This is a genomic window from Metabacillus litoralis (assembly GCF_003667825.1).
GTDB classification, from domain to species: Bacteria; Bacillota; Bacilli; order Bacillales; family Bacillaceae; genus Metabacillus; species Metabacillus litoralis_B.
Genome location: NZ_CP033043.1, coordinates 2,798,871 through 2,856,541, shown reverse-complemented (window position 1 = coordinate 2,856,541; position 57,671 = coordinate 2,798,871). Strand labels below are relative to the sequence as shown.

At 35.3% G+C, this 57,671-nt stretch carries 54 protein-coding genes and 1 other annotated feature (2 of these 55 cut by a window edge); of the genes, 39 read left to right on the top strand and 15 right to left on the bottom strand.

Going from position 1 to position 57,671, the window contains the following annotated elements; translation table 11 throughout:
• Both D9842_RS14190 and ytxJ read left to right on the top strand, forming a co-directional pair.
• Nucleotides 1–96: the final stretch of a YtxH domain-containing protein gene (locus D9842_RS14190; RefSeq protein WP_121663076.1), read on the top strand. Its footprint begins 387 nt before the window's first position; the window shows 96 of its 483 coding nt (coding positions 388–483); its start codon lies off the left edge, out of view; the stop codon is at nt 94–96.
• A gap of 54 nt (nt 97–150) precedes the next feature.
• The gene (gene ytxJ / locus D9842_RS14185) at nt 151–480 is read left to right on the top strand and encodes a bacillithiol system redox-active protein YtxJ (RefSeq protein ID WP_121663075.1); all 330 of its coding nucleotides are present in this window, start codon (nt 151–153) and stop codon (nt 478–480) included.
• Nucleotides 481–528: 48 nt separating this feature from the next.
• Here the strand turns inward: ytxJ and D9842_RS14180 are convergent, their stop codons facing one another.
• The gene (locus tag D9842_RS14180; RefSeq protein ID WP_121663074.1) at nt 529–2,676 is read right to left on the bottom strand and encodes a cell division protein FtsA; all 2,148 of its coding nucleotides are present in this window, start codon (nt 2,674–2,676) and stop codon (nt 529–531) included.
• Between the two features lie 326 nt (nt 2,677–3,002).
• Here D9842_RS14180 and D9842_RS14175 point away from each other — a divergent pair, with 326 nt between their 5' ends.
• From D9842_RS14175 to D9842_RS14165, 3 genes are all read left to right on the top strand, one after another.
• Complete coding sequence (locus tag D9842_RS14175) at nt 3,003–4,079, top strand: bifunctional 3-deoxy-7-phosphoheptulonate synthase/chorismate mutase (RefSeq protein WP_121663073.1); 1,077 nt, start codon at nt 3,003–3,005, stop codon at nt 4,077–4,079.
• A gap of 401 nt (nt 4,080–4,480) precedes the next feature.
• Nucleotides 4,481–5,482, top strand: coding sequence for a catabolite control protein A (gene ccpA / locus D9842_RS14170; protein ID WP_098794986.1), 1,002 nt, complete (start codon nt 4,481–4,483; stop codon nt 5,480–5,482).
• A gap of 98 nt (nt 5,483–5,580) precedes the next feature.
• Nucleotides 5,581–5,718 carry a hypothetical protein gene (locus D9842_RS14165; RefSeq protein ID WP_162987248.1) on the top strand — a complete coding sequence of 46 codons (138 nt, stop codon included), beginning with the start codon at nt 5,581–5,583 and terminating at the stop codon, nt 5,716–5,718.
• 48 nt (nt 5,719–5,766) lie between these two features.
• Here D9842_RS14165 and D9842_RS14160 read toward each other — a convergent pair whose 3' ends face one another.
• The 3 genes from D9842_RS14160 to D9842_RS14150 are packed head-to-tail and all read right to left on the bottom strand — an operon-like array spanning nt 5,767 to nt 8,250.
• Nucleotides 5,767–6,924, bottom strand: a complete 1,158-nt coding sequence (locus tag D9842_RS14160) for an acetoin utilization protein AcuC (protein ID WP_121663071.1) — start codon at nt 6,922–6,924, stop codon at nt 5,767–5,769.
• Complete coding sequence (locus D9842_RS14155; protein ID WP_121663070.1) at nt 6,921–7,565, bottom strand: acetoin utilization AcuB family protein; 645 nt, start codon at nt 7,563–7,565, stop codon at nt 6,921–6,923. The genes D9842_RS14160 and D9842_RS14155 overlap by 4 nt, the downstream gene beginning before the upstream one ends.
• 52 nt (nt 7,566–7,617) lie before the next feature.
• Nucleotides 7,618–8,250, bottom strand: a complete 633-nt coding sequence (locus D9842_RS14150; RefSeq protein WP_121663069.1) for a GNAT family N-acetyltransferase — start codon at nt 8,248–8,250, stop codon at nt 7,618–7,620.
• 343 nt (nt 8,251–8,593) lie between these two features.
• Between D9842_RS14150 and acsA the strand changes: the two genes are divergently transcribed.
• Complete coding sequence (acsA, locus tag D9842_RS14145) at nt 8,594–10,306, top strand: acetate--CoA ligase (RefSeq protein WP_121663068.1); 1,713 nt, start codon at nt 8,594–8,596, stop codon at nt 10,304–10,306.
• 36 nt (nt 10,307–10,342) lie between these two features.
• Here acsA and D9842_RS14140 read toward each other — a convergent pair whose 3' ends face one another.
• A complete protein-coding gene (locus D9842_RS14140) occupies nt 10,343–13,201 on the bottom strand; it encodes a transglycosylase domain-containing protein (RefSeq protein WP_121663067.1) in 2,859 nt (952 codons plus the stop codon).
• A gap of 143 nt (nt 13,202–13,344) precedes the next feature.
• Nucleotides 13,345–13,572: a binding site (T-box leader), on the top strand.
• Nucleotides 13,573–13,629: 57 nt separating this feature from the next.
• On the opposite strand from D9842_RS14140, the gene tyrS reads away from it, so the two are divergent.
• Nucleotides 13,630–14,895 (top strand): tyrosine--tRNA ligase, encoded by a 1,266-nt coding sequence (tyrS, locus tag D9842_RS14135; RefSeq protein ID WP_121663066.1) that lies wholly within the window; start codon nt 13,630–13,632, stop codon nt 14,893–14,895.
• A gap of 107 nt (nt 14,896–15,002) precedes the next feature.
• On the opposite strand, the gene rpsD is transcribed toward tyrS, so the two are convergent.
• Nucleotides 15,003–15,605, bottom strand: a complete 603-nt coding sequence (rpsD, locus tag D9842_RS14130; RefSeq protein ID WP_098794993.1) for a 30S ribosomal protein S4 — start codon at nt 15,603–15,605, stop codon at nt 15,003–15,005.
• Between the two features lie 419 nt (nt 15,606–16,024).
• On the opposite strand from rpsD, the gene D9842_RS14125 reads away from it, so the two are divergent.
• Nucleotides 16,025–17,809, top strand: a complete 1,785-nt coding sequence (locus D9842_RS14125) for a sensor domain-containing diguanylate cyclase (RefSeq protein WP_251396179.1) — start codon at nt 16,025–16,027, stop codon at nt 17,807–17,809.
• Between the two features lie 309 nt (nt 17,810–18,118).
• On the opposite strand, the gene D9842_RS14120 is transcribed toward D9842_RS14125, so the two are convergent.
• Nucleotides 18,119–18,598 carry a GAF domain-containing protein gene (locus D9842_RS14120; protein ID WP_121663065.1) on the bottom strand — a complete coding sequence of 160 codons (480 nt, stop codon included), beginning with the start codon at nt 18,596–18,598 and terminating at the stop codon, nt 18,119–18,121.
• Nucleotides 18,599–18,718: 120 nt separating this feature from the next.
• On the opposite strand from D9842_RS14120, the gene refZ reads away from it, so the two are divergent.
• Complete coding sequence (gene refZ, locus D9842_RS14115; RefSeq protein WP_121663064.1) at nt 18,719–19,369, top strand: forespore capture DNA-binding protein RefZ; 651 nt, start codon at nt 18,719–18,721, stop codon at nt 19,367–19,369.
• On the opposite strand, the gene hisJ is transcribed toward refZ, so the two are convergent.
• Nucleotides 19,352–20,164, bottom strand: coding sequence for a histidinol-phosphatase HisJ (hisJ, locus tag D9842_RS14110; protein ID WP_121663063.1), 813 nt, complete (start codon nt 20,162–20,164; stop codon nt 19,352–19,354). The two genes, refZ and hisJ, sit on opposite strands and share 18 nt — an antisense overlap.
• A gap of 422 nt (nt 20,165–20,586) precedes the next feature.
• Between hisJ and ezrA the strand changes: the two genes are divergently transcribed.
• From ezrA to D9842_RS14080, 7 genes are all read left to right on the top strand, one after another.
• Complete coding sequence (gene ezrA / locus D9842_RS14105) at nt 20,587–22,296, top strand: septation ring formation regulator EzrA (protein WP_162987438.1); 1,710 nt, start codon at nt 20,587–20,589, stop codon at nt 22,294–22,296.
• A gap of 222 nt (nt 22,297–22,518) precedes the next feature.
• Nucleotides 22,519–23,664, top strand: coding sequence for a cysteine desulfurase family protein (locus D9842_RS14100; protein ID WP_121663061.1), 1,146 nt, complete (start codon nt 22,519–22,521; stop codon nt 23,662–23,664).
• 5 nt (nt 23,665–23,669) lie between these two features.
• Nucleotides 23,670–24,869: a tRNA uracil 4-sulfurtransferase ThiI gene (gene thiI, locus D9842_RS14095; RefSeq protein WP_121663060.1), complete on the top strand. Its 1,200-nt coding sequence runs from the start codon at nt 23,670–23,672 to the stop codon at nt 24,867–24,869.
• A 107-nt stretch (nt 24,870–24,976) separates the two neighbouring features.
• Nucleotides 24,977–25,192, top strand: coding sequence for an alpha/beta-type small acid-soluble spore protein (locus D9842_RS14090; protein ID WP_121663059.1), 216 nt, complete (start codon nt 24,977–24,979; stop codon nt 25,190–25,192).
• Nucleotides 25,193–25,262: 70 nt separating this feature from the next.
• Nucleotides 25,263–25,406, top strand: a complete 144-nt coding sequence (locus D9842_RS25950) for a hypothetical protein (protein ID WP_162987437.1) — start codon at nt 25,263–25,265, stop codon at nt 25,404–25,406.
• A gap of 161 nt (nt 25,407–25,567) precedes the next feature.
• Nucleotides 25,568–27,151 (top strand): acyl-CoA synthetase MbcS, encoded by a 1,584-nt coding sequence (gene mbcS, locus D9842_RS14085; RefSeq protein ID WP_121663058.1) that lies wholly within the window; start codon nt 25,568–25,570, stop codon nt 27,149–27,151.
• 166 nt (nt 27,152–27,317) lie between these two features.
• The gene (locus tag D9842_RS14080) at nt 27,318–28,919 is read left to right on the top strand and encodes an amidohydrolase (RefSeq protein ID WP_121663057.1); all 1,602 of its coding nucleotides are present in this window, start codon (nt 27,318–27,320) and stop codon (nt 28,917–28,919) included.
• A gap of 37 nt (nt 28,920–28,956) precedes the next feature.
• Here the strand turns inward: D9842_RS14080 and D9842_RS14075 are convergent, their stop codons facing one another.
• Complete coding sequence (locus D9842_RS14075; protein WP_121663056.1) at nt 28,957–29,757, bottom strand: NAD kinase; 801 nt, start codon at nt 29,755–29,757, stop codon at nt 28,957–28,959.
• A gap of 154 nt (nt 29,758–29,911) precedes the next feature.
• Here D9842_RS14075 and sppA point away from each other — a divergent pair, with 154 nt between their 5' ends.
• The 7 genes from sppA (at nt 29,912) to D9842_RS14040 (ending at nt 36,705) form a co-directional block, all read left to right on the top strand.
• Entirely contained in the window at nt 29,912–30,916 is a 1,005-nt protein-coding gene (gene sppA, locus D9842_RS14070; protein WP_121663055.1) for a signal peptide peptidase SppA, read from the top strand.
• A 12-nt stretch (nt 30,917–30,928) separates the two neighbouring features.
• Nucleotides 30,929–31,456, top strand: coding sequence for an RDD family protein (locus D9842_RS14065; RefSeq protein WP_121663054.1), 528 nt, complete (start codon nt 30,929–30,931; stop codon nt 31,454–31,456).
• A 667-nt stretch (nt 31,457–32,123) separates the two neighbouring features.
• Nucleotides 32,124–32,804: a DUF2953 domain-containing protein gene (locus tag D9842_RS14060; RefSeq protein ID WP_121665068.1), complete on the top strand. Its 681-nt coding sequence runs from the start codon at nt 32,124–32,126 to the stop codon at nt 32,802–32,804.
• 76 nt (nt 32,805–32,880) lie between these two features.
• Nucleotides 32,881–33,363 (top strand): GerW family sporulation protein, encoded by a 483-nt coding sequence (ytfJ, locus tag D9842_RS14055; protein ID WP_121663053.1) that lies wholly within the window; start codon nt 32,881–32,883, stop codon nt 33,361–33,363.
• A 127-nt stretch (nt 33,364–33,490) separates the two neighbouring features.
• Complete coding sequence (tpx, locus tag D9842_RS14050) at nt 33,491–33,991, top strand: thiol peroxidase (RefSeq protein WP_098795008.1); 501 nt, start codon at nt 33,491–33,493, stop codon at nt 33,989–33,991.
• A gap of 147 nt (nt 33,992–34,138) precedes the next feature.
• Nucleotides 34,139–35,128, top strand: a complete 990-nt coding sequence (locus D9842_RS14045) for a class I SAM-dependent methyltransferase (protein ID WP_121663052.1) — start codon at nt 34,139–34,141, stop codon at nt 35,126–35,128.
• 389 nt (nt 35,129–35,517) lie between these two features.
• Nucleotides 35,518–36,705 carry an acetate kinase gene (locus D9842_RS14040; protein ID WP_121663051.1) on the top strand — a complete coding sequence of 396 codons (1,188 nt, stop codon included), beginning with the start codon at nt 35,518–35,520 and terminating at the stop codon, nt 36,703–36,705.
• 134 nt (nt 36,706–36,839) lie between these two features.
• Here D9842_RS14040 and D9842_RS25945 read toward each other — a convergent pair whose 3' ends face one another.
• A complete protein-coding gene (locus D9842_RS25945) occupies nt 36,840–36,989 on the bottom strand; it encodes a hypothetical protein (RefSeq protein WP_162987436.1) in 150 nt (49 codons plus the stop codon).
• Between the two features lie 266 nt (nt 36,990–37,255).
• Between D9842_RS25945 and D9842_RS14035 the strand changes: the two genes are divergently transcribed.
• Both D9842_RS14035 and D9842_RS14030 read left to right on the top strand, forming a co-directional pair.
• Nucleotides 37,256–38,095, top strand: coding sequence for an EcsC family protein (locus D9842_RS14035; RefSeq protein ID WP_162987435.1), 840 nt, complete (start codon nt 37,256–37,258; stop codon nt 38,093–38,095).
• A gap of 12 nt (nt 38,096–38,107) precedes the next feature.
• Complete coding sequence (locus tag D9842_RS14030) at nt 38,108–38,623, top strand: MogA/MoaB family molybdenum cofactor biosynthesis protein (protein ID WP_121663049.1); 516 nt, start codon at nt 38,108–38,110, stop codon at nt 38,621–38,623.
• A 37-nt stretch (nt 38,624–38,660) separates the two neighbouring features.
• Here the strand turns inward: D9842_RS14030 and D9842_RS14025 are convergent, their stop codons facing one another.
• The gene (locus D9842_RS14025; protein ID WP_121663048.1) at nt 38,661–38,978 is read right to left on the bottom strand and encodes a hypothetical protein; all 318 of its coding nucleotides are present in this window, start codon (nt 38,976–38,978) and stop codon (nt 38,661–38,663) included.
• A 256-nt stretch (nt 38,979–39,234) separates the two neighbouring features.
• On the opposite strand from D9842_RS14025, the gene D9842_RS14020 reads away from it, so the two are divergent.
• From D9842_RS14020 to D9842_RS13990, 8 genes are all read left to right on the top strand, one after another.
• On the top strand, nt 39,235–40,437 hold the full coding sequence (locus D9842_RS14020; RefSeq protein WP_121663047.1) for an argininosuccinate synthase: 1,203 nt from the start codon (nt 39,235–39,237) through the stop codon (nt 40,435–40,437).
• Nucleotides 40,434–41,807 (top strand): argininosuccinate lyase, encoded by a 1,374-nt coding sequence (gene argH, locus D9842_RS14015; protein ID WP_121663046.1) that lies wholly within the window; start codon nt 40,434–40,436, stop codon nt 41,805–41,807. The genes D9842_RS14020 and argH overlap by 4 nt, the downstream gene beginning before the upstream one ends.
• Nucleotides 41,808–41,906: 99 nt before the next feature.
• Nucleotides 41,907–42,068: a hypothetical protein gene (locus D9842_RS25940; protein ID WP_162987434.1), complete on the top strand. Its 162-nt coding sequence runs from the start codon at nt 41,907–41,909 to the stop codon at nt 42,066–42,068.
• 281 nt (nt 42,069–42,349) lie between these two features.
• On the top strand, nt 42,350–43,117 hold the full coding sequence (locus D9842_RS14010) for an SDR family oxidoreductase (protein WP_121663045.1): 768 nt from the start codon (nt 42,350–42,352) through the stop codon (nt 43,115–43,117).
• A gap of 110 nt (nt 43,118–43,227) precedes the next feature.
• A complete protein-coding gene (gene ald / locus D9842_RS14005) occupies nt 43,228–44,346 on the top strand; it encodes an alanine dehydrogenase (RefSeq protein ID WP_121663044.1) in 1,119 nt (372 codons plus the stop codon).
• Between the two features lie 291 nt (nt 44,347–44,637).
• On the top strand, nt 44,638–45,318 hold the full coding sequence (locus D9842_RS14000) for a metal-dependent hydrolase (RefSeq protein ID WP_121663043.1): 681 nt from the start codon (nt 44,638–44,640) through the stop codon (nt 45,316–45,318).
• Nucleotides 45,319–45,430: 112 nt separating this feature from the next.
• Nucleotides 45,431–45,673, top strand: coding sequence for a hypothetical protein (locus D9842_RS13995; protein ID WP_121663042.1), 243 nt, complete (start codon nt 45,431–45,433; stop codon nt 45,671–45,673).
• 107 nt (nt 45,674–45,780) lie between these two features.
• A complete protein-coding gene (locus D9842_RS13990) occupies nt 45,781–47,097 on the top strand; it encodes a DRTGG domain-containing protein (protein WP_121663041.1) in 1,317 nt (438 codons plus the stop codon).
• A 66-nt stretch (nt 47,098–47,163) separates the two neighbouring features.
• Here D9842_RS13990 and D9842_RS13985 read toward each other — a convergent pair whose 3' ends face one another.
• Nucleotides 47,164–47,463 carry a YtpI family protein gene (locus D9842_RS13985; protein WP_121663040.1) on the bottom strand — a complete coding sequence of 100 codons (300 nt, stop codon included), beginning with the start codon at nt 47,461–47,463 and terminating at the stop codon, nt 47,164–47,166.
• A 222-nt stretch (nt 47,464–47,685) separates the two neighbouring features.
• Between D9842_RS13985 and D9842_RS13980 the strand changes: the two genes are divergently transcribed.
• The gene (locus tag D9842_RS13980; protein WP_121663039.1) at nt 47,686–48,624 is read left to right on the top strand and encodes a DHH family phosphoesterase; all 939 of its coding nucleotides are present in this window, start codon (nt 47,686–47,688) and stop codon (nt 48,622–48,624) included.
• Between the two features lie 250 nt (nt 48,625–48,874).
• Here D9842_RS13980 and D9842_RS13975 read toward each other — a convergent pair whose 3' ends face one another.
• From D9842_RS13975 to D9842_RS13965, 3 genes are all read right to left on the bottom strand, one after another.
• Nucleotides 48,875–49,063, bottom strand: coding sequence for a YtzJ family protein (locus D9842_RS13975; RefSeq protein ID WP_098795022.1), 189 nt, complete (start codon nt 49,061–49,063; stop codon nt 48,875–48,877).
• Nucleotides 49,064–49,334: 271 nt separating this feature from the next.
• Nucleotides 49,335–49,838, bottom strand: coding sequence for a sporulation membrane protein YtrI (gene ytrI, locus D9842_RS13970; protein ID WP_098795023.1), 504 nt, complete (start codon nt 49,836–49,838; stop codon nt 49,335–49,337).
• The gene (locus D9842_RS13965) at nt 49,835–50,170 is read right to left on the bottom strand and encodes a sporulation membrane protein YtrH (RefSeq protein ID WP_026560822.1); all 336 of its coding nucleotides are present in this window, start codon (nt 50,168–50,170) and stop codon (nt 49,835–49,837) included. Before D9842_RS13965 ends, ytrI begins: the two co-directional genes overlap by 4 nt.
• A gap of 194 nt (nt 50,171–50,364) precedes the next feature.
• Between D9842_RS13965 and dnaE the strand changes: the two genes are divergently transcribed.
• The 5 genes from dnaE to accA all read left to right on the top strand — a co-directional run.
• Nucleotides 50,365–53,718, top strand: coding sequence for a DNA polymerase III subunit alpha (gene dnaE, locus D9842_RS13960; RefSeq protein ID WP_121663038.1), 3,354 nt, complete (start codon nt 50,365–50,367; stop codon nt 53,716–53,718).
• A gap of 224 nt (nt 53,719–53,942) precedes the next feature.
• Entirely contained in the window at nt 53,943–55,172 is a 1,230-nt protein-coding gene (locus D9842_RS13955; RefSeq protein WP_121663037.1) for an NADP-dependent malic enzyme, read from the top strand.
• 1 nt (nt 55,173) lies between these two features.
• Nucleotides 55,174–55,815, top strand: a complete 642-nt coding sequence (locus D9842_RS13950) for a FadR/GntR family transcriptional regulator (protein WP_251396214.1) — start codon at nt 55,174–55,176, stop codon at nt 55,813–55,815.
• Between the two features lie 240 nt (nt 55,816–56,055).
• The gene (gene accD, locus D9842_RS13945; protein ID WP_098795027.1) at nt 56,056–56,931 is read left to right on the top strand and encodes an acetyl-CoA carboxylase, carboxyltransferase subunit beta; all 876 of its coding nucleotides are present in this window, start codon (nt 56,056–56,058) and stop codon (nt 56,929–56,931) included.
• A protein-coding gene (accA, locus tag D9842_RS13940) for an acetyl-CoA carboxylase carboxyl transferase subunit alpha (RefSeq protein ID WP_121663036.1) crosses the window boundary here: on the top strand, nt 56,925–57,671 show its 5' portion. 231 nt of this gene lie beyond the right edge of the window; only the first 747 of its 978 coding nucleotides appear in the window; the start codon lies at nt 56,925–56,927; its stop codon lies off the right edge, out of view. The genes accD and accA overlap by 7 nt, the downstream gene beginning before the upstream one ends.

Sequence of the window (57,671 nt, the reverse complement as noted above, 5' to 3'; positions counted from 1 at the left end):
TCTGTAGAGGAACCTAATGAAAACACAGAAGAAACTTCACAACCATCTAAGGAAGTCTCTAGTCAATCTGAAGAGGAAGTAAAAACAAATAGTTAATAAACTAAAAGCAGCCTGAAGCTGCTTCTCAATAGGTGTAGAAGGGTGAACGACGTGAGCGATCGATTAATTGAAACAGTAGAACAATTTGAAGAATTATTTCAAAAACACACAGAATTTCTATTTGTTAAGAACAGCTTAACATGTCCAATCAGTCAGGCAGCTTTTGAAGAATATCAAGAGTTTGCAGGGCAACATAGCGAGTATCCTTGTTATCATTTACATGTTCAGGAGTCTCGTCCATTATCTAACTACATTGCTGAGCAATTTGCCATTAAGCATGAGTCACCACAAGCATTGTTATTTAAAGGAAAAGAAATTGTGTGGAATGCTTCTCACTGGAAAATAACAAATGATGCATTAAAAAAAGAAATTAACGGGTAATCGAAAAAAGTGTCTAACTTTTAATTGAGTCAGACACTTTTTTGTTTCTTAATTCATCCATTTAATTGTGAGTTCATCCCCAGGTGTAAGGGGCTCCTGAAAGCTAACTTCTTGATTATTTCTCAAAAGTTTAAATTGAGTGTTTGCCGTACTAGGAATTTTTAGATCAATAACAGTAAACAGGTCCTGAAAAATAAAAGGTTCAATTACTCTTTTTTTAGTTGTAAGCTCATCACCATTATAGATGAGGTCTGCATCAGTTAATTTAACATCCTTGCGGAAAAATTCGGTAACAGGCTTTTCAAGGTTTATAGAACTTCCATTATAGACAATAGGCAGGGTTTGGTTTTGTACTAAATCAGCTTCTTGGACAAACTCCTGAAGTGTGGGAATCTTTGTTTGTTGCATGGTGATGATATCCCCATTTTCGAGAACGGAATCTTTAAAAGCTGTTAAGCCGTTTTTAACGATCTTTCCTGAAAATATCTGAATGGTATGGATCTTATTGTCTATTTTTACAGAGAACGTTTTTAACTTATCAAGTTCTTTTCCATGCCCAACTCTTTTAACAAAAGTCTCTATGGATGATGGGATGGTACATGTTACTTTGTCACGGTCTGATAAAATAGCTTCCTTTGTTACTTCTTTGTCATTTAATAAAATACTTGCATGAAGAGTATATGATTCACCATTTATACTGATTGTTTTAGAAGGAACCTCATCAAGTATAGAGCCAATTGTAACAACTGGAGCTTTTCCATCTATTCCATTTTCAACTGTAATAATGTCTCCGTGCTTAATAGGATCTTCCAACGAACAAATTTCTTCATTTTTTCTAATTAATGGTGCAGTTCCATGTTCGCCCGGAATGGTAATGGCCTGCCCATTAACATTTACAAATAAAGCCATACCGGGCTTACCATATAGTTTATTAAGCTGAATTCCCGAAGCTAATAAGCTGTCTGCTACGGTTAAAGCTTTCATATGAAAAAGTCTAACGGAGCGTTCATTCACTTTTACACTAATATATTGTATAGGGTTTTGCTTAGATGAAACAGCAATGCCAATAGGAGTAACAAGCTCAGGTCCTTTGTTAATATGCTCGGCAAGTACAAGCTGAGAAATCGCATCAATTCCTCTAATGGCAACACGATTTTCAGCCAATTCTAGAAGTGCTGCAAGTCTTCTAGCTAATTCTGGAGTTTGACTTCCCCCACCCACTAGCATGACGGCCTTTGGTGAACGATTATTATTTAGTCGTAAAATTTCATCTTTAATTGCTTTTGTTAACCGATCAATCGCTGGTGAGATTTTCGTTATAACATCTTCTTTTGGTAATTCTGTTTCAAAACCTAGAATATCAGTTATGGTAATAGCTGCTTCCGTAAGTAATTTTCTTTTTGCTTCCTCAGCTTTAGGGAAGTCCAGTAAAAATTCATCTGAAACAGCTTCCGTTATTTCATCCCCAGCAATAGGAACCATGCCATAAGAAATGATTGTGCCCATATCTGTAATGGCAATATCTGATGTGCCTGCTCCGATGTCTACAAGTGCCACATTTAATCGTCTCATGGAAGGGGGAATTAACACATTGATAGCAGCGATTGGCTCTAATGTTAATGCTTCCATTTCGAGATTTGCACGATTCAAGGCAGCTAATAACGATTCGACAACAATCTTTGGTAAAAAAGTTGCTATAATGTCAACACTTGCTTCTTCGCCTTGTTGATCTATTAAGCTACCAATTTCCTCGCCATCTAATTTGTAATGAAGAACTGAATAACCAACACAATCATAATGATGTGAGCGTTCGTTTTCATGTTTTTCAGCAAGCTGTTTTTGGGCATTTTGAACAGCCATTAATTCTAAATGAAGAATATCTTCCTTTTGAATCATAGGCTTTCCACTGATCTCTATTGAAATGGTTGCTCTTTCTGTTTTTAATGCACGACCGGCAGCGGCTACGCATACTTTATGAAGAGGACCATAAATGTGTTCAAGCTCTTCTTTAACAGAAGTAATGACATTGGCTACAGATAATACATCATGTATTTGACCATCAAGCATGGATCTTTTATCATGTTCTTTGATAACCGTGTCCATGATATGATAGAAGCCGTTTTCTTCTTTTAAAATTAAACCAACAACAGATCTTGTTCCAATATCAAGAGCAAATGTTAAATCTTTGTTTGTCATGATCGTTACACCTTCTTTAAACAGAGTTTTAAAAAAAGAACTCTGAATATGATCTTTCCTTTATTTTGCATGTACTCTTTATAAATCCAAGGTTAACAGGCTTTGTAAAGAACGTATGGCCTTACACTTTACTGCTTAAAAGCTTAAAAGCGTTTAAATGTTAAAGTTTTTAATGACAATCACTATTTTATCGTTTATAATTACAACTAATTATAGAAAATGTACCACACTTTTATGGAATGATAAAGAAAACCTTATGTTGCAATCCTTCATTCATTAAGAGTGGTTTACTATTTTCAAAAATTGATTGCGAAAGGATGAGAGAGATGAGTAATGCGGAATTAGAAGCATTAAGAGAGAGAGCAGATGAGATTAATTTACAGATTTTAAAGTTAATTAATGAGCGAGGAAGAGTTGTGCAGGAGATCGGGAAAGCGAAAGATGCACAAGGTGTACATCGTTATGATCCTGTTCGCGAGCGCAAAATGTTAAATAGTATTAAGGAATATAACGATGGACCATTCGAAAACTCTACATTACAACATATTTTCAAAGAAATCTTTAAAGCTAGCCTAGAGCTGCAGGAAGATGATCATAGTAAAGCTTTACTAGTTTCACGTAAGAAAAAACCTGAGGACACAATTGTTGAAGTAAACGGTGTAAGAATTGGTGATGGAAGTCAATCGTTTATTATCGGTCCATGTGCTGTAGAAAGCTATGATCAGGTAGCATCTGTTGCAGAACAGGCTGTGAAACAAGGGATTAAAATTCTTCGCGGTGGTGCGTTTAAACCACGTACTAGTCCATATGACTTCCAAGGTCTTGGTCTTGAAGGTTTAAAGATTTTAAGAAAAGTTGGAGATGAATATGGCTTAGCTATTATTAGTGAAATTGTTAACCCGGCTGATATTGAAACGGCGCTAGACTATGTTGATATCATTCAAATTGGTGCACGTAACATGCAGAACTTTGAATTGTTAAAAGCAGCTGGAGCTGTTCGAAAACCAGTACTCTTAAAGCGTGGCTTAGCAGCAACAATTGACGAATTTGTTAATGCTGCAGAATATATTATCTCACAAGGAAATGACCAAATCATTTTATGTGAGCGTGGTATTCGTACTTATGAGCGTGCTACTAGAAATACATTGGATATTTCTGCTGTACCAATCTTAAAACAAGAAACTCATTTACCAGTCTTTGTTGATGTAACTCATTCAACTGGAAGAAGAGATTTACTTGTTCCAACAGCGAAAGCAGCATTGGCTATTGGAGCTGATGGTGTAATGGCAGAAGTTCATCCAGATCCTGCTGTTGCTTTATCAGATTCGGCGCAGCAAATGGATTTTGATCAATTCAGCAATTTTATATCTGAACTAAAACCTTTAGTAAAAGTAAACGCATAAGAAACAATCTATTGAAGAGGCTGACTAAAAGCAGGAACTTGTTAATGCTACTTAATGTAGTTAAAAGTTTCTACTTGTGTCAGCCTCTCTTTATTTCTATTTTTATTCATAAAAATTGAATTTACAGGTAAAAATGTAAATAGAAGAGGATGAAAATGAGAGTAGACTTGTTTTTAAATACGTATATATGTGAAAAAACGAACAAATATGTGAAAACAACGTAAAAATGCGTTGAAATAGATTGCAGACGTTTTCAGAGTATCGTATGATAAGGTACATAGAACGGGATAAAGTACTTAGATACGACAAGAGGTTACAGCTTATTACATAGCAAAGTATCATAATGAACGTAATGAAAATAGTAAATATATATTTCGTATGTATTTGAAGGAGTGTTGATCATGTCAAGTGTTACAATATATGATGTTGCTCGTGAAGCAAATGTTTCAATGGCAACTGTTTCTCGTGTAGTAAACGGAAATCCCAATGTTAAACCAACAACAAGAAAAAAAGTTTTAGATGCTATTGAGCGATTAGGGTACCGTCCAAACGCAGTGGCTAGAGGATTGGCTAGTAAAAAAACCACAACTGTAGGAGTCATTATCCCGGATATCTCAAGTATTTTCTATTCAGAATTAGCCCGTGGAATTGAAGATATTGCTACGATGTACAAGTACAATATTATTTTAAGTAATTCTGATCAAAATAAAGATAAGGAATTACATCTGTTAAATACAATGTTAGGGAAACAAGTGGACGGAATTGTGTTCATGAGTGGAAATGTAACAGAAGAGTTAGTAGAACAATTTAAACGTTCTCCAGTACCAATTGTTTTAGCTGCATCTGTTGATTTAACAGGAACAACACCTTCGGTTAATATTAATTACGAGCAGGCGGCATATGATGTTATTTCTATGTTAATTGAGAAGGGACATAAAAGAATCGCATATGTTGAAGGACCAGCAGAAGAGCCTGTTAACCGCTTGAAAAAATCAGTTGGATATAAACGTGCCTTAGAAGAGGCAGGACTTCCTTTTGATGAAGAATTAGTTGTCGAAGGTGATTATACGTACGATTCTGGAATTGAAGCTTTTGATAAGATTGATGAATTACAGGAAAAACCAACAGCAATTTTCGTTGGTACAGATGAAATGGCATTGGGAGTTATTCATGGTGCACAAGATCGTCAATATTCAATTCCTGAAGATTTTGAAATAGTTGGTTTCGATAACACTAGACTTGCAACAATGGTACGACCACAGTTAACAACTGTTGTTCAACCGACTTATGACATCGGAGCAGTTGCTATGCGTTTATTAACCAAATATATGAATAAAGAAGAAGTAGAAAATCATATCGTAGAGCTACCACACCGAATTGAGTATAGACAATCAACTAAATAATGGAATGAACAAAGAAACGAGCAAACCTTTTGATTTGCTCGTTTTGTTATATAATAAAGAAGTTAGCTTATGGCATCATTGGAGGATTTCCTGCATTTTTGGCAGGGATCATCACTCACTTCGTTATTGGCTACACAACAATTGTTCATTTACTACCGGCTTATGTCGCTGTTGCTCTTTATATTTTTGGACTTGTTTTCACCTATTCCTTCTTAATGAAAGGTGAAAATAAGTAAAAAAATAGAAACACATTTTTAAGTGTGCTTCTATTTTTTTTTATTTTTCTATTTACTTGGTCGGATAGGTAAAAGTGCTTTTTCAACTGTTAAGGCATTTTTTTCTTCAATCTCAGCTTTCCTAGGGATTGGTTTATAAAGATCTTCATGATCGTACCAACGCTCTGGTAATTTTACTGGAGATTTTTTTTGCCATTTATCAATCCATGATTTTGGGATGGTATCAGGAATGTTTTTTTGATTCATTTCAAGCCATATTAAGCTCCATGCTCTAGGAACAACTCTCCAAATATCATATCCCCCACCACCAACTGCTATCCATCGGCCACCACAATATTTGTGGGCAATTTCATGAGCAATTTTAGGAATTTCGTGATAAATGGCCATTGTAGCCGATAAATGTGTTAAGGGATCATGATAATGTGCATCTGCTCCGTTTTGTGTTAGAATAACATCTGGTTTAAAAAAAGCGGCAACCTCCTCTATAGAGGTACGGTAGGCATCAAGCCATGATTCATCCTCTGTGAACGCATCTAAAGGAATGTTAAAGGAGTAGCCATATCCTTTACCGGCGCCACGTTCTGTTACATTTCCTGTTCCAGGGAATAGGTATCTGCCCGTTTCATGAATAGAAAGTGTACATACATTCGGATCATCATAAAAAGTCCACTGAACTCCATCGCCATGATGAGCATCGGTATCGATATATAAAACTTTTACACCATATTTCTCCTGCATATATTTTATCGCTACAGAGCTATCATTATAAATGCAAAATCCGGATGCTTTTCCTCTAAACCCATGATGTAGTCCTCCACCAAAATTTGCGGCATGTGTTGCTTTCCCTTCCATTACATAATCAACAGCAGTCAAGGTTCCTCCTACAAGTAATGAACTCGCTTCGTGCATGTTAGGAAAGATTGGAGTATCTTCTGTGCCGATCCCATAGTTGAGTGCTTCCTCATTTTGCAATTTTCCGTGTCCAGCTAATTCTACAGCTTTAATATATTTTCGATCATGAATTAGTGCTAATTCATCTATTGTAGCCATTCTAGGTGTAACGAGGTCTGCTTCATCAAGTGCCTTTATTTCTTTTAGTAGATCATAGGTTAGTTCAACTCGTAATTGATTAAAAGGGTGATCATTATGAAACTTATACTGCTGAAATAGGGGAGAGTAGACAAATACAGTATCTTTCTTTGTCATCTAGCATTCTCCGACAAATCAGGCGATAATACTTGGTATCCTTCAGCTTTTAAGTCATTTATGATCATTGTTACATTTATTGTTTGAATACGAAAAACAAGTATTTTATATTTATCGTCCGTATCAGGATAGATAAGCGCACTTGCAATATTTGCTTTTCTTTTTAGAAAAATGGAAGCAACCTCAGCTAACATTCCAGCTTTATTCGGAACCTTTATTTCAATATGTGATGCAGGCTGGTCAGCACCCGTTAGTTTTACAAATGTATGTAATAAATCCGATTCGGTAATTAGCCCAACAAGTTGACGATCCTGAAGAATTGGTAAACAACCAATTCTGTTATCAATTAAAATGGCTGCAACCTCTTCAACAAAGTCTAGTGGATGTCCGGTAATAAGATCAGTGGACATAATTTTCTTAATAGGTTTGTTTAAAAAATCCTCCTTTAGCTCCAGCTGGAAAATAGATGGGCTAGCATCTTTAACATCTCTTTCCGTCACAATCCCAACTAATTGATTCGATTCGTTCACAATTGGAATGTGACGTATTTTATTTTTTTTCATTGATGCTAGTGCGAGACTTATAGGATCATCAGAACGTAAGGTAATAATGTCTTGCTTCATGATTTGTCTAACAATCATTGTTTTTCCCTCCCAGGGTTTAGGTTAGCGACGATCTGTTTATCTATATGAATTAATACATGAAACGGTTTTTAAACCGCAGCTGATCAAACTTTTGAACAGATTCAGAATGGATTCTTTTTCCTATTCTAGCCATAAGGCAATTTGCTGGGTGAGAACTTATTTCAGGTTCATCTGTAGCGTACCATTCTAACCCTCCAGCATTCATCATTTTTTCCATTACTTTTCGATATTCCCATACATTTAATCCAGACCCTTTTAAGTCCCAATGCCAATAGTACTCTGTTGTAATGATAATATAATCTTCCATTGCATCATCCATCATTGAAACTCTTAGGAGATTTTTTCCTACTGAATAACCGCGGAATTCAGGAGCAACTTCAATTGCACCTAATTCTATTAATTCCTCCATATTTCCTTCAGACCATCTTTCAAGTGGATCAGGGTAGAGGTATGTAACATATCCAATAATAACTTCACGATGTCTAGCAATAATAATTCTACCTTCGGGTAAACCTGCTATTTCTACTAATGCTTTTTGCTGCTGCTTAGGCTGACGAAATGCTACTAATCCATCGTGAAATTCATAGCCTGCAAGCTTATCAGGTGGGATTGGCCCTTCAATAAAAATACTTCCGATCGGTGTTTTTAATTCTTTAGCATTATATGTCTTAGGATGTTTCATTAGGTCACCGCCCTTTATTGTAATAAAAGAAAATTATTTTTAAGGAATTGATACAAAAATTCATTTTGTATTTTATCTTTGCAAAATCGTATCATATTGAATAGGATAGAAAAAAGTCTTGCAAAGTATTTTCATTTTGCGTTATATTCAAGGTGAAGGTGGCTAATTTTTACAAATTGTTATGAGTTTGCCATTTGGATTTCATATGTCTACTATCTATTATACTAGATTAAGGTAAAAATTTAAGCGTTTACAAGATAATAAATTATATAAATTTGAAAAATTGTGAAAAATGAAGTATTGTAATATAATAGATATGTATTCTACATAAGGGGGAGTTAAGATGAAATTGGAAGCGTTGCCAGTAACGAAGGGGAATTATAATTTAACAGACTATGATACAACGTATCACTCATTTGATTGGTCAGAAGTTGAAAAGAATTTTACCTGGGCTGAAACAGGCCGTGTTAATGCTGCATATGAAGCAATTGATAAGCATGTAGAAACGTTCCGAAAAAATAAAGTGGCTCTTTATTATCGCGACCCTGAACGAGATGAGAAATATACATTTAAAGAATTAAAAGAGCTTTCAAATAAAGCTGCGAACGTCTTAAAGGATAAAGCTGATGTTGTAAAAGGTGACCGCCTTTTTGTATTTTTGCCAAGAACCCCTGAATTATATTCTGTCATTTTAGGTGCAATTAAGCTTGGGGCTATTGTTGGTCCTTTATTCGAAGCTTTTATGGAAGGTGCTGTAAGAGACCGATTAGAAGATAGTGATGCAAAAGTAATCGTTACAACTCCTGAGTTACTTGAAAGAGTTCCTGTAAATGAACTACCATCCTTAAAGCATGTTGTTATTGTTGGGGAAACGGTAGACGACTCTCATATAGATTTACTAACTGAGATGAAAACAGCAAGTAAGGAATTAGAAATTGAATGGATGGAAAAAACAGATGGGTTACTGCTTCACTATACATCTGGTTCAACTGGTAAACCAAAAGGTGTTCTGCACGTCCATGGGGCAATGGTTCAGCATTACCAAACTTCACAATGGGTATTAGACTTAAAAGAGGATGATGTATACTGGTGCACAGCAGATCCAGGCTGGGTAACAGGAACTGTTTACGGAATCTTCGGACCATGGTTATCTGGGGCCACTAATGTTATTGTTGGTGGAAGATTTAAACCAGAGTCATGGTATCAAACGATTGAGGATTATGGTGTTACTGTTTGGTATAGTGCACCAACAGCTTTTAGAATGTTGATGGGAGCTGGAGATGAACTTGTTAAACAATTTAACACAAGCACATTGAGACATATTTTAAGTGTGGGTGAACCATTAAACCCTGAGGTAGTTCGTTGGGGAGTAAAGGTATTCAACAACCGCATACATGATACTTGGTGGATGACAGAAACTGGGGCACAACTAATTTGCAATTATCCATGTATGGAAATAAAGCCTGGTTCTATGGGTAAACCAATTCCTGGTGTAGAAGCTGCAATTGTTGATGATCAAGGTAATGAATTACCACCATATCGAATGGGGAACCTAGCTATTAAAAAAGGCTGGCCTTCAATGATGCATACGATTTGGAATAATCAGGAGAAGTTTGAATCTTATTTTATGCCTGGTAACTGGTACGTTTCTGGGGACTCTGCTTATATGGATGAAGATGGATACTTCTGGTTCCAAGGCCGTATAGATGATGTTATTATGACTTCAGGTGAACGTGTAGGACCGTTTGAGGTTGAAAGTAAACTGGTCGAGCACCCTGCGATTGCTGAAGCAGGTGTAATCGGAAAACCTGACCCTGTTAGAGGAGAAATTATTAAAGCATTCGTCGCACTTCGTGAAGGGTATGAACCAACTGATGAATTAAAGGAAGAAATCCGCACATTTGTGAAAAAAGGATTAGCAGCTCATGCTGCTCCACGTGAAATAGATTTCCGTGATAAACTTCCTAAAACACGAAGCGGAAAAATTATGCGTCGTGTGTTAAAGGCTTGGGAGCTTGATTTACCTACAGGTGACTTATCAACAATGGAAGATTAATAAAAAAAGAGCTGTTCAAAAATGAACAGCTCTTTTTTATTCTGTTACTGGTTCAGAAGGAGAGGGAGTTTCTGGCTCTCCTTCTGTTTGTTCTGCAGGTTGTGTTTCTTCATTTGGTTCCTCTGGCTTAGGAGGGGGTTCTACCTTCGGTTTTTCCTCAGCATAATCCCCAATTTTTACTATACTTGAAGGCACTGATTCATGGCCAGCTACGTCAACTGCAACTACATAATAAGCAGCAGGATTGCTACCAACGGTAACAGACAATGAATTTGAAGCTGGAACGCTTGCAACCTTTTTAAAGTTCGTTGAAAAATTAGCTGCAGCATAGACACGGTATCCAAGGATGTCGTTGTCTCCATTTGCTCTCCAACTAATTCTCGTTCCACTTGCTGATACCCCGCTTACTTGGCTAGGAGATGCACCGTTATCGGTAATTTCTTTTCCTTCAGTTACAACTAAATTACCCCATTTCACAGTGTTAGGTAACAGTCGTTTGAGATCACTAACATTACTAATATTGTGTTTATCGAGAATTTCTTTCTTCAACATAACACCTTCTTGAACAAACTCAGAAGGAGCTGTTGAAGGAACTTTATAAGCCCGATCTTTAACAAACACATATTTGCCTCTTGTTAAGCTGTCATCAACTTTAGTTGGAACATACTTTGCATTGAAAAGATCTGTTGTAACAAGACCAGCCTCTCGACATAAAGCAGAAGGTAGCTCACCGGTTAGAGCACAGTAAGAACGTCTAACAATTCCCCCTGGCATTTCAAAACGATTTTTCGGTGCAACTAATTCTGGATTTACTTCATAAGCAACATTCATCAATTTTGCCCATAACAGAATGTTTCTTTTGCTATATGACATTCCTTTATAATTTTGCTCTAGTGGTTTTGGTGTATCATAACCAATCCATGTTCCAAACGATACATTTGGGTTTGTGGCAACAAACCATGCATCTCTATAATCTTGACCAGTTCCTGTTTTTCCTGCCCAATCCGCACTAAATGAAAGATAACTATTTAGTGAAGCAGCTGTACCGCTTCTAATAACATCACGCATCATATCAAGAGTAAGGTAGGCAGTTTGAGCTGAAAATACTTCGTTTTCCACTTTTTCATGTTGGAAAATAACATCACCATTACTTGCTTCAATTTTTTCAATTAAATAAGCATCAACAAATTTACCTTGATTAGCAAAGGTTCCATATGCATTAACATTTTCCTCAACGGTTACACCCTTTGTCATAGCTCCTAAACTAAGTGAAGCAATTCCATAATCTTCTTCAGTTAGCGTACTAAAGCCCATCTTTTCCAAGTAAGATACTGGATTTTGATTCATAATCTCCATGTAGGTTTTAGCAGCTGGAACGTTGTAAGAGTATTTTAGTGCTGTTCTAGCACTAGTTAAGCCATGATAGCCTCCACCGTAGTTCTTTGGTTTCCATGATCCAGTCATCGGAACATCGGCAATAACTGTCCCAGGTTGAGATTTTCCGAGCTCCATAGAAGGAGCATAAACGAGCAATGGCTTCATCGTTGAACCATTTGGACGCAGGGCATCAGTTGCGTGATTTAGATTTTCTCGATTAAAGTCACGCCCACCAACAAAACTAATGATTTTTCCAGTGGTATTTTCAATTAAAACACCACCAACCTCAACAGGTTCTTGTACAGTAATGGTTTCTCCAGTATCCGGGTCTTTTACCTTTTCAGGCTTATCACTGCCGTAATACCCATACTCATCAACCACTTCTTGCATTTTATCGTAAATCTCTTTATTTATTGTTGTGTGAATTCGATATCCATTTTGTCTAAGGTCTTTATCTGCTAAAGAACGATATTGTGCCTGTAAGTCATCATCTTTTTTAATTTCTTCTTCTGTATATCCATCTTTTTCTGCAAGTTTGACCATAATTATGTCAATTGCACGATCTTCAACCTCATATGTTAAATATGGGTACCGTTCAATAGAAGAAGGCTTCTTTGGTGTTAAATTCGCACGGATGTCATACGTAAGTGCCTCTTCATATTCTTCTTTTGTAATAAAGCCACCTGTATACATACGGCTTAGTACAGTTTTCATTCGATTAATACCAGGCTCAAGACTTTCCTTTACTGCCCCACCATCATTTGAGAATGGTGTATATCCGAATGGACTTTGTGGTAATCCAGCGATAAATGCAGCTTGTGGGATACTTAGATCCTTTGCTTCAACACCAAAAATTCCTTTGGCGGCTGCTTGAACACCTGCAATATTTTTTCCATTTGAATTACGACCAAAATCTGCTACATTTAAATAAGCTTCAATGATTTCATCTTTCTCAAAGAATTTTTCTAGTCGTAAAGCTAACAGAATTTCTTTTGCTTTTCTGTCAAAAGATACTTCATTTGTTAATATTTGATTTTTAATCAATTGTTGTGTGAGTGTACTTCCACCTGTTTGTACAGATGCATTTGTAAACTCCTGAAAAAGTGCGCGCATGATCGCTTTTGGAACGACACCATGATGTTCATAGAAGAGTTCGTCCTCTGTTGCAACAACAGCATTTATAACATGTTTTGAAACATTCTCCAGCTTTACTTCCTCTCGCTCGATATCGGCATTTAATTTACCTAAGTAGACGTTTTCATCGAAATAAATGAGAGAAGTTTCTTCATAGTTGTATATGTCATTTCTCATGTTTTCGTATGAACGAATGGGCTCGTCTTTTACAAGCGAAGCAAAATACCCGGCACCTACACCTCCTGCAAAGCATATACCAATAAGTCCTATAATAAGAAATAATAAAAGTAGATTTCCAATGACGTTATATGATATCCGGAGACCTTTGGCAATATCTTTGTTAAAAGGTGAGAAACGCCTTTGTTTTTCATCCTTTTTGCTCATATATGCATTCCCCCCAAATCTTATTTATTATAACATAATAAGATAAAAAATTTGTATGCTTTTGTCGTGAATGGAGATGATGGTTATTTAACCAGTTGACATTCTATTTCCTTTATGGTTAAAATTGCTTGTAATTAGTATATGGAATAGCAAAGATTGGATTCAGTAATGGGTATCTCACTGTTATAGAGAGCTGATGGTTGGTGTAAATCAGTACAAAGATTCTCCATGAATTACGTCCATGAGCTTCTTTTTTGAACAGGGATTAGTAACCTAAGTAGGAAAAGACGGTTTTTACCGTTATTTAACCGAGTGAGGATTATGAAAATAAATCCTAAGTAGGGTGGTACCGCGATACTTTCGCCCCTTCAGTGATGAAGGGGCTTTTTGGTGTTTACCTTACAATAAAATATAAAGGAGGACCAAAGATGAGTGATTTATTAAAGGACTTACAATTTAGAGGATTAGTTAATCAAGTAACAGATGAAGAGGGCTTGGCAAAAGCTTTGGAAGAAGGGGAGATTAGTCTTTATTCAGGGTTTGACCCAACAGCAGATAGCCTTCATATTGGTCATTTACTGCCAGTTTTAACTCTTCGTCGTTTTCAATTACATGGACATCATCCAATAGCTCTTGTTGGAGGAGCTACTGGACTAATCGGTGATCCTAGTGGTAAAAAAGCAGAGCGTACCTTAAACACCTCTGATATCGTTCAGAACTGGTCTGACCGAATTAAAGGGCAGCTTTCAAGATTTTTGGACTTTGAGTTAGATAAAAATCCGGCTGTAATCGTTAATAACTTTGATTGGATTGGCAGCTTAGATGTTATTTCATTCCTTCGTGATGTAGGGAAAAACTTCGGAATCAACTATATGCTTGCAAAAGATTCAGTGCAAACACGTATTGAGTCTGGTATTTCATTTACCGAATTCAGTTACATGATTTTACAATCTTATGACTTTTTAAAGTTATACCAAAATAATAACTGTAAACTACAAATCGGTGGTAGTGATCAGTGGGGAAATATTACAGCAGGCTTAGAATTAATCCGTAAATCAGAGGAAGACTCAAAGGCTTTTGGATTAACCATTCCTTTAGTTACTAAGGCAGATGGAACGAAATTCGGTAAAACAGAAGGTGGAGCAATTTGGTTGGATGCCGAAAAAACATCACCTTACGAGTTCTATCAATTCTGGATTAATACGGATGATAGAGATGTTATTAAATACATTAAATACTTCACATTCCTTACTCAACAAGAGATTGAAGAGCTTGAAAACGAAGTGGCAAATGCTCCTGAAAAACGTGCGGCTCAAAAGGCTCTTGCCGAAGAAGTGACAAAAATGGTGCATGGTGAAGATTCTTTAAAACAAGCAATCAAGATTTCACAGGCTCTATTTAGTGGTGATATCAAAGAATTAACAAGTCAAGAGATTTTAGAAGGTTTTAAAGATGTTCCATCAACAGAAATTTCTTCAGAGGAAATAGGATTAATTGATTTGCTTATTGAAGCGAAAATTTCTCCATCGAAGCGCCAAGCTCGTGAGGATCTATCAAATGGTGCAATCTATATCAATGGTGAACGTGTTCAAGATTTAACGAAAGTTATTTCAGATGAAGATAAAATTGACGGGAAGTTTACTGTGATTCGCAGAGGGAAAAAGAAATACTTCCTTATCCGTTATACCGGATAAAGCGAGAAAGAGAATGAATCTAAGGATTTGTTCTCTTTTTTTCTTTCAAATGTTTATTAATCAAAATAAAAAACCTATACCAATTGGTATAGGTTTTTTCAAAACTATTAACGAGAGTAGAACTCAACGATAAGAGCTTCGTTAATTTCAGCAGGTAATTCAGAACGCTCAGGTAAGCGAGTGAAAGTACCTTCTAATTTATCTGCGTCGAAAGTTAGGTAGTCAGGTACGAAGTTGCTTACTTCGATTGCTTCCTTAACGATGTCAAGGTTGCGAGATTTTTCACGTAAAGTGATAGTTTGACCAGGTTTTAATTGGTAAGATGGGATATCAACACGTCCACCATCAACCATGATATGACCGTGGTTAACTAATTGACGAGCTTGACGGCGAGTACGAGCTAAACCTAAACGGTATACTACGTTATCAAGACGAGAATCAAGAAGAATCATGAAGTTCTCACCATGTTTACCAGCCATTTTACCAGCTTTATCAAATAAGTTACGGAATTGGCGCTCATTTACACCATACATGTGACGAAGCTTTTGCTTCTCTTGTAATTGTAATCCGTACTCAGAGATTTTTTTGCGTTGTCCTGGACCGTGTTGTCCTGGAGCATATGGACGCTTTTCTAATTCTTTACCTGTACCACTTAATGAAATACCTAAACGACGAGAGAGTTTCCAGCTTGAGCCTGTATAACGAGCCATGCTAACTCCTCCTTTATGTTTTTATTTTGCATAAAATAAAAACCAGACTGACTAACAATCATGCACATTTTATTTTCATGTATCCTCGCTCCAGCAGCATAGAGTTACTCGATACACCTCCTTATATAAAAAGGGGAATAAAATGAATTCACCATTGCACCATCAATAGGCTGCATATTTTATACACAACGAACATTATATGTTTTTCTATGTATAAAGTCAAGAACCTTTACATAAATAGATAATTTTTTGAAATAATCATTAGTAAAGTATAAACAAATAAGTTCATTTCATTTCATTGGAAATAAAAATATTTACTCTACTATCTATAGAATTGATTTATGATATAATGTATGAGTAATTTGACTTAGTTTAAATTTGTAACTTTTAGTGTGGGTGATTTTATGGGAGAACAATTCGTGATAACTGCTACTAAATGCGCATTTTTTGAATTTATTAGCAAACATCATAATAAACGTTCATTATCTGACATTGTGGAAAAGCTTTCTGAAACTGTAAAAAGTGAGCTTTCAATTCGTCATGCTGTTTTTTATTTCTATAATAGTAGAGACGAGTTTTACACACAGTCTTCACCAATTGATGATACCCCATTTAATACGTTCATTCTCAAAAATGGAGAAGCCTATTACCATGGCGGTCAAGTTCTAATCCCAATTTTTCGTAAAGATAAACTAAAAGGGATCCTTCAATTAAAGGGCTTTGAAAATGAGTACTCACCAGCAGTTATGAATGAATTAGCAAAAACGTGTACATCCTTTTATGACCATTGTATGGAGTTAATACAAGTTACCGAAAATGAGCAGAAGTATGAAAAATTATTTCATTTAACAGAGCAATTTCATGCTTTTATGAATAAAGATGATGTTTTAGTAGAATTAATTACAACATTACAAGAAATGTATAATGAATTTATTTTCTATTTGTTCTTATCACACGATAATGAAAATAACTTGAATTTACCAATTAAAGATCTCGGATTTGATCATCAAGATGGAAATGAAATGGCTATGGAAGCCTTTGTAACAGGTAAAATACAGTTTTCATTTGATGAGAAGATTAATCAAACGATTTTATATACTCCATTAAAAGGTAAGCAAGGGGTATATGGTGTATTGCAAGTGGTCGTTAATCACGGGATAAACCTCGCAGATCAAGATAAAAACTTTATTATTATGCTTGCAAATGCAGCTGGTACCGCGATGGAAAATGCCCAATTATACGATCAATCAAAGAGATTAATTAAGGATTTACAACTTATTAATGAAACGTCCCATCGTTTAAATAAAAACTTACGATTGGTAGATACGATGACATATATGACATCAAGAATCATGGAATCTTTTGAAGCTGATGAGGTGGGCTTTTTCTATCAAAATCATCAAAATGAATTTCAAATTTTTCCAGGTAGTACTAAATTTTTTAATACGAATGAAGTGCATGTTTATATCGATTATATAAAAGGAAAACTTGAAAAGAATCTAGAAGGGCTATTTTTAGGTGATATAACACAATACCTGCCAGATGGCTCCTTTGCATCGGTTATGGCTGTACCAATGGTCCAAAGTGATACCCTTCGAGGCTGTGCAATTGTCCTTCACAAAAATTCTTATCATTTTTCTTTTGATATGTTTAAACTTCTTCAATCGTTAATTCATCATTCTACATTGGCCCTATCTAATTCCTTATTACGAGAAGAGTTAGAAACATTAGTTAAAACTGACCAATTAACACAATTGTACTCACGTAATTACATGAACAATTGTATAGAGAACTCAATGAAAGCTGATCGTCAAGGAACATTTTTATTAATTGATATTGATAATTTTAAGGGAGTTAATGATACATTCGGTCATCAAGTTGGAGACGAAGTTTTGGTTCAGGTTGCCAATATTATTAAAAGTAATAGTAGAGAGCATGATATTGGAGCAAGATGGGGTGGCGAGGAATTAGCTGTTTATCTGCCACAAGTTGACCTTGAAGCAGGAACCGCCATTGCCGAGAGAATTGTAAAAAAGGTAGCGGAAAATACAAATCCCTCAGTGACAATATCTTGTGGAGTATCCTATTGGATTGCTGAAAATGAACGTAATTATAATCAATTATTCAGCCGCGCTGATAAGGCATTATATGTTGCTAAAAACCTAGGGAAAAATCAAGTGATCGTTCAGGATGATATTCACTGATTAGCTCTTGGCAGGCTGTAGACAAACTCGATAAAAAACGGGCTTGCCTACAGTCTTTTATTTTGGATTAAGGTGAAGGTGACCGTTATAATAAATCCAGTCTCGCATGTTTTTTTTAGAATGTGATAATCATCCATCTGCGTACTTTTTTAGGTAAAAAAGTACAAAAAAGGGGAAAATGAATACTTTTAAAACATCTTCCACTTTAAATATCTGTGTTAACTTAAGGAAAAGACAAAACCTACATATAAAAAATGACCATCAAACAGTGTCCTGATTTGATGGTCATTTTTTATTGTTGTGATAGTTTTAAATATATTGAACCAAAACATCTACAAAGTTTTCTAAAAACACTTGATCTTCTTCATTGAATCGATCTTTTATTGGGCTGTCAATATCTAGGACACCAATCACTTCACCGTCAATGATAAGAGGAACAACAATCTCTGAATTAGATGCTGCATCACATGCAATGTGTCCTGGGAACTGGTGAACATCTGCGATTCGCTCTGTTTTTTTATTAGCTGCGGCTGTACCACAAACACCTTTTCCAACAGGAATTCGAACGCATGCTGGTAATCCTTGGAAAGGTCCTAATACAAGTTGACCTTCCTTCATTAAATAAAATCCAACCCAATTGACATTATCTAAAAATTGATTTAGAAGAGACGAAGCATTTGCTAAGTTAGCGATACGATCTTCTTCTCCCTCTAGTAAAGCTTTTAATTGATTTATGACCAATGAATATTGATCGGACTTATTACCATTATATTTTTCGACATGAAACATCTAAATTACCTACCTTTTGATAAATTTCCTTGATGATGAAGAACTTTGTCGAGCGAATCATAAAGGATTTTGATACTAAATGATTGAAAATATTATATATGAATAGGAGGTGTAATGACTATGACTCAAACAAACTCCCGTGATACAAAACAAAAGATACTTGATGCTGCCATCTACTTATTTAACTCTAAGGGATTTACTGGTACCTCTGTAAGAGAGATAGCCAGTAGAGCCAATGTTAATGTTGCCCACATTTCATATTATTTTAAAGGAAAAGGTGGACTTCTTGAATATCTTGTATCACATTATTATGAAGGCTATCTTAAAATCATTGAAGAAAATTACTCACATACACAATATGGAAATACCCATGATGTGCTTAGTAAAATGATTTTAGATTTATTGCATTATCAGCATGAAAACCGTCAACTTTCTCGATTAGTTTATCGTGAAGTGACAGTAGACTCTGTTTTAAATCGTGAGGTGATGACAACCTATTTAACCAAAGAAAAATATTACATTAAGTCACTGTTAGAACAAGGGATCGAGGAAGGACATTTTCGAAAGGGATTTATCCCGCATTTAATCATCCAACTTAGAAGTCTATTGCATATGCCGTATTTACAGCCACAATATATGAGTGAAGTCCTTCATATTCAACCACACGAAGCATACTTTGTGCATCAGTATTATAAAGAGTTGAAATTATGGCTAAATTCGTTGTTAGTAGACAAGTTCTCACAAGATCGTAATCTACTTGCTATTCGATAACTGCTCAAAATATTTATAGTTCTTTCCAACATCCCTAGCACTGTGGGCATCCGATCCATAGATGAGAGGGATTTCTTGTTTTATTGCCATTTTTGCAATTTCATCATTAGGATAAATCTCACCACAATATTCTTTTCTTAGTCCTGCTACATTATAATCTATTTCTAAGTTATTTTCTTTAATCGAAGTTAAAATATCAAGTATCCACTTTTTATTTGTGAAGGTTACAGGGAAAAGTTTTTGAAATTTGTTAACAAGCGTTATGTGCCCAATTCTTTTTGGTTTATATTTTCCTAAATCACTATTAATTGAATGGAGAACTTCATTGTAATAGGTTTCATGCAATACGTTTAATGAACCTGCTTCGAGAATCATCTCATTAAAGGTTTTATCGTCAAAATCCATACAATAATATTGATCTTTTATCTTTAAAAAGTGAACAGATAAAATACTATCATCTAAGTATTTTCCATACTCATTTAGAAAATCAGTTGTTTCTTTCTCATATTCTCTTATATAGTCAATTTCCAAACCGACCTTAATGGTAATGGAATTTTGATATCTTTCTTTTAATAAAAGGATACGTTCAAAATAACCGCCAAGTTCTTCAATTTTCATGGCACTATCTTCTAGTGGTGTTGGATCTTTAAAGCCTTTTGGAAGTGGAGCGTGTTCAGTAAATGTTAGGCAGTTAAAACCCTCTTTTATAGCCTGTTTAATATATAACTCCAGTTCATCAGTTGACCCATGTGGACAAAATGGTGTGTGAACATGTCCATCCTTCTTGAGTAGCATATTTTCTCCCCCTTTTACTGTAACAATAACAATTTATATTGTTATCAAGATACACGTTTCAGCCTGTTTCATAAAGATATAGATGCCCTTTCATCATAACTGGACAAATAATGTAAAAAATTTTAAATTTGTGGTCAAAAAATGTCGTTTACATGGTATCATAAATACATTGAATTAACATTAACAAAGTCTTAAAATATATATGGTTTTTTTGTGGATTTTTTACTAGATTGTTAATTGCATGTTAAAAAAAGGAGACTCTAAAGAGAACAATACTAATTAACAACAATAAACATATTCAACATACGAAAAAATAAATAGATACTTAATAACGCTTATCAGCATGATGTTGAAAGATGTACATCATCCGGGAACTCTTCTTCCCTGTCATGAGGATTTTGTGTAGTACGAGGGGGCCAACTATGGAAGTTTTAATTGGAATTGTCCTTCTAATATGTATTATATTTGGTGCGGGATACATGTTTAGAAGAAAAATATATAAAGAGGTTGATCGTCTAGAGGCACGTAAGATTGAAATTATGAATCGCTCAATTATCGATGAGTTATCGAAAGTAAAAGAATTGAAGATGGTTGGACAAGCAGAAGAATTGTTTGAACAATGGAGAGCTGAGTGGGATGAAATTATTACATCTCAACTCCCTGAAGTAGAAGAGTTACTTTTTGATGCCGAGGACTTCGCTGATAAATATCGATTTAAAAAGTCGCAAGGAGTTTTACAACATATTGACCGTGTTCTTTTAACTGTAAATGAAAACATCGATAAGATTATTGAAGAAATTAATGAGCTTGTGACGAGTGAAGAGAAAAATACAGTTGAAGGTGAAGAAGTAAAAGATCAATATAAACGAGTTAAAAAGACCTTATTAGCTCATAGTCATCAGTTTGGTAAAGCACATCGTAAATTAGATGACACCTTAACTGAAATAACAGATTCCCTTAAACAATTTGATGCTGAAACCGAACAGGGAAATTATTTAGTAGCTAGAGAAGTGTTAGTTCAGCTAAAAATGGACCTTGATGTTCTACAAGAAAAAATGAATGAACTTCCTAAATTATTAACAGAATGCTCAGTGACAATTCCAAACTTAGTAAACGAACTAAAAGAAGGATACAAGGAAATGGTAGCATCAGGCTACTATTTAGAGCATATTCAATTAGATTTAGAAATTGAGAAGATAAACAATCAGCTAGAAAAGTTCAAAAAGAAACTAGAAGAAGCTGATCTCGATGATGTACAGGATGGCTTGCAATTCATTCAGGAATCTATTGACAATTTATATGATTTATTAGAAAAAGAAGTTGAGGCTAATCAGTTTGTAAAAAAAGTGAAGGATCAAATACATGACCAATTAGTCGAACTATCAGAACAAAAAGCAGCTACTGTTGAAGAAACAGAGCTTGTTAAACAGAGTTATCAACTATCAGCAACTGAATTAGATAAACAAAAGCTAATTGAAAAACAGATTTTACAGGTTGAGAAGAAATTTGCTCATATTCAACAGAACTTATTAAATGACCATGTAGCTCATTCCATCGTGAAAGAAGATCTTGAAGACATTGATAAACAAATTAAGCAGCTGCTAGAAGAGCATAATCAATACCGTGAAATGCTTCAAACTCTTAGAAGTGATGAGCTCCAAGCAAGAGATAGTTTAAATCAATTAAAAAGACTACTTCTTGATACAACAAGATCGGTACAACAAAGTAATATACCGGGTCTGCCTGTTGAGTTTCTTGAACTAATAGAAAAGGCTAAACGGGATGTACTAAAGGTAACAACGAAATTGGATGAAATCCCACTTAATATGGTGATTGTTAATGAGTTACTATCAGAGGCTGTTCAATCAGTTAAGTCTTTAAAAGAAACTGGGGACGATCTCATAGAAGAGGTATACCTAGTAGAGCAAATCATCCAGTATGGAAACAGGTACCGAAGCCGTAATCAGCAACTGGCGACAAAATTTAAGCAAGCCGAAGAATTGTTTAGACATAATGATTATAATGAGGCATTACACGTTGCAGCTGCAGCACTAGAACAAGTAGAACCTGGTTCTTTTGAAAAAATTCGGGAACTAATAAATGAACAAGATAAAACAATAACTTATAAGTAAAATGATAAGAGGAACCAAGTTTCGAAATAGTGGCTTGTTTCTTCCTATCATTTTTTTTATTTTAGGAAATGCGAATGATTACCTAATTGTTGAATTGTTTTTCTTTGAAGTCTCAATATGTTATGATTACACATTGATAAAACTAATTATTTGAATCAATTATTATAAAATCAACTCATTTATAAAATGTAAATATAAACAAAGCAATTTGGAGGAAGCAAAATGTTGTATTTAGACAACAGTGCAACAACAAAACCATATGACGAAGTATTAGCAACTTATATGAAAGTTTCCAAAGATTACTTTGCAAATCCTTCTTCCATTCATAAGCTTGGTAGTGAAGCAGAAAGATTGTTAAGTCAATCAAGACAACAAGTGGCCGGACTGTTAGGAGTTATACCGGAAGAAATCATTTTTACTTCGGGTGGTACAGAAGGAAACAACCTTGCTATAAAAGGAGCAGCTTTTTCTAATAATCATAAAGGAAAACATCTTATAACATCTGCTATCGAGCATCCGTCAGTGTTGGAATCATTTAAACAACTAGAGCAGGTACATAACTTTAACGTGACATACCTTCCTGTTGATCAGAATGGTAGAGTTTCACCCGAAGATGTTAAGAAGGCGCTAAAAAAAGATACCATTTTGGTTTCTATTATGCATGTTCATAATGAGATTGGCACCATTCAACCAATTGAAGAAATTGGGCAAATGATAAAACAATCTTCAGATGCGCTTTTTCATGTTGATCATGTACAAGGAATAACAAAGGTTCCACTTGATTTTAATCAAGCTAAAATTGATATCTGTACAATCTCAGGACATAAATTTCATAGCTTAAATGGAACGGGTGTTTTATTCGTACGCAAAGGTGTAGAACTTGCCCCACTTTTTTCTGGAGGTGCACAAGAACTCAATGTTAGATCTGGAACAGAAAGTCTTGCTGGAAATGTGGCTTTGGCAAAGGCTCTAAGGCTGTCAACAGAAAAAGCAGGTAAACAACTAAAACAAGTAAAAGAAACTCGAGATAAACTTATGGTTGAATTATCAAAAATAGATGGTGTTGAGATAAATACTCCACGAAATCATTCTGCACCACATATACTCAATTTCTCAGTACCAGGCTTAAAAGCTGAAGTACTCATTCATTTTCTTGGAGAAAACAATATTTATGTTTCAACTACATCTGCATGTTCTTCAAGAGATAAAAAGATGAGCAAGGCTCTCTTAGCGATGGGAAAACATGATGCTATTGCCAAATCTGCAATAAGAGTCAGTTTGTCGCTGGATGATAATGAAGAAATCATTGAACCGTTTATTAAAATGCTATTAAAAGGTAAGGAAAAATTAACTAAGGTAATGAGGTAGGATAAATGGAATTTGATCACATATTAATTCGTTTTGGGGAAATATCTACTAAAGGGAGAAATCGAAGAAAGTTTGTTGACCGATTAAAAAGAAATATTAGAGAAGTTTTGATGGATTTTCCAAACTTAACGTATGAAGCGACAAGAGATCGACTCTATTTGCATTTAAATGGAGAAAAACACGAGGAAATAGTTGAAAAGCTTAAACTTATATTCGGAATTCAATCATTTAGTTTAGCGATTAAATGTAAAAGTGAGATATCACAAATTAAGGAGCGGGCATTAAAAGCGATCGAAAGTTTATACCAGCCTAATGATACTTTTAAAGTAACGGCTAAGAGGGCAGATAAGCAATTTCCTCTTGATACGAATGAGTTAAATTATCAAATAGGAAGTCATATTTTAGTTAATACAAATGATTTAACCGTTGATGTTAAAAATCCAAAGATTAATGTACGTGTTGAAGTGCGATCTGAAGCAACCTATATTACATGTTTTGACTATAAAGGAGCAGGTGGGTTACCGGTTGGATCTGGTGGAAAAGCGGTCCTTTTGCTATCAGGAGGTATAGATAGTCCTGTTGCTGGTTTTCTCTCACTAAAAAGAGGGGTGGAGCTTGAGGTTATTCATTTCTTCAGTCCACCATACACGAGTGACCGTGCTAAACAAAAAGTAATTGATTTAACAAGAGAGTTAACTTCCTATGGGGGGAAAATCACTTTACATATTGTGCCTTTTACAAAGATTCAAGAAAAAATTCAAGAGCAGGTTCCAGAAAATTATACGATGACGTCAACTCGAAGAATGATGCTAAAAATAGCAGACAAGCTTCGCGAAAAACAACAGGGCTTGGCGTTAATAACTGGAGAAAGCCTTGGTCAAGTGGCTAGTCAAACATTGGAAAGCATGGTTGCAATTAACGATGTAACAAATACTCCTATTTTAAGACCATTAATCACAATGGATAAGACAGAAATCATTTCGATTGCAAAAGAAATAGGAACACATGATATCTCTATCCGTCCATATGAGGATTGTTGTACAATTTTCACCCCAGCAAATCCTAAAACAAGACCTAAGGTAGAAAAAGTAACTAGATTTGAAAGCTTCGTTGATTTTGATGAACTTGTAGATGAAGCCGTTTCTAACATAGAAGTATTAACCATTGCAAAAGAGAGAGAAGCTGATTTTGATTCTTTATTTTAATGGTTGAGCTTAGATAAATGTGAATTAGTTGTGAAGAATTTCCAACTAAAATAATGAATGAAGCCATGTGTATTTACACATTCTATACTCACAAGGAGGTGATACACATGGCACAAAACAGTGGATCTAATAGCTCAAACCAACTTGTTGTACCTGGTGCTGCACAAGCTATCGATCAAATGAAGTATGAAATCGCTTCTGAATTTGGTGTTAACTTAGGACCAGAAACAACTTCACGTGCTAACGGTTCAGTTGGTGGTGAAATCACAAAACGTTTAGTTTCTTTTGCTCAACAACAAATGAGCGGTTCTTTCCAACAATAATTAAATAAATAATGGCTACTAAGGGTGGGGGAAACCCCACTCTTTTTATGTGAAAAAAGGGGTGTTTTATTTGACTAGAGATGATCGAGAAGAAATAGCAGAAGAATATGATGGAGAAAGAGAACAACGACAAAAACTCCAAAAAAGTAGAAAACAACAAAGAAAAAGAAGAAATGAACCAAAAAATGCTAAACAAGCAAATGAACAAAGCTAAGATAAATTCCTAACAGGCCTTATTGGGTCTGTTTTTTAGTTTACTCTAGATTATTATGTCGGAAATCCGCATATAATCTGTCATAATGAAGTTTCATTAACATTTAAAAAGTTCGGTCGATTAGGTATAATATGAAGTATAAATGTGAAGGAGGGGGAAATATGGTAAGAGAAGAACTTCTTGCACCACCAATTTATAATCTAGTTGAAGAAATAGAGAAATATGCTGGAGGCTCCACAAAAGTTGCATTAAAATGGGAAAACGAACAAGGTGAGAAAAAGGAAATTACCTACCATTCATTAATAAATCGAGTAAATCAGATTGGAAACGCTTTAATAGAGCAGGGGTTAAAGCCAGGACAAACAGTTTTAGTGGTGATTCCTAGAGTGATAGATGCCTACGCTGTATATTTGGGAGCGTTAAAGGCAGGGTTAGTTGTTATTCCTAGCTCAGAAATGCTGAAAACAAAAGATTTACAATACCGAATTACACATGGAGATGTAAAGGCCGTTATAAGCTATGGGCTTTATACAGAAGAATTTAAAGAGATAAAAGAATATCCTTCCCTAAAAAAATTTGTTGTAGAGGGAAATAAACAAGATTGGACTTCGTTAGAAGAATTGATTAGTTCACAAAGTACCTCAATGGAACCAGTCCAAACAAAGTCAGATAGCATGGCTTTTATATCTTATACTTCTGGTACAACAGGTAACCCTAAAGGGGTTGTCCATACACATGGGTGGGCTTTTGCTCATTTAAGAACAGCCGCAAAAAATTGGCTAAGTATTGATGAAAATGACGTTGTTTGGGCAACTGCAGGCCCTGGTTGGCAAAAGTGGGTTTGGAGTCCATTTTTATCTGTATTAGGTTCCGGTGCAACGGGATTGATCTACCACGGGAAGTTTGATCCAGAAAAATACTTACAACTTTTAGACGATTACAGTGTAAATGTTTTATGTTGTACACCAACTGAATATCGTTTAATGGCAAAGGTTGAAAAACTAGATAAATATTCACTTACAAACTTACATAGTGCTGTATCTGCTGGAGAGCCTTTAAATAGAGAGGTTATTGAAACATTCCAAAAATATTTTAATGTGAGTGTACGCGACGGTTATGGACAAACAGAGAACACTTTACTTGTAGGTATTTTAAAAGGAATGGAAATTAAGCCTGGTTCAATGGGGAAACCAACACCAGGTAATGATGTGAAAATTATTAATGATGAAAGTGAAGTTTGTGCTGTAGGGGAAGTTGGAGACATTGCGGTTCACCGAGACACACCAGCTTTATTTAAAGAATACTATAAGGATTTTGAACGAACAGCTATGCAGTTCAGAGGTGATTATTATGTAACTGGTGACCGTGCCCGAATGGATGAGGATGGATATTTCTGGTTCGAAGGTAGAAGTGATGATATTATTATTAGTTCAGGATATACCATTGGACCTTTCGAGGTAGAAGATGCACTAGTAAAACATCCATATGTGAAAGAATGTGCTGTTGTTGCAAGTCCTGACGAGGTAAGAGGAAATGTTGTAAAAGCATTTGTTGTGTTAAGAAATCCTTCATTAGCCAATGAACCGGACCTTATATCGACCCTTCAGCAGCACGTGAAAGATTTAACAGCTCCTTATAAGTATCCGAGAGAAATCGAATTTATTGAAGATTTACCAAAAACAACTTCAGGAAAAATTCGACGCGTAGTATTAAGAGACCGTGAATTAAAGCTTAAACAGGCGTAGTATAGAAAAACTTTTCTTATTGCCACGTCCTAATGTGAAAGCTTTAGACATTTCGATACTATCGTACTTAAAAAATAACCAGGGGAAATTACTTCCTGGTTATTTTTTATGGAAGTTGAAATGTGGTACCATTCAGTAAATGAATTCTTTTAGGTGGAGGAATAATATGGGAACGTTATGGTATGGTGGAAACATCTACACATTAGAGCAGGAAAAAGGGAAAGTTCATGCTGTTTTCACAAAAAATGGACGAATCGTAGACGTAGGTAGCTATGAAACACTTACTACTCAGTACTCCGATGAAATTACAGAGAAACAGGACCTACAAGGTCATACAATGATTCCAGGGCTGGTCGATAGCCATCTTCATTTAATTGCTCATGGAGAAAAGCTGCTAAGACTGGATTTTTCAAGAACAACTGACTCTAGTGAGATTATACAAAGTATAAAAAAAAGAGCAACTGAAGTAAAAAAAGGAAGTTGGATTATTGGCGAGGGTTGGAACGAAAATCAATTAGAAGATCAAAGAATACTTCATCGTTCAGAGTTAGATGAGGTATCGCCAGATCATCCTGTTATGTTAAGACGTATATGTCGGCATGCAATTATAGCTAATTCAAAAGCATTGGAACTTGCAAATATTTCTAAAGAATCAGAGGATCCAGCAGGTGGGGTTATTGTCAGAGATCAGGAGCTTAACCCAACTGGATATTTGTTAGATCAAGCACAGGAGCTTGTACTTAATATCGCTCCATCCCCGACGGTAGAAGAACTGGAGTTTGCTCTTCATACATCTATTAAAGATTGCTATCAAAAAGGGCTGGTAGGAGCTCATACTGAAGATCTCTCTTACTATGGAAGTTTGGAAAATACATTAGAAGCTTTTCAAAGAGTATTAAACAATGGCATGAAATTTCGAAGTCATTTACTTGTTCATCATCTTATCGTTGATGAATTTCAACAGAAAAAGAGAGAGATTGGAGAGTTTGGTGAATTTGGTGCTATGAAAATCTTTGCTGATGGTGCACTTGGGGGAAGAACTGCGCTTCTTAGTTTTCCATATAAAGATGAACCAACAACATCAGGAGTTGCTATTCACACAAAGAAAGAGTTAGAGGAATTGGTCCAAAAGGCGAGACAATATAAAATGGAAGTTGCAGTTCATGTAATTGGTGACCTAGCATTTCAATGGACAATTGATATCATTAAAAACAATCCACCTTTAAAGGGACAACATGATCGTCTTATTCATGCTCAAATTCTGAGAAAAGAATTAATTGAAAAAGCTAAACATTTACCTATTATTTTAGATATTCAGCCTCGTTTTGTCACTAGTGATTTTCCATGGGTTATTGACCGAATTGGGGAAGAGCATTTAGAATCCTGCTATGCTTGGAAAACACTTTTAAATGAAGGAATTCACTGTGCAGGAGGATCAGATGCACCAATTGAGCCGGTTGATCCCTTATTAGGAATTCATGCTGCTGTGACAAGAACAAGCGAATATGAAGAAACAGGGAAAAGTTATCTGCCTGAAGAAAAATTATCTATGTACGAAGCTGTTGAGCTTTTTACAAAGGGCAGCGCATACGCTATTCATCATGAGCAAGATAGAGGTATGATCAAAAAAGGATATACGGCAGATTTTACAATTTTGGATCAAGATATTTTTACAATTGAACCTGATAAACTCTTAAGTACAAATGTCATGATGACTGTAGTAGATAATGAAATTGTTTATAAGAAGAATGCGTTGCAAACAACATAAACCGAGGAAGGCATTCTTCCTCGGTTTATTAACTCTATTATAAAAATGTTCTCTGTACTTTTTCCCAGTAAGAATTATCTTTAAGTTTAACCGTTTTAATTGGTTGTTCGCTTAGACCGAACTCTAATTCCTGGACATGGCGAATACTTAATGCTTCATTATCCATTCCAATAACAGGATAATCATTACCATCTTGTACAACCTTAAGCTTTAATTTTCTTTTATCGCTAAGAATAAAGGAAGAGCCTAGGGTACGGTAAAGGTTATTGTTTAATGAAGCTAATTCACTCACTTGTATACACGGTAACATAGGATCAACCACTGCTCCGTTTACAGACTTGGTATACCCAGTGCTTCCAGTTGGTGTAGCAATCAACATACCATCTCCTCGGAATGTTTCAAAATGGAGATTATCAATAAAAACATCAATAACAAATGTTTTAATGATGCTTGAACGAATAGAACATTCATTTAAGCATTTAAACGTTGTTGAATCATCGATTTTTACTTCTAAAACAGGATAACGTCTTACTTCTATTTGAGATTCATTTATTGCTTCTATCATTTTCTCAATATCATCTAAATGAAAATCGCAGTATAGGCTTAATGTATCATCAACGCCGATACCCACATACAAGCAATCTGATCTGAAATTTGTTTTTCGAGCAGCTTGAAGGAAAGCACCATCTCCACCGATACTGACAATGATGTTTGCTTTTTTATAATCATTTACAACTATAAAATCACTTTTTTTAGCAGCTTCAATTAATGTGTTAATTTTTTCAAGTGTATGTTCCTCTTTTTTGTAGAAAAAGTAAATATTACGACGATCTGTCACAATGATTCCTCCTTAGATATGTAAATCTCCACATTTTTCCTTGAAGATGGTACAATACTTTATGTTGTTTAGTTTACCACTTTTACATAAGAAAATGTTTCAACCTGCTAGATAAATCATAACATACTGCAAAAAAACAGAGGAGGTAAGAACAATGAATGGTAAGCGCTGGGGAGCTTTAGCAATCGCAGCTGTTTTATTTGTATTTTCCATTATTATCAGTTCAACGATGATGTTCTTAAATCAAAGTGAGATGTTTGCGGAAGCTTTCTCAACTGGTTCTGAATTTTCGGAGGAAGTCATTGATGAGGGCTCTGAATTTAGTAAAATTCTTGTTTTAAATGTAAATGGAGTGATCCAAGACACAGGCGAAGATGTTACCTCGTTCTTTAGTACAGCGGGATATAAACATCAAACGTTTTTAGATATGATAGAGGCTGCAGGTGAGGATAACACGATAAAAGGAGTCATTTTAAGGGTGAATTCTCCTGGTGGCGGAGTTGTAGAAAGTGCGGAAATACATAAAAAACTTCTTGAGTTAAAAGAAACTAGCAAAAAACCATTGTATGTATCGATGGGAACACAAGCAGCATCAGGAGGATATTATATTTCTACAGCAGGAGATAAAATTTTTGCTGCACCCGATACGTTAACTGGTTCTTTAGGTGTAATCATGCAGTCTATTAACTATGGTGGATTGGCTGAAAAGTATGGTGTAAAGTTTGAAACGATTAAGAGCGGACCATACAAAGATATTTTTTCACCAACCCGTGAAATGACAGAGGACGAAAGAAACATTCTACAATCTATGGTCGATAATGCTTATGCGGGATTTGTAGATGTTATCACAGAAGGACGACCATTGTCAGAAGATCAGGTACGAAAGGTTGCAGATGGTAGAATTTACGATGGAAGACAAGCAAAGGAAATTAAGTTAATTGACGAATTAGGTTATTTTGACGACACAGTTGAAGCAATGAAAAAAGATTTGAAAATTAAGGATGCGCAAGTGATTCAATACGGTACAGCTTTAGGTTTTGAAAGCCTTCTATCAATGACTGCTAGCAAAGTATTTAGGGAAGACATTGAACTGTCAAATCTTTATCAGCTTCTGTCAAATACAAATTCACCAAGGCTAATGTATTTATATTCTGAATAAGGAGGGCTGTATGTGGACGCTACATATGAGGGGTTAGATCATTCTGAAAAGGATCAGCCTGTAGAAAAAGAAACAGTTGTAGACTATGCAAATCTACTAGCAGGCTTCTGGATTCGTTTTTGGGCATATTTAATAGACCTGATTGTTATTGGTAGTATGAATCGTATCCTTGTTTATCCTCTGTTACAATTAATAGGCATAGATACAAATGATTCATTTATCTTTTCTATTGTTTCAATTATTACTGCCATTACATTTTTTGCATATTTTGTAATCATGACAAAACTGTTGAAGCAAACCTTAGGGAAAATGGTTTTTGGACTAAAAGTAGTTTCTGCTAAGGGAGAAGAAAATTTAAATTGGGCTACAATCCTATTCAGAGAGTTAATTGGAAGGTATATTTCAAAAATTATTTGGATTGGTTATGTGATTGCAGCATTTACTCCCAAAAAACAAGCTTTACATGATATTTTTGCTGACACCCTAGTTATTCATGAAAAAATTTTTTCAAAATCAATTAAAGAAGAGTCTGTTGTTTAATCAACAGGCATCGGACTGTAGATAAACTCGATTATAATCGGTCTTGTCTACAGTCTTTTTTTGGGCTTGAGGTGAAAAAATGCTGTTGATTTCCGGTCTAGGCAAGAGAAAGGAAACCATCGAGCAAATGGTCATCATCTCTCTTATGAAGACCAATACTCTTCGAATTCCTAGCAGAAATGGTCATCATCTCCCCTATGAAGACCAATACTCTTCGAATTCCTAGCAGAAATGGTCATCATCTTCCTTATGAAGACCATTACTCTTTGAATTCCTAGCAGAAATGGTCATCATCTCCCTTATGAAGACTATTTCTCTTCGAATTCCTAGCAGAAATGGTCATCACCTCCCTTATGAAGACCAATACTCTTCGAATACCTAGTAGAAATGGTCATCATCTCCCTTATGAAGACCAATACTCTTCGAATACCTAGCAGAAATGGTCATCATCTCCCTTATGAAGACCATAACTCTTCGTATTCCTAACAGCTGTGTTCCTCATCTCACTTATGAGAAAGTGTGGCATGCGCTGGCATAATCCCAATTTCTTTTGTCTAAAAACTGAAGCATGTTGTTTAATCAACAGCCTTTTTTTTAACCTGTTTATGAAAGCAGGTTTATTTTAATTTTTAAGAGGTGATAATGCAAAATGAAAGGGTGTGGCATAATGGTTTGGATCATAGTCATTTTACTGATATTATTATTCCTTTTTTTCCTTATTTTAATGACAAGACTAACAGTTATCATTGATTTACTTCACGTCGGAGATGATGATCATTTAAAAATAAAGTTTCGTGCATGGCTTGGCATTATTCGTTATACGATATCCATTCCTTTAATAAAGGTTGATGATGAAGCAAATGTAATTGTTAAGCAAGAGCAGAAGCTTGGTGATGAGAATTCAAACAAAAAGGTGAAAAAGGGAAAAGAAAAGATTACACCTGAAGAGGAAGTAAAAGCTATACATGATGTAAAAGAAATTTTACAGCATGTAGTAGGATTACATAAAATAGTACGACGGTTTTTAAAGAAAGTAAAAGTGAAAGAATTTGAGTGGCATTCACAAATCGGAATTGGAGATGCTGCCCATACAGGAATGCTGACAGGATTAGCGTGGTCGATAAAAGGTGGGGTGGTTGGAATTGTTAGTCAATATATGCAGTTGCATACAACACCCATTATTTCAATTACACCTGAATTTAATGTTTATTGTTCAAGAACAAAATTACAATGTATGATTCAATTTCGAATCGGGCAAGCTATGTTGGCAGGTATTCAGCTTATCAAATATTGGAAAGGTGGTCGCCCTAAACTTAAGAGCAAACCATTTTCATTTTTTGCAAATTAGCATGAAATAAGATGGCTATGACCCCTTCTCGATGAGATGAGCATGACCGGTTATAATTTCTAAAGGAGGCTACATAATGAGTGATCATCCAATTCAAGGGTTAATGAAGACTGCAATGGAAAATTTAAAACAAATGATTGATGTAAATACCATTGTAGGAGATCCTGTTGAAACACCTGATGGAAGTGTAATTTTAACTGTTTCAAAGGTTGGCTTTGGGTTTGCAGCTGGAGGTAGTGAATTTAATTCAGCTAGCAAAGAAGAAGGTGATGGTCAAGGTCAAAAATCACCAAAACTTCCATTTGGCGGCGGAAGTGGTGGTGGAGTTTCAATCACTCCTATCGCATTCTTAATCGTTTCTTCAAATGGAGTGAAGATGCTTCATTTAGACGAGAGCACCCATTTATACGAGAAAATTTTGGAGGCTGCACCTCAAGCGGTTGAAAAAATTCAAGGTATATTTAAAAAGGATAAGGGGAATGAACAAAAGAATGATCCTTTAGAAGATATTAATAGCAATCAATCAAGTCAAAATCAAAAACAAGATCTAGACATTTAACTGCCTACTAGTAGGCAGTTATTTTTTCGGAAGGTAAAGTAAACTGAACTTTAAAAACATAATAATTGATAATTTTGGAAAGCTAGGCTATATTTACTCTGTACATAATTAAAAGGAGGAGTTCGGTATGGCATCTATTACGTTCAAAAATAACCCAGTTACATTACTAGGAAATGAAGTTAATGTTGGTGATCAAGCACCAGATTTTACTGTACTAGCAAATGATTTATCACCAGTTTCACTAGCTGATTCAAAAGGGAAAGTACGTATTATTTCAGTAGTTCCTTCTATTGATACAGGAGTTTGTGATGCACAAACACGCCGTTTTAATGAAGATGCATCAAAGCTTGAAAATGTTGAAGTGTTAACAGTTAGCATGGATTTACCATTTGCACAAAAAAGATGGTGTGCATCGAATGGTCTTGAAAATGTAAAAACATTATCTGATCATCGTGATGCTTCTTTTGGTGAAGCTTATGGTGTATTAATTAAGGAATTACGTTTATTAGCAAGATCAGTATTTGTTGTAGATTCAAACGATAAAGTAACATATGTGGAATATGTTAGTGAAGCAACAAACCATCCAAATTATGAAGCGGCGATTGAAGCGGCTAAAGCTGCACAATAAGGTTTAATCATGTGGGACTGACAATATGTCGGTCCTTTTTCTATTTTTATTTCGTTTTCTATTTACTGATTCTAGGACGATTACTTTGACTAAACGAAAAACAATGTCTAGAATGGAAAGAGGTAAAGTGCTAGGAGGAGTAAATGTATGAAAACAATATCAAAGATTGAAAATTTGTTTGCAGTAATAAATGAAACAGCAGATTTACTCGCTCAGGAGTGTAATATTACATACATAGAGGCGTTAGCTGAAACAGGAGAAAACTTATTTCAACAATCTATCTTACAAGAGGATTTAAGTGAGGTAACTTCTAAAAGCTTAAAAAGAAAATATGAATCTGTAACGTTAGGTTCGTATGATAGAGAAGAATTGCGAAAAGCTTTTCAATTAGCAATCTTAAAAGGATTAAAAGATGGTGCACACCCTAATCATCAAATGACACCAGATACAATAGGCTTGTTCTTGGGGTATCTTGTTAGTAAATTTGTGGGGAAACAAAACAAACTATCAATACTAGATCCAGCAGTAGGAACGGGGAATTTACTTACAACAATCCTGAATTATTTAACGATCGATGAAGTGGATAGTTACGGAGTTGAAGTTGATGATTTGCTTATTAGATTAGCTTATATAAGCGCAAATCTTCAGGAGCATCCTGTTCAATTTTTTAATCAAGATAGCTTAGAGCGATTGTTTATAGATCCAGTTGATCTAGTTGTTTGCGATCTTCCAGTTGGGTATTATCCTAATGATGTGGAAGCAGCAAAATATGAATTAAAAGCTGATGAAGGTCATTCTTATTCACATCACCTTTTTATGGAGCAGAGCATTAAACATATTAAGGAAGATGGATATTTATTTTTTGTTGTTCCTAATTCTTTATTTGAAACAAAAGAAGCGCCAAAGCTAAATGAATATTTACGGAAAGTAGCATTTATACAAGGCTTTATTAAATTACCATTATCACTCTTTAAAGATGAAAGACATGGAAAAAGTATTTTAATTCTTCAGAAAAAAGGAGAAAAAGCTACCCAGCCAAAACAAGCAATATTAGCTGAGCTTCCGAAATTTTCAAATAAAGAGGCAATGAGCTCAATTATGAAGCAAATCGATAAATGGTTTAGTGAAAACAAGTAATGAAAACCTAGAAAGAGGCTCAAAGGAGTCTCTTTTTTGATTTGGTAAAATTTGCTTAGAGAATGTCTAAAAAAGGGTGTAAATTCGTTATCCACCGTACCTAATCCATAAGTTTAATTATTTGAATTATACGAATTTTAGGTGTAACCGATTGCAATTTTATCAAGTTCTTGAAATGTCGAAATGTCAGTGTTTAAATGGAAAAGGCAGATAATAATCGGTAGCATTTTGTAGAGAATAAGAATGTAAAGATCGATGATGAATCTCTGTGAAATGATTTTTTTTCAATATAGACTAACGATTAAATGAAAGATGTCTTGCTGATCGTTTTACATATGAAGAGTTCTTGTTAACGGCAGCTTGTATACACAAAAAAGGAGAGTTACTAAATGGCAAAAATTATTGCAATCAATGCAGGTAGTTCATCTCTAAAATTTCAACTTTTTGATATGCCAAGTGAGACAGTATTAACAAAAGGATTAGTTGAGAGAATTGGGATTAATGATTCTGTTTTCAGCATTACTGTAAATGGAGAAAAACAAACAGATGTATCAGATATTCCAGACCATGCTGTAGCTGTTAAAATTTTATTATCTAAGCTTACAGGTTTAGGGATTATTCAATCTTTAGATGAAATAGATGGAATCGGACATCGTGTCGTACATGGTGGAGAAGTATTTAATGATTCTGTTTTAATTACAGATGATACACTTGCTAAGATTGAAGAGCTTTCTGATTTGGCACCACTTCACAATCCTGCCAATATTGTAGGAATCAAGGCTTTTAAAGAAGTTCTTCCAAATGTTGAAGCTGTTGCAGTATTTGATACAGCATTTCACCAAACAATGCCAGAGCAATCTTTCTTATATAGTCTACCTTATGAATATTACGAAAAGTATGGAATTCGTAAATATGGTTTCCATGGAACTTCCCATAAATATGTATCAGAGCGTGCAGCTGAAATCTTAGGAAGACCAGTAGAGCATTTACGCTTAATTTCATGTCACTTAGGTAATGGAGCAAGTATTGCTGCAATTGAAGGCGGTCGTTCTATTGATACATCTATGGGCTTTACACCACTAGCAGGTGTAGCAATGGGTACACGTTCAGGGAATATTGATCCGGCTTTAATTCCATTTATTATGGAGAAAACAGAAAAGACAGCTGATGAAGTGCTAGATATTTTAAATAAGAAAAGTGGTATTTTAGGGATTTCTGGTCTTTCAAGTGATTTACGTGACATCGAATCAGCTGCTAAAGAAGGCAACGAGAGAGCAGAAACAGCATTAGAAGTGTTTGCTAGTCGTATTCATAAATATATTGGTTCTTATGCTGCAAGAATGTCAGGTGTTGATGCCATTATTTTTACAGCTGGTATTGGTGAAAATAGTACAGAAATTCGCGCTCGTGTATTAAAAGGTCTTGAATTTATGGGGATTTATTGGGATCCTGCACTTAATAAGGTTCGTGGAGAAGAGGCATACCTTAGCTATCCGCATTCACCGGTAAAAGTATTAGTAATCCCTACAAATGAAGAAGTAATGATTGCAAGAGATGTAGTAAGAATGGCAAAATAATCATGTTTCTTAAAGGCAACCTCAGGTGGTTGTCTTTTTCTATATAGATTAAAAATGGTATGCAGGGTTAAAGTGTTTACTAACCAGCATACCGGGGTATTGTTTAGAATTATTTTTAGAGGAATTAGATAAAATCATAAATACTTAACACCTACGAACTTCAATTCTTTTTTATCATTCCCACTTTCTATGATCATTTGTTTTACCTTTGAGATCGCATCAATCATTCCATTGGCTTTAATAATAATTTCATCTGAATCAATCGTAAACACGAAATGTTTCATCTTCAACACTCCTTCTTAAATTTGATTGTGTTTATCATATGTTAGAGTACAACAACCATTCTATAAGATTGTTATATTTCGTTACATGATTTTCTTGTCGAAAGAAAATAGATGTAACAAAAACTTCATATTTGATTCTCAAATGCAATGATCTTTACAAAATCAATCTCTTTGTTATTATTCTGATTCTGGGCTTTTATGTTATGATAAAAATAACAAGTTCACCAAATAATACCTACTTTGCTTGGAGTAAGGAGATCATGAGGATGAATGAATTAGGTCGTGAGAAAGCTATATTAGAGGAAATTAAAACATGGGAAATTGACCTCCAAAATGATGGTCGTACAGATTTTCAAAGAACGTTTGACAGGTGGCTTACTCGGAAGCTCGATGACATACCTGAGCGAATGCAGAAGGTATTCTATGAAAAAGTGGATACAAGTCTTTTTAACCTGCACTCTGTTATTCAAAATTCATTTATACAAAAAGATGCGAAAAATCAAATATTGTTATCTGCAAGAGCATTGAACAATCGTATTCAGCAGGTCAGTGATTTGCATTTCCTTTCGATCGATCAGCTTCATTACTTAGCTGATTTACAGACTTCTAAACACCGGCTTTATTCGTTTTTCCAAGGGGGTATCACTGGTACGGGAGGTATGCTTCTCACAAGTGCTGATATTCCATTGCAGGCAGTTATGAATCTAAGAGCCACTCAAATGATTTCTATGTGTTATGGTTATGAGATAAATAATCCATATGAAATGATGACTTCGTTAAAAGTCTATCATGCCGCTTTAATGCCAAAACATTTACAATACGAACAATGGATTGAATTAAAGAAAGAACTCCAATCTGATAATGGAATGAATTATTTTTACGAAGGTAACGAGGATATGGCTGACCAAAATAGCATGAAGTATATTCTTGCTCAAATTGCGAAGCTTTCTGTATTATCTTTATTTAAGAGAAAATTGGTTGCAGGGATTCCACTTGTTAGCATGATGATTGGTGCTGCAGGAAATTATCAATTTACTAGGCAGATAACGGAATTTGCAAATAAATATTATCAATATAGACTTATATTTGAAAAAACTAGTCAGTAACAGGAGGGTATCATGAGTACTGAAGAACATAAGTTACATGCTCCTGATCATATAAGGTGCAAGGTCGTAACAATTAGTGATACAAGAGATAAAGAAACTGACAAAAGTGGTCGGTTAATAAAGAAATTATTAGAGGAGAATGGCCACATCACTGTTGGTTATGAAATCGTTCGTGATGAAAAAACATTGATTCGCAGTTCTGTTTTAAAAGGGTGTGAAACAAGAGGAATTGATGTTGTCTTAACAAATGGGGGTACTGGGATAGCGAAAAGGGATGTGACAATTGAAGCAGTTGAATCATTAATTGAAAAAGAAATACCAGGCTTCGGTGAGATTTTTCGTATGCTAAGCTACCGGGATGATATTGGTTCTGCAGCCATTTTAAGTAGAGCTATAGCTGGAGTAGCAATGAATACTGCGATCTTTTCTATGCCAGGTTCATCTGGTGCTGTGAAGCTGGCAATGGAGAAGCTGATCCTTCCTGAGCTAGGTCATGTAGTTAGAGAGGTTAAGAAGGACTTAATATGAAATCGTAAAAGAAGGCTAGAATGAGCCTTCTTTTGTTTTAGCTATGCGTTTTAACTAGTGACACATGTTGGGTTGCTCTAAACCATATCCACAAATCATTTATAATAGAAGCAAGCTCTGCAATTTCCCCGTTTAATTCACAAGATGTATCAAAATCTTCCTCGTGGTTCAGTAGCTCCTGCTTCCTATTTATTTCTTTTTCTACTTCTATTATTCTGTCAGGAATATGACCACGGATTTTTTCCCACTCTGCTAGTATGAGGTATTGTGTTTGCATACTATATGTTGTCCATGGTTTATCCAAGGTTGGAATCATTATATTAAGCCTAGGATCATAGGTAAAGTGTTCGCTCAATTTTTCTCCCTCTTCCGTTCATGACTATCCTTATTTTACAATACTGAAATCAAATCATCTATAAGTAACATTTTTATATGAATGGTATATATTAACTTGAGCAATACAGAAAAATTTATTTTTATACAAAGAATTAAGAAAATATACATTTTTCTATTGACGAAATAGGGAAACTGTTGGTAAAGTGTTATCTATACAACAAATGTATTTTTATAAATATATATTAATTTTTATACAACTAAGGAGGAACAATTAGATGAAAAAGGTTGTTTTAGCATATTCCGGAGGACTAGATACCTCTGTTGCAGTTAAATGGTTACAAGAACAAGGGTACGCAGTAGTTGCAGTTTGCCTTGATGTAGGTGAAGGAAAAGATACAGCATTTGTACAACAAAAAGCTCTTCAAGTAGGTGCTGTTGAATCATACATGATTGATGCTAAAGAAGAATTCGCAAATGATTTTGCGTTAGTTGCTTTACAAGCACATACACTTTATGAAGGAAAATATCCATTAGTTTCTGCGTTATCTCGTCCGTTAATTGCTAAGAAGCTAGTTGAAATTGCAGAAAAGGAAAACGCAATTGCAATTGCACACGGCTGTACAGGAAAAGGAAATGACCAAGTACGTTTTGAAGTTTCAATCAAAGCATTAAACCCTGATCTTGAAGTGCTTGCCCCAGTAAGAGAGTGGGGATGGTCTCGTGAAGAGGAGATCGAATATGCGTCTAAACATGGTATTCCGATTCCTATTAACTTAGATAGTCCTTATTCAATTGACCAGAATCTTTGGGGAAGAAGTAACGAATGTGGTATTTTAGAAGATCCGTGGGCTGCTCCTCCAGAAGGTGCATATGATTTAACAACACCAATTGAAAAAACTCCAGATCAACCGGAAATGATCGAGATTCAATTTGAGCAAGGTGTACCAGTGAAAATTAATGATAAAGCTTATCCATTACATGAATTAATTCTTGAATTAAATCAAATTGCAGGTAAGCATGGTGTAGGTCGTATTGACCATGTGGAAAATCGCCTTGTTGGGATTAAGTCACGTGAAGTTTACGAATGTCCGGGTGCAATGACATTAATTAAGGCTCATAAAGAGCTAGAAGATTTAACGTTAGTAAAAGAAGTTGCTCATTTCAAACCGGTGATTGAACAAAAGCTTGCAGAGCTTATTTATAACGGCTTATGGTTCTCACCATTAAAATCTGCTTTACACGCTTTCTTAAAGGAAACACAAACATATGTGACAGGTACGGTAAGAGTGAAATTATTTAAGGGTCATGCAATTGTTGAAGGAAGAAAATCTGACTACTCTCTATATGATGAGAAGCTTGCAACATATACGAAAGATGATGCATTTGATCACAATGCAGCAATTGGCTTTATCGAATTATTTGGACTTCCAACTAAAGTGAACAGCATGGTGAAAAATAACAAGAAGGTGGAAGTATGAAAAAGCTTTGGGGTGGACGCTTCCAAAAAACCCCTGAACAATGGGTGGATGAGTTCGGTGCATCCATCCATTTTGATCAGGAATTAGTTGAGGAAGACATCACAGGTAGTCTCGCACATGTTGAAATGCTTGGTAAGTGCGGAATTATTAGTGAAGACGAAGCAAAAGAAATCACAAAAGGTTTAACGTCATTGTTAGAAAAAGCAAAAAAGAATGAACTTTCTTTTTCTGTAAACTATGAAGATATTCATTTAAATATTGAAAAATTATTAATTGATGAGATCGGTCCTGTTGGAGGAAAATTACATACAGGGAGAAGCCGTAACGATCAAGTAGCGACTGACATGCACCTTTATTTGCGTAAACATGTGGCAATGGTTGTTGAATTAATTGATGGATTGCAACACTCACTAATTGGAAAAGCTGAGGAACATGTTGAAACAATTTTACCTGGTTATACTCATCTTCAGCGTGCACAACCAATCTCATTTGCCCATCATTTAATGGCCTATTTTTGGATGCTTGACCGTGATAAACAGAGATTTACTGAATCTCTTAAAAGAATTAATATATCGCCGCTTGGTAGTGCTGCACTAGCTGGTACAACCTTTCCAATTGACCGTGCTTATACTGCAGAAAAGCTGAACTTCGATGGTATCTATGAAAATAGCTTGGATGGGGTAAGCGATCGTGACTTTATTATTGAATTTCTTAGCAACAGCTCATTATTAATGATGCATTTATCACGCTTCTGTGAAGAAATTATTTTCTGGTGTTCCCAAGAATTTCAATTTATTGAACTTGATGACACTTACGCAACAGGAAGCAGTATCATGCCACAAAAGAAAAATCCTGATATGGCCGAGCTAATTAGAGGAAAAACAGGGCGAGTGTATGGAAACTTAATGTCACTTTTAACTATTTTAAAAGGACTGCCACTTGCTTATAACAAAGACCTTCAAGAAGATAAAGAAGGAATGTTTGATACCGTAAAAACGATTGAAGGAAGTCTTCAAATATTTATCGGTATGATTGATACAATGAAGGTAAACAAAGATAAGATGGAAAAAGCAACATCAGAAGACTTCTCTAATGCTACTGAACTTGCAGATTATTTATCAACAAAAGGTATGCCGTTTAGAGAAGCACATGAAGTTGTTGGGACTTTGGTTTATCAATGTATTCAATCAGGAATTTATTTAAAGGATCTGCCTTTTGAAGAATACAAAAAAGCCTCCTCTTTATTTGAAGAAGACTTATATGAAATGATCAATCCTTACGAAGCAGTAAGAAAACGTATGAGCGCTGGTGGGACTGGCTTTGAAATGGTAAAACAAGCGCTGGAAAAGGCTAAACAAACGTTAAAGTAAAACGGTTTTTTTACAAAAATAAAACAGTAATTCATAGTATAGGCTCCTTATTTTCAGATAAACTAATCGCGAGCATATGAAAATAAGGAGCTGAAAACTATGAAAGAAAGAAGAGTTACGAGACAAACGTATTACTACGACCACCTTGGCGAACAAGAAACAATGCAACAATTAACTGATTCTTATTCAAGTGGGGTTGTCGAACAGCAGTATGATCCAAACTTTTTACAAGAACATTTTCGAGCAATAAGAAAAGATTAAAAGTATGTTCGTGCTGGCTTAAGATGAGTCAGCTTTTTTAATCCACGAAAACCCTTCTAAACATCCTCAATTCCTTTTCAAAACAAGATAATTGTAAAATCTCACATTTATTAGCACAATAGAAGTAGTAATGGATAGATCTATCAGTTATTGTGATAATATCGAAGTAATCCAGTCCTATAATAAAAAATAAACAGTTTTACAGAGGAATATTCCTTTAGATAGAGCGTATTAATGATTGATATCCTTTTAAGGACAAGTTAAATGGGGAGGAAGATATCGTGAGACATGCCCTTATTACCGCAGGATCTAAAGGGTTAGGAAAAAAAGTCACTGAAGAGTTTTTACAACGCGGGTATTCAGTAACAATTAATTATCGAAAAGACATAGAAGCGGTAGAAAAGCTTAAAAATACCTATTCACATCTATCGGATCGTATTCTTTTTGTTCAAGGTGATGTTACGAAAAAAGAAGATCTCACAAACATGATTGATATAACAATTGAACGGTTCGGTAGAATAGATTGTTTGATAAATAATGCTGGTCCATACATATTTGAAAGAAAGAAGCTAGCTGATTATACAGATGAAGAGTGGTATCAAATGATAGAGGGAAATTTAAGTTCAGTCTTTCATTTGTTCAAAAAGATTATTCCAATCATGAGGCAGCAAAGATACGGAAGAATTATTACATATGGCTTTCAAGGAGCCGAATCCTCTCCAGGTTGGCTTCACCGCTCTGCTTTTAGTGCTGCAAAGGTGGGGCTTGTATCATTAACAAAATCAATAAGTATTGAAGAAGCAGAACATGGAATTACCGCTAATATGATCTGTCCTGGAAACATTGTCGGAGAAATGAAAGAAGCAACGATTGAGCAGTCTAGATTAATGAGTGATGTTGAATCGAAAACACCAATTGGCCGTTCCGGTACAGGAGAAGATATTGCAAGAACTGTTGCCTTTATTTGTGATGAAAACTCGGACATGATCACAGGTTCCATAATTGAGGTTACTGGTGGAGCAAACGTAATACATCGGTTTCATATCTGAAAACAAGAAAATATACATTCTTAGATAAATTCACTAACCTGTCTTATTGCGTCATCATATGATGAAATATGGTCATACTGATAAGAACGCAAATTAAAGGGTGAATACTTATGAAAATCGGCATTCCAGCTGAATTAAAAAATAATGAAAACCGTGTAGCGATAACACCAGCCGGGGCAAATCAGTTAATAAAATCTGGACATGAAGTTTGTATTGAAACGAATGCAGGATTAGGATCTGGCTTTACAGATGAGCAATACAAAGATGCTGGTGCAACGATTGTGAAAACAGCTACTGAGGCTTGGTCAATGGACATGGTAATGAAAGTGAAAGAGCCGTTAAAAGAGGAATTTTCCTATTTTCGTGATGATCTGATTTTATTTACTTATTTACATCTTGCGGCTGAACAAGAGCTTACAAAAGCTCTGATTAATAAAAAGGTAACATCGATTGCATACGAAACTGTACAGCTTTCAAATGGGGCACTTCCTCTATTAACACCAATGAGTGAAGTTGCCGGTAGAATGGCTGCGCAAATCGGTGCTCAACTATTAGAAAAGCCAAAAGGTGGTAAAGGAATTTTGCTTGCTGGAGTTCCAGGCACACAAAGGGGACGTGTTACGATTATAGGCGGTGGTGTAGCCGGTACAAATGCGGCTAAAATTGCCTGTGGATTAGGAGCAGAGGTTACGATACTTGATACAAACCCGGAACGGCTAAGGCAGCTTGATGATTTATTTGGAAAAGAAGTATCAACAATTATGTCTAGCCCCCTTACAATATCAGAATCGGTTCAACGAGCAGACCTTGTGATTGGGGCTGTGTTAATACCTGGGGCAAAAGCACCAAAGCTTGTTTTAGCAGAGGATGTAAAGACAATGGCTAAGGGCTCTGTTATTGTTGATATTGCCATTGATCAAGGCGGCATTTTCGAGACAATTGATAGGTTAACCACCCATGACAATCCAACGTATGAAAAGCATGGTGTTTTACATTATGCTGTAGCTAATATGCCAGGGGCAGTTCCAAGAACCTCTACATTGGCATTAACGAATGTCACTGTACCTTATGCGAATATCATTGCAACGAAAGGTTACCAAAAAGCTTGTTTAGAAGATTCTGCGCTGCTGAAAGGATTAAATACGTTGAAGGGATTTGTAACGTATAAAGCAGTTGCAAAGGCACATGGACTTACTTTTAAGGATGCCACTTCATTATTGAATTCATGAGTAAAACACCACATGAAAAACTTAGTGAAAGCTAGGTTTTTCATGTGAATCGTTTAACTAGAAATAAAAATGGGTAAAGTTTTAGTGGACTATCTTATTAATTTAACCATTTTAACTGAGTTAATTTCATAATTATGACTCTTAAATCAAAAAACGAACATGTTTATTAACCTTGAACATGTTAATAAACAATACACGGATAAAAACATTATTAAATGTGTAATTCATACGTTTTTTGATAACAAATGATACATTGTGAAATTGATTCAACTATATAAGGAGTTGAATAAAATGGATGTTTCATATCACGGACATGCAGTTGTACAAGTAACAGCACACAATAAAAAAATTATTATTGATCCATTTATTACTGGCAATGAATTAACAGACTTGACAGCTGATTCAGTTGAGGCAGATGTTATTATTCTTACACATGGTCATAATGATCATGTTGGGGACACAGTAGAAATTGCCAAGAAAAATAATGCTTTAGTTATTGCCCCATACGAGCTGGCGGTTTACATAGGGAAAAATGGAATTGATATTCACCCAATGAATATTGGGGGGGCATATGATTTTGATTTTGGTAGAGTTAAACTAACACAGGCTTTTCATGGGTCTAGCTATCAAGAGCCGGATGGTACCGTTATTTATACTGGTATGCCATCAGGTGTTCTATTAACATCTGAAGGCAAAACAATCTATCATGCAGGTGATACTGCACTCTTTACTGATATGAAAATGATTGGGGAACGAAATTCAATAGACCTTGCATTTTTACCAATAGGAGATAATCTAACAATGGGGCCTGAAGACGCAAAGGACGCAGCTCTTTGGCTAAATGCAAAGAAAGTCGTGCCCATCCATTATGATACTTTTCCAGCCATTAAGCAGGATCCAGAAAAATTCGCTCAATCCTTACCAGAAGGCATTGGCTTGCCATTAAAAGTCGGAGAAAAATACGAGCTATAATCGAGGGAATTAAATAGTGCTAGAAAGAAGCAAAGAATCTCATTCATTGCTTCTTTTTTTATGTGTACATGCATAAAATAAAACAAAGCTTCGATAGAAAGGATGAATCAATATGAAAAACCTAATGTACGCATTAATTGCATTAATGATGCTCTATTTTGGACTTCAACATATCTCACTTTCGGGTGACCAAACGCAAACTGTATTTGCGATGAGCTGGTTGTGCTTAGCGATTTTTGTTATTGGTGGAAACTTTGCTCATTATTTGTACCGACCAAAGCAACAGGTTCAAGCAAAGCAGCTAAAATCCTATAAGCAGATTCAGAAAAAGAGACAAAGACAAACACTGCGTTGATATAAGCCCTCTTCACCCTTATAATAAAAGTGGATTAGTTTGTTTTTTAAACCGTATTTGTGCGGTCTTATTAGATAAATGCACTAATATAAAAAGGGTGATGCAGCTTGGCTACAAAGCACGAGCAAATTTTGCAGTATATAACTTCACTGCCAGTTGGTGAAAAAATTTCTGTTAGACAAATTGCGAAGGATATAAATGTTAGCGAAGGAACAGCATATCGTGCGATTAAAGAAGCAGAGAACAAAGGATATGTTAGTACGATAGAACGTGTCGGAACGATTAGAATCGAAACTAAAAAGAAAGAGAACTTTGAGAAATTAACATATGCTGAGGTTGTTAATATTGTTGAAGGGCAAGTTTTAGGTGGACGGGCAGGTTTACATAAAACATTAAATAAATTTGTTATCGGTGCGATGAAGCTTGATGCCATGATGCGATATACAGGTGCAGGGAACTTACTTATAGTCGGGAATCGTACAACTGCCCATCAATATGCACTTGAAGCTGGTGCAGCAGTATTGATAACAGGTGGTTTTGATACAGAAGATAGTGTGAAAAAATTAGCTGATGAGCTAGAGCTACCAATTATTTCAACAAGCTATGATACCTTTACGGTTGGCGCAATGATCAATAGAGCAATTTATGATCAGTTGATTAAGAAAGAAATCGTACAGGTGGAGGATATTCTTACACCGATTGATAAAACAATTTGTTTATCAACGGTTGATACGGTGGCAACTTGGTATCAACATAACTATGAAACTGGACATGGTCGGTTTCCAGTGATAGATCAGAACTTAAAAGTGCAAGGAATTGTTACCTCTAAAGATATTATGGGGAACGACCATTCAACCCTAATCGAAAAAATAATGACTAAAAGCCCGATTACGGTCATTGGTAAAACTTCTGTTGCATCAGCAGCACAAATGATGGTTTGGGAAGGAATCGAAATTTTGCCGGTAGTAGACCAGCAGAATCGATTGCAAGGGATTATTAGTCGTCAAGATGTACTTAAGGCCCTTCAAATGATCCAACGTCAACCACAAATTGGTGAAAAGCTTGATGACATTGTGACAAATCAATTTATAACGATTGATGATGAATCAAAACGCAGTAGTATTTTTCGATGTGAAGTAACTCCGCAAATGACAAATCACCTTGGCACCATTTCCTATGGAGTTTTTACGACACTTGTTACAGAGTCCGTTAATCGTTATCTAAGAGCACAGAAAAAAGGTGACATTGTTGTTGAAAATATCACAATATACTTTATTAAACCTGTTCAAATGGAATCAGTGCTTGAAATTCACCCTAAAATATTAGAGGTTGGTCGTAAGTTTGGAAAAATTGATATAGAAGCATATAGCGACGGTGTTGTCGTAGGAAAAGCAATGATGATGGTTCAATTGATTGAGAGATAATACAGGATACAAAAATAGGGTTAACTGTTTTATAAAACAGTTAACCCTATTTTTTCGAAGAATTCTTTACTGTTGTTCTTTTATTTCTTTTAGAACATATGGAAGATAATGCTTGTAAGCGCGGTATCCTGCCCATGCACTGCCAAAACCGATTAACAGAAAAATAATTCCCACAACAAATGATAAGGTTGAGCGAAACATGAATAATTGATTAAGTCCAAAAAATGCAACAAACAGACCTAATGCAATGCTAGCTTTCGCAGATATCCAACTTTTCTCCGCTTGCTTATTTGATCTGTATGCTTTGACTTTATAGTACAAATAGAAAGCTAGCGAAAAAATTATAAGTACAACTAAAACTGGCATATAAAAACCTCCACTACTGAGATGAGTATTTTTTCTACTCTTGCATCTAGTAAGGTAAAAAAGAAGAAATATCTTCTTATACAACCTATAATAAAAGATAGCATGATTCGTTTAACATGTCTTTAAATAAATGCGATGAAATGAAAATCCTGAAGATTCATTCTTTTTTAAAATTTGTATTTATGATTTAATAAAACTATATAGAGAGAAAAGGAGACCAAAATGAAACAACAAATACTAGATGAAATTAGCCAAAATGAGACAATTATCATTCATCGTCATGTTCGTCCAGATCCAGATGCCTATGGCTCTCAATGCGGTTTGGCTGAAATGATAAAAGCTACATACCCAAATAAGAAAATTTATGTTGTAGGAGAATCTGAGCCAACGCTTGAGTTTCTCTATAAAATGGATCATATATCAGACGAGATATACCAAGAAGCACTTGTTATTGTATGTGATACAGCAAATCAAGCCCGCATCAGTGATCAACGTTATCATACAGGTAAAAAATTGATTAAAATCGACCACCATCCAAATGATGATCAATATGGAGATCTTTTGTGGGTTGAAACTGAGGCAAGTGCTACAAGTGAAATGATTTATGAACTGTACTTAGAAGGAAAAGATCAGGGCTTTAAATTATCTGAAAAAGCGGCAGAGCTTCTTTATACTGGGATTGTGGGGGATACAGGAAGGTTCCTATTCCCGAGTACAACGGAGAAAACCTTTCAGTATGCAAGTGCATTAATCTCAAAAGGAATTAATCCTACACCAATTTACGACGAACTTTACAAAACAAAGAGAAACGTCGCTAAACTTAGTGGATATGTACTTCAAAACTTTACGTTAACATCATCAGGCTCTGCATCAATGAGTATAACGAAAGATATATTAAAGGAATTTGATGTAACCCCTTCAGAAGCTTCACAGCTTGTTGGAATTTTAGGTAATATTGAAGGTGTGAAAGCATGGGTGTTCTTTGTGGAAGAAGAAAATCAGATCCGTGTTAGACTTAGAGCAAAAAAACTTGTAATAAATGAATTAGCTAAAAAATATAATGGTGGCGGACATCCACTCGCATCTGGAGCTTCTGTATATAGTTGGGAAGAAGCGAAACAGGTGTTACATGATCTAGAAGTGCTTTGTCAGGATGAATGATCCAATAAATAAGAAAGGGTTCGGTAATAACTGCCGAACCCTTTTTTAACCCTAGTCGGTAGTCATAAGATAACATAGTTCCTTGCATTAAAATTTACGATCCAGAAGAATTCTTGTTTAGAGGTTAGTTTGCTTACAATAAAGTTATGGATTACGTTTCTAGTGGTTTGAATAGAACATGTGATGAGGGTCTTTGAAAACGCCACTTTAATAATGGAGTTTTACATTGATGAAGAAATAATGATAGCGGTTACTTTTCTTTGGTCGGAATAAACCAATAACCTAGCTCTGTAGCATCCTCATACACATCCAATTGTAGAATCTGACATTCTTTTTTGATAATGTTTGCAAGCTCAGCTGTTTCTACATATGCTGAGAAGCCTTTTTTGATATGGTTAATCTTTTCCTGGACAACTTGTTTTGAACTTAAAATATACATATCCATCCCTCCGTTAAGTAGTGGTACAACAGATAAATCGTTATAAAGTGAGTTGGTTAAACAAGGAATCAATTGTCATAATTGTTGGAATAAATGTTCTGTGAAGAGTGGAAGGGGAAGTTAAAGCCAGTTTGTTAGAGAGCAAACCAGCTTGTTTTTAAGTGAATGTATTTTCCTTGTTTTTCCTATTTCTATTTTATCGGAAAAGGGAAGGTTTTGCGATTAATTTTTAATGAAAATCTCAAATATTTCAAATTCCTTAGGAGTATTGTTAGTCTACAAAGGATATTTTAACTTCAATGTATAGTGTGGTGGTTAACATGAATTTTGTCATTTCAAGTTTGTATTCTTTTCCATCAAACTTTAATGGTTTATTTTCAATGATTCGTTCTATTAATAGATGATTAGAAACGATACTCTCAATATCCTTGGCCATTACGTCTTTTAAATCTTCCTTTACACTGTTTTCAATATTCGTTATCCTAAAATCCTTAAAAAGGTAGCGATCACCGTTAGTTAATTTAATCTTAATCTCTTGAACAGTCAGCTTTTCTTGAGCTTTTTTGTTTAATTTTGTATACTCTTCTTGATAGATTTTCTTGTCATTCTCTAAATCTTGAATTGTTTGCTTTTGTTTATTTATAATTGTACTATGTTCTTCTTGAATAACTCCAAAAATAAAAAGGAAAACACCCCAACTAATAACTGCCCCTATTGCTGCACCTGCAAAAAAACGTTGCCATGAAGGTTGCTGATAGTGCGGTGGGATTCTCATGAAAGATGCTCCTGTGTTAACCAAGTGATAAGTAACCAACCTGTTTGAGCTCCACCCATAGCTGATACAATTAACAATACTTGTTTAACAATATCTCGTGTTTCACCTTGAAAAATTCCACGCTCAAAGCTGTAAAAAGCATCAAACGTACCACCTATTGCTGCAACAAGAGCCCAAATTTTTAGCCTATTAGCAAATTCAAACATTTTGGTTAATGGTGGTTCTCCTGCTAAAAAAGCACCAATGGCACCGATTAGCGTGCCACCTAAAAGTACTCCTAGTGCTATAAAGTAACTATGAATAAAAGCCGGCATAAAGGCTTCTTTGTCCATGACTATCAACCCCCTACTCTATATATATGGACGACCTATTTTAAGTATGAAAGAAAATATTGTTGTAGAAATGGTCTAAATTCTCTAACAGTGAACGCTCTTATTTGTAACTATATAACCGCGGGAATATAATGAGGATATATAAATGATCCTTGAATAAAAATTTAAAACAAATGTAGAAAGGAGGGGAATATATGCCGTTTGTTCACCTTCAAGTGAAAAGTGCATACAGCTTGCTCTCAAGTGCAGCAAGATTAGATAAATTAGTTAATAAGGCAAAAGAATATAAATTCAATGCTATAGCATTGACTGATTTTCATGTGATGTATGGGGCTGTAGCTTTTTATAAGCTTTGTCAAGAAAATGGAATAAAGCCTATTTTAGGTATGACAGTCACAATCATAGATGAACAACATGAGACGGACATGACAGCTGTACTACTAGCTGAAAATAACGAGGGGTATCAGAATTTATTAAAAATAAGCAGTGCTCTTCAAACAAAATCACCTGAAGGGCTTCCGGATCGATGGTTAAAAAGCTATCATTCTGGATTAATAGCCATTATTCCAGGACAGATGTTCATGGAAAGCTTTGAAAAAGAACAGTTTGAGCAAGTAATTGTCTTATTAAAAAAATATCAAACTCTATTTGGTGAAAACTCAATATACTTAGGAACTCAGAGAGTATCCTTAGAAGATGAGTCTCTACATAAACATTTACTGAATATTAGTCATGAAGTGAATATTCCTATGGTGGCAACGAATAATGTTTGCTATATCGAAAAGGAAGATTACCTTGCTCAGCAATGTCTAATTGCATTAAAACGTGGTGAAAAGCTTTCTGATTTTCATGTTGACCTAAAAGGTACACATGAAAATTACTTAAAGAGTCCAACTGAAATGGTATCTTTATTCGAGGAGTCCCCTGATGTATTAGAAAATACATTAAAGATAGCTGCTCGGTGTAAAGTGAATCTTAATCTGGGCGTTACGCATCTACCAAAATACCCTACTCCCAAAAACCAACATGCTGATGAATATCTTGAGGAGCTTTGTTACAAAGGATTAAATACAAGATTTGAAAACCCTGACTCTATCTATTTACAAAGACTAAGCTATGAGTTAGATATTATAAAAAGAATGAATTTTAGTGATTATTTTTTAATTGTATGGGACTTTATGAAGTACGCTCATGATCATGGTATATTAACAGGTCCAGGACGAGGTTCTGCTGCCGGCTCTCTTGTTTCATATGTGCTACGAATTACGGATGTAGATCCAATTAAACATAGGCTACTTTTTGAAAGGTTTTTAAATCCAGAGCGTATTACTATGCCGGATATTGATATTGACTTTCCAGATACAAGACGTGATGAAGTAATAGCTTATGTAGCAAACAAATATGGGAAGTTACACGTTGCTCAAATTATTACCTTTGGTACGTTAGCAGCAAAAGCAGCTATTCGTGATGTGGGGAGAGTAATGGGAGCTTCGCCTAAGGAAACAGATGTCTTATCGAAGCTGATCCCATCTCGACCTGGAATCACCCTTCAAGAAGCATTTAAAGAATCTCAGGCACTACAGAAATTAATTACTGAAAATGAGCTGAATAAAAAAATCTATGAAACAGCTTTAAAACTAGAAGGCCTCCCAAGGCATACTTCTACACATGCAGCAGGTGTTGTTTTAAGTGATCAACCTTTAACAAATATTGTCCCAATTCAGGAAGGGCAACAGGATGTGTACTTAACACAGTACTCTATGGATTACTTAGAAGATCTCGGGCTTTTAAAAATGGATTTTTTAGGCTTAAGAAATCTTTCTTTAATCGAGAATATTATGAAATCTATACAACGTGTTGAAGGAAAACGAGTTGATTTGACGAACATATCCTATCAAGACGAAAAAACGTTTGATCTTTTATCCCAGGGAGATACAACAGGAGTTTTTCAGCTTGAATCCGAGGGGATGAGAAGTGTTTTAAAGCGTCTTAAACCTAGCAATCTTGAGGATATTGTTGCTGTAAATGCGTTATACAGACCTGGTCCGATGGAAAATATACCACTTTATATTGACAGAAAACATAAAAGAAAAAGCACAACATATTTACATCCCTCACTGGAACCGATTTTACAGAATACCTATGGTGTTATTGTCTATCAGGAGCAAATAATGGAATTGGCTTCTACTATTGCAGGATTTACTCTAGGGGAAGCAGACTTATTAAGAAGAGCCGTCGGGAAAAAAAAGAAAGAAATACTAGATCAACAGAGGGAACATTTTGTCTCGGGCTGTATGAGAAACGGTTATAGTCAACAAGTGGCAAACTCAATTTATGATTTAATTGTAAAGTTTGCCAACTATGGATTTAACCGTAGTCATGCAGTTGCCTATAGTATGATTGCTTACCAATTAGCCTTTTTAAAAGCAAATTACCCTCTCCATTTTTTAACAGCTTTATTAACAAGTGTAAGTGGAAATGAAGATAAAGTTGCTCAATATGTTCGAGAGGCGAAACGTAAAGGTTTTGCAGTGCTGCCACCCTCTGTAAACAAAAGTGAGTTTGCATTTTTAGTAGAAGGTGCCAGTATTCGCTATAATTTAACATCTATTAAAAATGTAGGTGTAGCGGCTATTAAGGAAATTTTTCATGCAAGAAAGAAAAGACCTTTTACTGACTTATTTGATTTTTGTATAAGGGTGTCAATGAAAATTGTGACTAGAAAAACAATGGAGCAACTTATTTTTGCTGGTGCAATGGATGAGTTTACTATTGATCGTGCAACTTTGCTTGCAAGCCTGGATGTTGCCATTGAGCATGCGGAGCTAATGACTCCATCAGATGAAAGTCAATTTGATCTCTTTTTGGAAGAAGAGTTTAATCTAAAGCCAAAGTATATTGAAGTAGAGCCATTTAAAATTGAAGAAAAACTTAGATTTGAAAAAGAATCTCTAGGTTTATACTTTTCGATTCATCCTGTTGAAATGTACCGTTCAAACCTTCATGCAGTCCGTGCTGTTACTATTGATGATCTATCCTCAAATGTAGATCGAAAGGTTTCAATTGGGGCTTTGGTAGCAAATGTACGAACAATACGTACTAAAAAAGGTGAGGTTATGGCTTTTTTACTACTTGGAGATGAAACAGGAGATATTGACGCGGTTATTTTCCCACAAACTTATTCAAAGTTTGGTGAAAAGGTGAAGGACGGAATGATTTTCTATCTGGAGGGAAAAGTTGAAAGAAGACAGGATAAAATTCAGTTTATTGTTCAGCAAATAAAAGAACTGGATCACTTACCAGCCGTTTCAAAACATGGAAAGCTATTTGTGAAAATTGAGAAGCAGTTCTCAGATCAACAAAAGCTTCTAGATGTAAAGGAGATACTAAGTCGTTTTCATGGGAGTATCCCTGTCTACCTCTATTATGAGCATGATAAGAGGACCATTCAATTACCTGAAGAGTTCTCAGTTTCAGCTACAGAAGAGTGTTTAACAGATTTAATTAATTTACTTGGGCAAAATAATGTTGTGCTAAAACAGGAGTAGCCTTTAATTGTAAGGCTATTTTCGTAAATGAGTATGTTTATGCTAAACGATGCTTTACAATCAAATGAATTATGTTATCATTTAATAATGATTTAAAGTGGTCTGACCACTTTTTTAAAGAGTGATAGGCAGAATAATAATAGATACAGCTGAACTGGTAACCAAACAATTAGATTCTTACAATAGGGTACTTGTTCTAGTACTTTACATGGGGAGTGTTCATGATGTCATTAAGAGAAGAAGCCTTACATATTCATCGTGTTAACAAAGGGAAATTAGAATCAAAGTCAAAGATTCCAGTGAAAAATGCTTATGATTTAAGCCTTGCTTATTCACCTGGTGTAGCTGAACCTTGTAAAGACATTTATGATGATAAAAGCAAAGTCTATGATTATACGATGAAAGGTAATATGGTTGCAGTAGTTTCTGATGGTACGGCTGTGCTCGGGTTAGGGAATATTGGTCCTGAAGCAGCATTACCGGTTATGGAAGGAAAAGCTGTTCTTTTCAAAAGTTTTGCTGGAGTGGATGCATTTCCAATTTGCTTAAACACGACAGATATTGATGAAATCGTTAATACAGTTAAGTTGCTTGAACCAACGTTTGGTGGAGTAAACTTAGAAGACATAGCTGCTCCTAATTGTTTTGTTATTGAAGAACGTTTAAAAAAGGAAACGAATATCCCTATTTTTCACGATGACCAACATGGTACTGCGATTGTAACAGTAGCAGGGCTTGTTAATGCTCTTAAATTAGTCGGAAAAAGTATGTCTAATATCCGGGTTGTAGCTAACGGTGCAGGAGCAGCTGGTATTGCAATCATTAAGCTTTTATATAGCTATGGTGTAAGAGATATTATTATGTGTGACACGAAAGGTGCGATCTTTGAAAATCGTTCACACGGTATGAACAACGTGAAATCGGAAGTAGCTAAATACACAAATAGAGATCAGCTAGAAGGTAGTTTATCCGATGTTATTAAAGGTGCCGATGTATTTATTGGAGTTTCGGTTGAAGGGGCCTTGTCTAAAGAAATGGTTCAATCAATGAATGAGAATCCAATTATTTTTGCTATGGCTAATCCTGTTCCAGAAATTATGCCGAATGAGGCCAAAGAAGCTGGTGCGAAGGTTATTGGAACAGGTCGATCTGATTTTCCAAACCAAGTAAACAATGTATTGGCTTTCCCAGGAATTTTTAGAGGTGCGTTAGATGTACGTGCTACACACATTAATGAGAAAATGAAAATTGCGGCGGTTGAGGCAATTGCAGCACTTGTATCTGAAAAGGATTTAAGTCCAGATTATGTTATTCCGGCACCATTTGATCCAAGAGTGGCACCAGCTGTTGCTTCAGCAGTAGCTAAGGCAGCAATGGAAACCGGTGTGGCAAGAATTAAAGTCGATCCGGAGGAAGTTGCTGAGAAAACGAGGCAATTAGCCATCATTGATTAAAGTGAGTGATTCTTCTTTGACAACTCCGCATTCAAAAGTTTATATTGAAATCCTTCGCCATATTCGCACAATCATTGCAGACAAACAGCTTTCTTATGGAGATAAAATTCCTTCAGAAAGAGAGCTGGCTGAGAATTTAAAAGTTGGAAGATCTTCTGTTCGTGAAGCATTAAGAGCTCTTGAATTATTAGGAATGATTGAAACAAGAAGAGGCGAAGGAACTTTTTTAAAGGATTTTAGAGAGCATAATTTAATTGAACTGTTGGGAACCTTTATTCTTGATGATACAAAAGCAATAAAGGATGTCATTAAAATGAACGAGCTATTAGAAAAGAATGCCCTGCAGTTAATCTTACAAAGTGACATAAATGAACAATTAGTAGAATTATCTAGTATAGTTCAGGAAACAGAGATAACAAGATTTGAATTAATGACTGAACTTGTTAAATTAGCAAATAATTTTCTCTTATATCGAATTTGGAATGTTTTAAATGAATATGTCAACTTTGTATATAAGGGTGATCAATCGCATAGTTTTCCAAAAAAACATTTAGAAATGTTGCTTGATGCTTTAATAAAAAAGGATCATTTAGAAGTGTTTATTCAATATGAAGCGGTATCCCTTAAAGAAAATGTCGAATAGATATTGACAACTTTCTACAACATGTTTGTCCAGCAATCGTTACAGTTAATATAACTGACAATTTTCTAGAAAACAGTTTCTGAAAGTGAATACTAGATTATGTAATCATTATCTGATTTAAATAGAAGCAGCTTTAATAAAGGCTATGTTTAAGCACGTTGTTATTTTTGGCTATAAATTGAGCTAATAGGAAATTTTCGGCCAATTATACAGTGCCTTAGAAAAAGGGGAGGTACCGTTTTGTTAAAAGATTTATTTACTAAGCCAAAACCAAAGAAAAAGAAATATGCCTCAATTCCTTCTGAGCAAGCTAAGCAAGATGTTCCGGAAGGGATTGTCATAAAATGCCCGAATTGTAAAAAAATCATGTATACGAAAGAACTTAATAAAAATTTAAAAGTTTGTATGAATTGTGGATATCATCATCAAATGAATGCTAGAGAGCGAATCGAGAGCTTATTTGATGAAAATAGCTTCCTTGAATATGATCAAAATATGATATCTGAAAATCCTCTAAACTTCCCTGATTATGAGGAAAAACTAGAAAAAGATCGTCTTAAAACAAAGCAAAATGAAGCTGTAGTAACAGGAGAAGGTCTGATAAACGGCTTTAGGACAGCTGTGGCTATCATGGATGCTAGTTTTAGAATGGGAAGTATGGGTTCTGTTGTAGGAGAAAAAATTACCCGAGCAATAGAAAATGCGAATGAAAAAGGATTACCGATTATTATTTTTACTGCTTCTGGTGGAGCTAGGATGCAAGAGGGCGTTTTAAGTCTCATGCAAATGGCTAAAACAAGTTCTGCCCTTAAGCTTTTTAGTGATAATGGTGGGTTGATCATTTCTGTTATGACACATCCAACAACTGGAGGAGTTTCGGCAAGCTTTGCATCACTAGGTGACTATAATTTTGCTGAGCCAGGTGCTTTAATTGGGTTTGCTGGTAGAAGAATTATTGAGCAAACGATTAGAGAAGAGCTTCCTGAAGACTTCCAAACAGCTGAATTTTTACTGAAGCACGGGCAATTAGACAATGTTATTAATCGCCAAGAATTAAAGGAAACTCTTGGGAACATACTTGATATCCATCAAACAGGAGGTGAAATAACATGGTAGGTGAGATGGAGTTTGAAAAGCCAGTTACCGAGCTTAGAGCGAAAATTAAAGAACTGAAAGAGTTTACTGCTCAATCTGATGTTGATTTATCATCTGAAATTGAAAAATTAGAAGCAAGATTAGAAAAGCTTGAAAATGAAATCTATACAAATATAAAGCCTTGGGATCGAGTTCAAATAGCAAGGCATCCTAGTCGCCCTACAACTCTAGATTATATTGAACAAATTTTTACTAATTTCTTTGAATGTCATGGTGACCGATATTATGGTGATGATGATGCCATTGTTAGTGGTATAGCTAAGTTCAGAGATGTACCAGTAACTGTAATTGGTCACCAGCGTGGTAAAGATACAAAAGAAAATATACGAAGAAATTTTGGTATGCCACATCCTGAAGGCTACCGTAAAGCATTACGGTTGATGAAACAAGCTGATAAATTCAATCGTCCGATAATATGTTTTATAGATACAAAAGGAGCTTATCCAGGAAAAGCGGCTGAAGAAAGAGGACAAAGTGAAGCAATTGCTAAAAACTTGTTCGAAATGGCTGGTTTATCTGTACCAGTTATTTGTATCGTTATTGGAGAAGGTGGAAGTGGTGGAGCACTAGCATTAGGTGTAGGAAATTATATTCATATGCTGGAGAACTCTACCTACTCTGTTATTTCTCCTGAAGGTGCAGCAGCATTACTTTGGAAAGACTCAGGATTAGCAAAGAAAGCTGCAGAAACGATGAAAATA

Excerpts from the sequence above, each read along its gene's own strand:
- D9842_RS14180 (WP_121663074.1), bottom strand. The coding sequence starts at position 2,676 with ATGACAAACAAAGATTTAACATTTGCTCTTGATATTGGAACAAGATCT.
- D9842_RS14175 (WP_121663073.1), top strand. The coding sequence starts at position 3,003 with ATGAGTAATGCGGAATTAGAAGCATTAAGAGAGAGAGCAGATGAGATT.
- ccpA (WP_098794986.1), top strand. The coding sequence starts at position 4,481 with ATGTCAAGTGTTACAATATATGATGTTGCTCGTGAAGCAAATGTTTCA.
- D9842_RS14160 (WP_121663071.1), bottom strand. The coding sequence starts at position 6,924 with ATGACAAAGAAAGATACTGTATTTGTCTACTCTCCCCTATTTCAGCAG.
- D9842_RS14155 (WP_121663070.1), bottom strand. The coding sequence starts at position 7,565 with ATGATTGTTAGACAAATCATGAAGCAAGACATTATTACCTTACGTTCT.
- D9842_RS14150 (WP_121663069.1), bottom strand. The coding sequence starts at position 8,250 with ATGAAACATCCTAAGACATATAATGCTAAAGAATTAAAAACACCGATC.
- acsA (WP_121663068.1), top strand. The coding sequence starts at position 8,594 with ATGAAATTGGAAGCGTTGCCAGTAACGAAGGGGAATTATAATTTAACA.
- D9842_RS14140 (WP_121663067.1), bottom strand. The coding sequence starts at position 13,201 with ATGAGCAAAAAGGATGAAAAACAAAGGCGTTTCTCACCTTTTAACAAA.
- tyrS (WP_121663066.1), top strand. The coding sequence starts at position 13,630 with ATGAGTGATTTATTAAAGGACTTACAATTTAGAGGATTAGTTAATCAA.
- rpsD (WP_098794993.1), bottom strand. The coding sequence starts at position 15,605 with ATGGCTCGTTATACAGGCTCAAGCTGGAAACTCTCTCGTCGTTTAGGT.
- D9842_RS14120 (WP_121663065.1), bottom strand. The coding sequence starts at position 18,598 with ATGTTTCATGTCGAAAAATATAATGGTAATAAGTCCGATCAATATTCA.
- refZ (WP_121663064.1), top strand. The coding sequence starts at position 18,719 with ATGACTCAAACAAACTCCCGTGATACAAAACAAAAGATACTTGATGCT.
- hisJ (WP_121663063.1), bottom strand. The coding sequence starts at position 20,164 with ATGCTACTCAAGAAGGATGGACATGTTCACACACCATTTTGTCCACAT.
- ezrA (WP_162987438.1), top strand. The coding sequence starts at position 20,587 with ATGGAAGTTTTAATTGGAATTGTCCTTCTAATATGTATTATATTTGGT.
- D9842_RS14100 (WP_121663061.1), top strand. The coding sequence starts at position 22,519 with ATGTTGTATTTAGACAACAGTGCAACAACAAAACCATATGACGAAGTA.
- thiI (WP_121663060.1), top strand. The coding sequence starts at position 23,670 with ATGGAATTTGATCACATATTAATTCGTTTTGGGGAAATATCTACTAAA.
- D9842_RS14090 (WP_121663059.1), top strand. The coding sequence starts at position 24,977 with ATGGCACAAAACAGTGGATCTAATAGCTCAAACCAACTTGTTGTACCT.
- mbcS (WP_121663058.1), top strand. The coding sequence starts at position 25,568 with ATGGTAAGAGAAGAACTTCTTGCACCACCAATTTATAATCTAGTTGAA.
- D9842_RS14080 (WP_121663057.1), top strand. The coding sequence starts at position 27,318 with ATGGGAACGTTATGGTATGGTGGAAACATCTACACATTAGAGCAGGAA.
- sppA (WP_121663055.1), top strand. The coding sequence starts at position 29,912 with ATGAATGGTAAGCGCTGGGGAGCTTTAGCAATCGCAGCTGTTTTATTT.
- D9842_RS14060 (WP_121665068.1), top strand. The coding sequence starts at position 32,124 with ATGGTTTGGATCATAGTCATTTTACTGATATTATTATTCCTTTTTTTC.
- ytfJ (WP_121663053.1), top strand. The coding sequence starts at position 32,881 with ATGAGTGATCATCCAATTCAAGGGTTAATGAAGACTGCAATGGAAAAT.
- tpx (WP_098795008.1), top strand. The coding sequence starts at position 33,491 with ATGGCATCTATTACGTTCAAAAATAACCCAGTTACATTACTAGGAAAT.
- D9842_RS14045 (WP_121663052.1), top strand. The coding sequence starts at position 34,139 with ATGAAAACAATATCAAAGATTGAAAATTTGTTTGCAGTAATAAATGAA.
- D9842_RS14040 (WP_121663051.1), top strand. The coding sequence starts at position 35,518 with ATGGCAAAAATTATTGCAATCAATGCAGGTAGTTCATCTCTAAAATTT.
- D9842_RS25945 (WP_162987436.1), bottom strand. The coding sequence starts at position 36,989 with ATGAAACATTTCGTGTTTACGATTGATTCAGATGAAATTATTATTAAA.
- D9842_RS14035 (WP_162987435.1), top strand. The coding sequence starts at position 37,256 with ATGAATGAATTAGGTCGTGAGAAAGCTATATTAGAGGAAATTAAAACA.
- D9842_RS14030 (WP_121663049.1), top strand. The coding sequence starts at position 38,108 with ATGAGTACTGAAGAACATAAGTTACATGCTCCTGATCATATAAGGTGC.
- D9842_RS14020 (WP_121663047.1), top strand. The coding sequence starts at position 39,235 with ATGAAAAAGGTTGTTTTAGCATATTCCGGAGGACTAGATACCTCTGTT.
- argH (WP_121663046.1), top strand. The coding sequence starts at position 40,434 with ATGAAAAAGCTTTGGGGTGGACGCTTCCAAAAAACCCCTGAACAATGG.
- D9842_RS25940 (WP_162987434.1), top strand. The coding sequence starts at position 41,907 with ATGAAAGAAAGAAGAGTTACGAGACAAACGTATTACTACGACCACCTT.
- ald (WP_121663044.1), top strand. The coding sequence starts at position 43,228 with ATGAAAATCGGCATTCCAGCTGAATTAAAAAATAATGAAAACCGTGTA.
- D9842_RS14000 (WP_121663043.1), top strand. The coding sequence starts at position 44,638 with ATGGATGTTTCATATCACGGACATGCAGTTGTACAAGTAACAGCACAC.
- D9842_RS13995 (WP_121663042.1), top strand. The coding sequence starts at position 45,431 with ATGAAAAACCTAATGTACGCATTAATTGCATTAATGATGCTCTATTTT.
- D9842_RS13985 (WP_121663040.1), bottom strand. The coding sequence starts at position 47,463 with ATGCCAGTTTTAGTTGTACTTATAATTTTTTCGCTAGCTTTCTATTTG.
- D9842_RS13980 (WP_121663039.1), top strand. The coding sequence starts at position 47,686 with ATGAAACAACAAATACTAGATGAAATTAGCCAAAATGAGACAATTATC.
- D9842_RS13975 (WP_098795022.1), bottom strand. The coding sequence starts at position 49,063 with ATGTATATTTTAAGTTCAAAACAAGTTGTCCAGGAAAAGATTAACCAT.
- ytrI (WP_098795023.1), bottom strand. The coding sequence starts at position 49,838 with ATGAGAATCCCACCGCACTATCAGCAACCTTCATGGCAACGTTTTTTT.
- D9842_RS13965 (WP_026560822.1), bottom strand. The coding sequence starts at position 50,170 with ATGGACAAAGAAGCCTTTATGCCGGCTTTTATTCATAGTTACTTTATA.
- dnaE (WP_121663038.1), top strand. The coding sequence starts at position 50,365 with ATGCCGTTTGTTCACCTTCAAGTGAAAAGTGCATACAGCTTGCTCTCA.
- D9842_RS13955 (WP_121663037.1), top strand. The coding sequence starts at position 53,943 with ATGTCATTAAGAGAAGAAGCCTTACATATTCATCGTGTTAACAAAGGG.